Genomic DNA, 55,561 nt, shown 5'->3' on the forward strand with positions numbered 1-55,561 from the left:
GCCTTGATGGCTAAAAGCCTCAGTGCCGTACGCTCAGGCCGTAGCTTTGCGCGCCAACGCAAACGCGCAGCCAGCCGAGGTTGTGAGGGCTACAAACCGACGCGCTGAAGAAACACCACCGCCCAACCTCCGTGCAAAAAAGCTGGCCACAAGCGGTCGGCATAGGCTCGTCCGGAGAACGAGAAATCTCGCCTAGACAGCCGGAACAGACGATGATCACATCACCGCCAGCCCAGCTAGACCGCCTGATTGAGCGGCAGAGGCCTGGTCATCGCCCGACGGCCATGGCGGCTGGCTGCTTCGGGGGGCTTGCCTTGGGCAGGGCTGCAGCTTAGGTTGATGACATTGGGTATAGTTCTATCTCTCTTAGGATATCTTCTACGTGAGTCCATCTCCTGCTTTTTAATTAAAAAATCAACAAGGAAATCCAAACAGTAATTGAAATTTTCAATATTCAGCTCGTTGGCAGCAAATAAACTCGAATACTCAAAATGCCATTGATTGCTTTCAGTCCTAACAACCTCCGGAGTAAGTCGTCGAAAGTTCTCGACATCTACAGTACTGACTCCCATTTCCATACAGTCAGTTTTTAATTGATCATGATTAATTTGCACATAATCAACTGGCTTATTTACATTCCTATCGATCCACTGCTTATTTTTTGTCCAGTAGTGAGCTTTCCCCCCTCCTAATAGACCTAAGCCAAGTATGCCACTAAGACCATTTTCATTTTCATCTCGATGTCGATATGCATAAATGCAGTAATCGCATTCGTATGAAATAAAAAATGCCTTACGCAGCCCAACAAGAGCATCGAGATACTCCTCTTGCGCGGCGAGAGATATAGACTCCTTAACTAACTCCTTGACGGCCCCATCTTTTAAAATATCTGCAAGAAACACTTCATTCAACTTTAAACCAATAACGCTTTTTAGCAGCGCATCGACGAAATCCACTGCAACATTAAAGTAATTTACAACTGAAGCGGGCTCTGCCAATTGTCCATAATGCTTAGAAATCACCCTTTGCTTATTTAGCGCCTTAATAGTTCCAGACTTTATGATCGGAACCTTTTGCTTTTTCAATTCACCAAGCAACTCGTCAAAAGATTTAGACTCTAGGGCTCTCTGCTCGTCAACATCTAGCTCATCTAAAGCTGCCAAAACAACAAGCTCAACAAAGTCCTGTAGAAGGATTAATCCCGCAGTGCAAGCATGCTTATCACCTGAATTGACTAAGTATTTAGTTTCACCGTAAATTGACTTGGCAACCATCAATGTATTTAGTGTCGACGATTTCATCTTAGCCCTATTTCAAAGCTAAACAATTAAGAAAAGGGGACAAATTTATTTATCAAGAAAATAAATACATCCCTTTCCGAAAACACACCAACTAATCAAGCGCAAAGCAGCGCCTACTAGGAGACAGGCACTCCGTATGCTTTTTCGGGGTACAACTTGAGATGCGCTTTATCAAGAATCCTTATCGCCGGCATATTATCGAATAAAGCATACTTTTCGATGTAATTTCGAAATTTCTGACCTTGATCGGATATTGAATTATAGAAAAGAAGAAAAAGCTCCTGATCCGACAACTGGGCCCTTATTAGCTTTATGTAAAGACCTTCGGAGAATTCACTCTCATCGACAAATTTTATAAGGTTGTATAGATACCTAAAGTAATGCCCTAGCTCTGCCTGGTGACCCTTCCAAAATAAAGCATAGGAAAGTTTAGCAATACTTTCGGGCGGGTATTTACCTTTACCTTTATTCTTTGTCTCTCGGTAAAGTCGAGCAAGCCTTGTGTAAAACACCCTAAAGCAGTCCCTGCCTTTTGTTGTATTTCCACTCTCTTTCTCCACAAGATCTATGGAGTTAACTATATCATTGTGCAGAGATAACATTTGAAAGAAAGTGCTTTCAAAATTTTGCTTCTTTAAGCTTTTGCTTTGATCATCTAGAGCATCCGCCGAGCGCTTAAATTCTTTTCGTGATTCTTTAAGCTCTGTCTGCTGAATAACGATTGTTATCAACAACCCCATAAAGGTGAGAAAAGTTAATATTGGATTAAGCACACCACCAAAGAAATCCCCCCACTCACCAAAAGAACTTCTTCCGATAGAGAGCAAGTTCACACAAAACACTAATAAAACCGCTGTTGCTGCAACAAGAAAAAGGCGGTACAAGGCCTTTGTTGTTCGAGAGTCTTTTCCGTCAACAACATCGAGAAATGCCTTGTATACTTTTTTATTAACTTCCATATCCCTAGCTCTTTAATTAATTTCTACTAGCTATAAATTAGACGACATGTCGTCATGCCCCTCGGCGAGGTTGGCTGATTTACTGTGAGCGTAAGCAGCCATTCGATATTTAACGAGTCAAAGGTAACAGACACGTCATTTTTAGGCTGAAAACACGAGACACCGAGAGACTGATGGCCTGAAGCTATCTATAGCAGCAAGACATGTCTAGGAGCTGTGTCGAAAAAGTGTCGAAAACACTGCAAGAGATAGCGGAAAAATGCTGTAGCTGCTGAGCTCCAAGGCCAGTAAAGCCGGGCTTTGCGGATCACAGCGAGGGGGCGGAAAGGGTTCAAATACCCCCGCCACAATGAACCAAGCCCTTACCGCATTTCAACACGGTGACTATAGCCATCAAGATAGATGAAGCCACCCTCCTCTCTAAGAGGGAGCCGACCTAACTTGGTGGCTTCCACTAGGAAGCGGTCGCTGTTCTCAATGGTTTGCTGCACTTCACCTGTTCTGGGGTTGCGCGACGGTAAGGTACGGGGGATACGGATAGAGAAGATATCCCGATACTCGGTTGGGCCGCCACCTAGGCCGGGATCAGCAACATGGGAGTCCCTAAGACTCATATCCATGACTGAAAATGGCGCCCTGAACCGCTCATCCCAGACGTAAGCCACTTCGAAACTCATACCTAAGCGCCTAAGCAGGCTCAGCACTTCGCGCCACTTGGTATCGTTCATGAGTGCTGCAGAATAGGTTGGACGCCGCATGCTTATCCTGAGTGTAAGAGTAGAAAAATATTTATAAAAATTTAGACCTTTAACCGAGTGACTGCCGGTCATCTAGACGCCAAAGCTGCCCCTCACATATGACTTGGCAGTGATAGCATCCACTTTCCTTACCATTGATGTTGTACCACTCATGAGAGCCTCCGGCTTGCTCGCAATCGGAGCCTTTAGCGGCAACACCCCAATCAATTAACATCCAGGGCAGATAACCTCTCAGCCACGTTCTAAAGCGATATGGCCCACCAGTGTACCGAGGCATTGGGGCGTTTCCATTTACCTAAAAAGGATAGATTTAATGTCCAGAAAGTCTTAGCTAAACGATGCACTTATATTATGTAAGGACTCTGTTCTCCATCGACATAAATCTGCATGCATTCGAATTTATTTGAATCATCACGAAGATGAATTTCCATGCCATTTTCCAGATGGATAACCACTTTTCTTTCATCCGGCATTTGGCATGCAACCACGTTAACGTTCATAACTTCAAAAAACTGCTGTGGTGGCCAAGCACCCGACTGCCAAACCCCTATGACCTCACCGTGCCGAATAAGATGAATATCTGACTGAATCGCAAAATGGTATTTTCCAAAACGAAATTGAATGTCGAACTGACCAACCAATACTTGCGTTGTGAACTCACCAATAATCCCTGATAAGTCTAGATCTTGGGGTATGCGATACATGACTGCCTGAGCCTGAAAAATTGCCGTCGCAAAAACGACAGGCTGATGCTCGGAAGCTAGACATAGCGGCAAAACATGTCTAGCAGCTGTGTCGAAAAAGTGTCGAAAGCACTGCAAGGGATAGCGGAAAAATGCTGTAGCTGATGGGCTGCAAGGCCAGTAAAGCCGGGCGTTGCGGATCACAGCGAGGGGCCGGAAAGGGTTCGATTACCGCCAGCCATCACAGTATCCTCGCGCCAGTTTCTTCACGCCGCGAAAAGGAATTCCTCAATGAACAACCACAAGTTCTTCACAAAACGCAGCATCCAGCTGTGCCGACTGATCCTGCTGGCAGCCACTCTCTACAGCGGCTGCCTATTCGCGCTTTATCTGTGGAGTGGCGAGTTTTCGGAAGCACTGAGCCATCTCGCCACCACAATGCTGCTCCTGTTTTTCTGGTCGTTGGAGCCTCTGGCGAAGCTCGTACAAAAATCCAGCGCTTCGATAAAACAGCAGTGAGCTTTCGATGCCTTCGCTCGCTCCCCCTCTTCGTGTAATCCCACTACCTGAATGAGCGCTGCACTCAGCAGCGCGCCATCCATTTCCCCGGAACTTCTGCTCCCCAACGCCACCAGAACCCTATATGTCTTTTTTCTGGAGGCCCCTGGCGATGGAACAATGGAATATCTGGCTTGAACGCGATGTCTGGCTCAATGTGGCGATTGTCCTGGTCGCCACGGCGCTGATCTACAGCGTGCTGCGTACCCTGGTGAACACCCTGCACAAGCGCCTGAAGGCTGGGTCGGCTGATCAGGAGAGCAGTTGGTCACACTTCATCGCCATGGTCATCGGCCGCACCAGCCGCGTGCTGTTGTTGGCGTTTTCCCTGCTGTTGGCGTTGCGTCTGGCGGACTTGCCGCTCGCCTGGCAAAGCGCGCTGAGCCATACCTGGTTCGTCGCCCTGGCCCTGCAGGTGGCGTTGTGGGTCGATACCGGCGTGCGCCTGTGGTCGCGCAGCCTGGTGATAGGCAAGAGCGGCGGCAGCTACAACCCGGTGATGACTACCATCATCAGCATCATGATTCTGATCGTGGTGTGGTCGGTGATGCTGCTGTCGATCCTGGCCAACCTGGGGGTGGATATCACCGCGCTGGTGGCCAGCCTGGGTGTCGGCGGTATCGCCGTGGCGCTGGCAGTGCAGACGGTGCTCAGCGATGTGTTCGCTTCGCTATCGATTGGCGTCGACAAGCCGTTCGAGATCGGTGATTTCGTGGTGTTCGGCGAAGTCGCCGGGTCTATCGAGCATATCGGCCTGAAGACCACGCGTATTCGTAGCCTCAGCGGTGAGCAAGTGGTGTGCGCCAACGCCGATCTGCTGCGGCAGATCGTGCACAACTACAAGCGCATGAATACCCGCCGTATCGTCTTCAAGTTCGGCATCAATTACGACACGCCCAGCGCCAAGGTGCGTCAGGTGTCGGAGAAGGTCGGCGATATCATCCGCGCCACGCCCAAGGCCCGCTTCGACCGCGCGCATTTTCTCGGCTTCGATGAAAGCCAGCTGACCTTCGAGGTGGTGTATATCGTGCTGACCTCGGACTACAACCAGTACATGGACATTCAGCAGGAGATCAACCTGCAACTGCTCGATGCCCTGCGCAAGCTGGACGTGCGCTTCGCCCTGCCCCGCCGGGATCTGCGCCTGGTGGGCGAGAGGATGCCGGTACTCAAGGTCGATGGCCTGCCGCAACCGGCCGAGGCTAACGAGAGCACCAGCGATGGCCGCCTGCCACGCTTCAGCTAGCACAACCGTCGTTACGCCAAGGGGGCGAGGCGAACAAAAGAGCCTCTCCCGCCTCTTACACAACGCCGTTAGCGCCTGACGCATTGCAGCGAATATTGGAGCTGGCGATGAAGCACATTCGTAAAATATCCACAACAGCGATAAGCATAAACCCTCGGAGCACCTGATCCCGGTGCCTTAAACACTTTACAGGCCTATCGTTTATCGTTTTTTCCGCTGAACAAGCCTTTATCTGTTTGACATATTTTACGGCTTTGGCAGACTGCTCGCCCGTTGCGGCAGGTGGCCGCGAACCCGGCACGGCGAGCGCCTGAGGGGGATCGCGCGCCAGCTGGGACGCGCCATGAAAACAATAATGCTGTCTGTCCAGGCGGCCTAGCGGGCACTGCCCACGCCGGACGACGGGCGAGCCACTGGTATTCATCCAATGCTGATCTGGTTTGTTGCGATCTACCTGCTGTTCACCGTCGGTGTCGGCGTCTATGCATCCACTCGCGTCAAAAACTCCAAGGATTTCGCCGCCGGCGGCAGGAGCATGTCCTTCCCCCTGGTCGCAGCCATGGTCTTCGCGACCTGGTTCGGCTCAGAAGCGGTGCTGGGTATCCCGGCCACCTTCATCGAGGAAGGTTTCGCCGGCATCATCGAGGACCCGTTCGGCTCCTTCGGTTGCCTGATGTTGGTGGGCCTGATCTTCGCCCGGCCGCTGTACCGCATGAACCTGCTGACCATCGGCGACTTCTTCCGCAAGCGCTACGGCCCGCAGGTGGAGATACTCACCAGCCTGGTGATCATCGGCTCCTACCTGGGCTGGGTGGCCGCGCAGCTGACAGCGCTTGGCGTGGTGTTCAACGTGCTCTCGGATGGCTCGATCACCACCACCCAGGGCATGCTGATCGGCACTGCCATCGTGCTGCTGTATACCCTGTTCGGTGGCATGTGGTCGGTAGCGCTGACCGACTTCATGCAGATGATCATCATCGTCGCCGGCCTGTGCTACCTGACTTGGCTGATTGGTGACATGGCCGGCGGCGCCGACGTGGTGATCAGCCACGCAGCGGCCGAAGGCAAGTTCACCTTCATGCATGCCTTCGAGCCACGGGATATCGTCGCCTTCATCGCGGCGGCGGTGACACTGATGCTCGGTTCCATTCCGCAGCAGGACGTGTACGCCCGCGTGATGTCGGCCAAGACCGAGAACATCGCCGCGCGCGCCTCGATGGCAGGCGCGGTGTTCTATCTGTCGTTTTGCATGCTGCCGATCTTCCTCACCTACGCGGCCTCGCTGATCGACCCGGCGATGGTGCAGAAGTGGCTGGCCGAGGACGCGCAGATGATCCTGCCGCACCTGATCATGGAGCGCACTCCGCTGTTCGCCCAGGTGATGTTCTTCGGTGCGCTGCTGTCGGCGATCATGTCCACTGCCTCTGGCACCCTGCTGGCACCGTCGGTGACCTTCACCGAGAACATCCTGAAGAACTTCGTGCCAGTGATGAGTGACCGCCAGTTCCTGCTGGCCATGCGCGTGAGCGTGGTGGCGATGACAATCGCCACGTCGATCTTCGCCCTGAACTCGACGGCGAGCATCTACGAGATGGTCGGCAATGCTTACAAGGTGACCCTGGTAGCCGCCGTGGTGCCGCTGTTCGCCGGCCTGTTCTGGAAACGTGCGACCACCCAAGGTGCGCTGCTGGCCATCATCCTTGGCCTGTCGAGCTGGATCGCTCTGGAGCTGACCTATCAGGAGACCGACTTCTGGCCACCGCAGCTGGCCGGTCTGTTGATCAGCCTGGCGGGCATGCTGATCGGCTCACTGCTGCCACAGTTCAGCCGTCACCGCGGCGACAGCGTACAAGCCATCACCGCCTCGGCCAACGCCTGAAAGCATGTGCCCTCCTCGTTCGAGGAGGGCGCTTTGCCATCATATAAGCCTTTGAAAAACCTTAATTTTCCTGCTTCACAAGGGTGGCAGTGACGGCTACCCTGCCGCCCCATGATTCGACGTCTACTGCCCCTGCTCTGCTGTTTCACAGCCCTTTCCCTGCACGCCGCACCCGCCACTTTCGCCGAGGCCAAGCGCCTGGCCTGGCCGCTGTATGAGCAGCAATCCACCGAGTTCTATTGCGGCTGCAAGTACAGCGGCAATCGGGTCGATCTGCGCTCCTGTGGTTACACGCCACGCAAAAACGCCAATCGCGCCCAGCGCATCGAGTGGGAACATATCGTCCCGGCCTGGGTGATCGGCCATCAGCGCCAGTGCTGGCAGAAAGGCGGCCGCAATAACTGCGCGGCCAACGATGTGCAGTTCCGCAGGGCCGAGGCCGACCTGCACAACCTGGTGCCGAGCATCGGCGAGGTGAATGGTGATCGCAGCAACTACAGCTTCGCCTGGCTGCCGCAGAAACCGCATCAGTACGGGCGTTGCGAGACGGTGGTGGACTTCAAGGCGCGCAAGGTGATGCCGCGCCCGGCCATCCGCGGGATGATCGCGCGCACCTATTTCTATATGTCCGACCGCTACAAGCTGCGCCTGTCGAAACAGGACCGGCAGCTCTACGAAGCCTGGAGCAAGGCCTACCCGCCCAAGGTCTGGGAGCAGCAGCGCAACCAGCAGGTGGCTTGCGTGATGGGCTGGGGCAACCCCTATGTGGGGAAGGTGGATATGAGCCGCTGTGCGCGCAAGCGGGCGTAGGACGGCTTCACGTAGGGTGTCGCGGGGCCGCCTAGGCCGTGCGCACCAACGGCAGTAAGGCTGGTGCGCGCAGCGCACCCTACGGGTCGCGGCTAAAGCCCCTCCCACAGATGCGGGAGACTTGTGGGAGGGGCTTTAGCCGCGACAGCTTTGACCTGTTTCAAACAGTCCCCGGATTGCATCCGGCCTACGAAAAGCGCTGCAACTCGCGCCGCACCATGTTGGCGAATTCCGGCGGGTTTAGCTGGTACAGCTCCTGCGCCACCCAGGGCAGCCAGCGCCCCTGCAGCTCGGCCTTGCGCGCCAACAGGCGCTGGGCCTCGGCTTCGGCGCGGGCCTGGTGCTCGCGGTGGTAGGCGGCGCGGCTCGGTTTTTCTGTGCTCACGGTGTTGCCCTTTTCCTCATATCGAGCAGAGCAGGCATAATCGCCGCCTGTTCGCCCATTTCGACCGTCATCAATGCGCATCCACGTCAGCTTCATCGACCGCGTCGGCATCACCCAGGAAGTCCTGGCGCTGCTTGGCGGGCGTAATCTGAACCTCGATGCGGTGGAGATGGTACCGCCAAACGTCTATATCGACGCACCGACCTTGAGCGCCGCCGTGCTCGAGGAGCTGCGCGGCGCGCTGCTGCAGGTGCACGGTGTGCAGAGCGTCGAGGTGGTGGACATTCTGCCCGGCCAGCGTCGCCGCCTGCAGCTCGATGCGCTGCTCGCGGCCATGCCCGACCCGGTGCTGGCGGTCGATGACCGCGCCACCGTGCTGCTGGCCAACCCAGCGCTGGTGGACATGTGCAGCCGCCCGCCCGAAGGCCTGAGCATCGCCGCGCTGTTCACCGATGACGCGCTGCAGCAATCGCTGCTCGCCGCCGGTTTTCATCAGCCGCTGCGCGAGGTGCATTTCGCCGGCCAACCGCTGCTGCTCGATGCCCAACCGATCACCGAAGACGGTCGACTGACCGGTGGCCTGCTGACCCTGTATGCCCCGAGCCGCATGGGTCAGCGCCTGGCTGCGCTGCATCACGATCATGCCGAGGGCTTCGATTCACTGCTTGGCGAGTCGGCACCCATCCGTGCGCTCAAGGCCCGCGCCCTGCGGGTGGCGTCGCTCGATGCGCCGCTGCTGATCCACGGTGAAACCGGCACCGGCAAGGAGCTGGTGGCACGCGCCTGCCACACCGTCAGTGTGCGTCGCACCGCGCCGTTCCTGGCGCTTAACTGCGCCGCCCTGCCAGAGAACCTGGCCGAGAGCGAGCTGTTCGGCTACGCCCCCGGCGCCTTCACCGGCGCCCAGCGCGGCGGCAAGCCGGGGCTGCTGGAGCTGGCCAACCAGGGCACGGTGTTTCTCGACGAAATTGGCGAGATGTCGCCCTATCTGCAGGCCAAGCTGCTGCGCTTTCTTAGCGATGGCAGCTTCCGCCGCGTCGGTGGCGACCGCGAGGTGAAGGTGGACGTGCGCATCCTCAGCGCCACCCACCGTGACCTGGAAAAGATGGTCGCCGAAGGCAGCTTCCGCGAAGACCTGTTCTACCGCCTCAACGTACTCAACCTGGAAGTGCCGCCGCTGCGCGAGCGCGGCCAGGACATCCTGCTGCTGGCCCAGCACTTCATGGCCCAGGCCTGCGCGCAGATCCAGCGCCTGCCCTGCCGCCTGGCGCCGGCAACCTTCCCGGCGCTGCTGGCCGGGCGCTGGCCGGGTAACGTGCGCCAGTTGCAGAACGTGATCTTCCGCGCGGCCGCGATCTGCGACAGCAACTGGGTGGAGATGGACGACCTGGATATCGCCGGCACCGAAGTGGCGCCGAGGGTGGAAGGGGAAGTTGCCAGCCTGGAACAGGCCATGGACGAGTACGAGAAGGCGCTGCTGGAAAAGCTCTACGACAGCCACCCTTCCAGCCGCCAACTGGCTGCACGCCTGGGCACCTCGCACACCGCCATCGCCAAACGCCTGCGCAAGTACGGCATACCGGGCAAGCACTGAGCACTCGCTTCCGTAGGGTGGGTTAGGTGCCTGTTTTGAGCCTTGATAACACCGCAGATTTAGACGCGCCGTAACCCACCATCGGCGCAACGCGAAAGATCGCCCGGTGGGTTACGCGGCGCACCACGACCTCGCTGCCAGATCGCTCATCGATCAGCGCCGCTAACCCACCCTACGGTTCCAGGTTCTGAATCAGATCGGCGTGGTGCTGGTCGGCACTTTGATCACCCCGCAGGCTACACGCGCACCGCCGCCGCCCAGAGGTTGCGGGTGGTCAGCGTGATTGTCGCCGCCGGCGTGGATCATCAGCGAACGGTTGTGCAGGTCTTGCAGGCTCTTGAGTCGCGGCGCCAGCACCGGCTGGCTGGCGCTGCCATTCTCGGTCACCAGCAGCGCCGGCAGGTCGCCCAGGTGGGCGTTGTCTTCCCAGGGGAAGCCATGGCGGCCGGCGTTCTGCGGGTCCCAGTGGCCGCCTGCTGCGCCGGCTGGTGTCAGCTTGCCGTCCACTTCGGCTGCATTGCAGTTGGCCTCGGTATGCACATGAAAGCCATGCACGCCCGGTTCCAGTCCCTGTAGATCGGGGGTGAACACCAGCCCATAGGGCGACTGGCTGATGGTCACGCTGCCGACAGGCGCGCCTGTGCCGTTTTCGGTGGCCTGTTCGAGGGTCACGGTGACTGTCTCGCTAGCCTGCAGGCTGGTGGCGCCGAGCAGTGCGAATGCCAGGGGAATCAGGGGTCTCATGGTTGATCTATCTCCTTGTTTATAAAGCCTCCCAGTTACCGACCCCAATGCCCTTGAGCGGTTCCAGCTAGATGCCGTATCGATATCATTACACCGTAACGATTAAGCAACGACCAAGTGAAAGCCGCGCGGCGACTGGTGCGACTTCGACTTTTCCATTTGCGACGCCCGATTTCGTAGCGATATCGTTCCAGAGGACTGTATACAACCCCAAAAAATATAATTAAGTATTTGATTTTATTGAATATTTTTACTTTGGCACCGGCATTGCAAACGCTCCCAAAACCTGCCCGCCACCTAGAAGCGGACACCATTACCCCCCTGAGGAATTGACATGAGCGAGTTGCGTTTCACCGCCGATCACGAATGGCTGCGTCTGGACAACGATGGTCTGGTTACCGTCGGCATCACCCATTACGCCCAGGACGCGCTCGGCGACGTGGTGTATGTGCAACTGCCGGAAGCCAAGTCCTACGCTCAGGGCGAGGAAGTGGCCGTGCTGGAGTCGGTGAAGGCCGCCAGCAACATCGTCATGCCGCTGGATGGCGAGATCGTCGAAATCAACGCCGACCTGGAAGGCAGCCCGGAACTGGTCAACGAGTCGCCGCTGGACAAGGCCTGGTTCTTCCGCATGCGCCTGGCCGACAACGCCGTGCTGGCCGACCTGCTGGACAAGGCCGGCTATGATCGTCTGTTGAACGCCAACGCCGACGCCTGAGTGACCGCCATGACCAAGCTCGATACCCAGAACGAATTCATCGCCCGCCACATCGGCCCGCGCGATGCCGACACCGCCGCCATGCTCGAACTGCTCGGCTACGATTCGGTCGATGCGCTGACCGGTGCCGTGATCCCCGAGAGCATCAAGGGCACCAGCATCCTCGGCGAGCAGCCGGGCCTGTCGGAAGCCGACGCCCTGGCCAAGATCAAGGCCATCGCCGCCAAGAACCTGCAGTTCAAGAACTTCATCGGCCAGGGTTACTACGGCACCCACACGCCGAGCCCGATCCTGCGCAATCTGCTGGAAAACCCGGCCTGGTACACCGCCTACACCCCGTACCAACCGGAGATTTCCCAGGGCCGTCTGGAGTCGCTGCTGAACTTCCAGACCCTGGTCAGCGACCTCACCGGCATGCAGATCGCCAACGCATCGCTGCTGGATGAAGCCACCGCTGCTGCCGAAGCCATGACCTTCTGCAAGCGTCTGTCGAAGAACAAGGCTGCCAACACCTTCTTCGTGTCCCAGCACTGCCACCCGCAGACCCTCGACGTACTGCGCACCCGTGCCGAGCCGCTGGGCATCGACATCGAAGTCGGCGACGAAGCCGCCATCACTGACGCCAGCGCCTACTTCGGCGCCCTGCTGCAGTACCCGGCGAGCAACGGCGACATCTTCGACTACCGCGCCCTGGTCGAGCGTTTCCACGCCGCCAACGCCCTGGTTGCCGTGGCTGCCGACCTGCTGGCCCTGACCATGCTCACCCCGCCGGGCGAGTTCGGCGCCGACGTCGCCCTGGGCAGCGCCCAGCGCTTCGGTGTACCGCTGGGCTTCGGTGGCCCGCACGCCGCCTACTTTGCCACCCGCGACGCGTTCAAGCGCGACATGCCGGGCCGCCTGGTCGGCATGTCGGTCGACCGCTTCGGCAAGCCGGCCCTGCGCCTGGCCATGCAGACCCGCGAGCAGCACATCCGCCGCGAGAAGGCCACCAGTAACATCTGTACCGCCCAGGTGCTGCTGGCCAACATCGCCAGCATGTACGCCGTGTACCACGGCCCGAAAGGCCTGACCGAGATCGCTCAGCGCGTACACAGCTTCACCGCCATCCTCGCACTGGGCCTGACCAAGCTGGGCCACAGCGTCGAGCAGCAGCACTTCTTCGACACCCTGAGCATCAAGACCGGCGCCAAAACCGCCGAGCTGCATTCCAAGGCCCGTGCTGCCGGTATCAACCTGCGCGAGATCGACGCCGAGCGTCTGGGCCTGTCGCTGGACGAAACCACTGACCAGGCCGCCGTCGAGGCGCTGCTGAACCTGTTCGCTGCTGACCAGGCCGCCCCTGCCGTCAGCGATCTGGCCGCCCAAGTCGCCAGCCGCCTGCCGCAAGGCCTGCTGCGCCAATCGGCGATCCTGCAGCATGAAGTGTTCAACCGCTACCACAGTGAAACCGAGCTGATGCGCTACCTGCGCAAGCTGGCCGACAAGGACCTGGCTCTGGATCGCAGCATGATCCCGCTGGGCTCCTGCACCATGAAGCTCAACGCCGCCAGCGAGATGATCCCGGTGACCTGGCCGGAGTTCGGCAATCTGCACCCCTTCGCTCCGGTCGAACAGGCTGCCGGTTACACCCAGCTGACCACTGAGCTGGAAGCCATGCTCTGCGCCGCCACCGGCTACGACGCCGTGTCGCTGCAGCCTAACGCCGGTTCCCAGGGCGAGTACGCCGGCCTGCTGGCCATCCGTGCCTATCACCTGAGCCGTGGCGACGATCAGCGCGACATCTGCCTGATCCCGCAATCGGCCCACGGCACCAACCCGGCAACCGCCTCCATGGCCGGTATGCGCGTGGTGGTGACCGCCTGTGATGCACGCGGCAACGTCGACATCGCCGACCTGAAGGCCAAGGCCGAAGAGCACAAGGATCGCCTGGCTGCGATCATGATCACCTACCCGTCCACCCACGGTGTGTTCGAGGAAGGCATCCGCGAGATCTGCCAGATCATCCACGACAACGGCGGTCAGGTTTACATCGACGGCGCGAACATGAACGCCATGGTCGGCCTCTGCGCCCCAGGCCAGTTCGGCGGCGACGTCTCGCACCTGAACCTGCACAAGACCTTCTGCATCCCGCACGGCGGCGGCGGCCCGGGCGTCGGCCCGATTGGCGTCAAGTCGCACCTGGCACCGTTCCTGCCGGGCCATGCGCACATGGCACGCAAGGAAGGTGCAGTCAGCGCCGCGCCGTTCGGCAGCGCCAGCATCCTGCCGATCACCTGGATGTACATCACCATGATGGGCGGCAACGGCCTCAAGCGTGCGTCGCAGATGGCGATCCTCAACGCCAACTACATCGCCCGTCGTCTGGAAGAGCACTACCCGGTGCTGTACTCCGGTGAAGGCGGCCTGGTGGCGCACGAGTGCATCCTCGACATCCGTCCGCTCAAGGACAGCAGCGGCATCAGCGTCGACGACGTGGCCAAGCGCCTGATCGACTTCGGCTTCCACGCCCCGACCATGTCCTTCCCGGTGGCCGGCACCCTGATGATCGAGCCGACCGAGAGCGAGTCCAAGGAAGAGCTGGATCGCTTCTGCGACGCCATGATCGCCATCCGCGAGGAAATTCGCGCGGTCGAGCAGGGCCGTCTGGACAAGGACGACAACCCGCTGAAGAACGCCCCGCACACCGCGCTGGAGCTGGTTGGCGAATGGCACCATGCCTATAGCCGCGAGCAGGCCGTGTACCCGCTGGCGACCCTGATCGAAGCCAAGTACTGGCCACCGGTTGGCCGCGTGGACAACGTCTACGGTGACCGCAACCTGGTTTGCGCCTGCCCGTCCATCGAGGCGTATCAGGACGCGTAAGCGCCGCCCCGTAGCCCGGATGAAATCCGGGGAAGCTGTCAAAAGCTCCCGGATTGCATCCGGGCTACATCCAACCCGTTTCTTTCGGCTCCCCTCACCGGGGCGGGCCGACTGCATCCCGAGAAAAACGATAAAGAGGGCCTCACCATGTTCAGCAAGCACGACCAACTGCAAGGCTATGACGACGCCCTGCTCGCGGCGATCCAGGCCGAAGAACAGCGCCAGGAAGACCATATCGAGCTGATCGCCTCGGAGAACTACTGCAGCCAGCGCGTGATGCAGGCGCAAGGCAGCGGCCTGACCAACAAGTACGCCGAGGGCTATCCGGGCAAGCGCTACTACGGTGGCTGCGAGCATGTGGACAAGGTCGAGGCGCTGGCCATCGAGCGCGCCAAGCAACTGTTCGGTGCCGACTACGCCAACGTGCAGCCGCACTCCGGCTCCTCCGCCAACAGCGCCGTGTACCTCGCGCTGCTCAATGCCGGCGATACCATTCTCGGCATGAGCCTGGCCCATGGCGGCCACCTGACTCACGGTGCCAAGGTGTCGTCCTCGGGCAAGCTGTACAACGCCGTGCAGTACGGCATCGACGAAAACGGCCTGATCGATTACGACGAAGTCGAGCGCCTGGCCATCGAGCACAAGCCGAAGATGATCGTCGCCGGTTTCTCGGCCTACTCGCGCGTGCTGGACTTCCCGCGTTTCCGCGCCATCGCCGACAAGGTGGGCGCTCTGCTGTTCGTCGATATGGCCCATGTGGCGGGGCTCGTGGCCGCCGGTCTGTACCCCAACCCGGTGCCATTCGCCGACGTGGTCACCACCACCACGCACAAGACCCTGCGCGGCCCGCGTGGCGGTCTGATCCTGGCGCGCAGGAACGAAGAGATCGAGAAGAAGCTCAACTCCGCCGTATTCCCGGGTGCCCAGGGCGGCCCGCTGATGCACGTGATCGCGGCCAAGGCGGTGTGCTTCAAGGAAGCACTGGAGCCGGGCTTCAAGGCCTACCAGCAGCAAGTGATCGACAACGCCCGCGCCATGGCAGCGGTGTTCGTCGAGCGCGGCTATGACGTGGTTTCCGGCGGCACCGACAACCACCTGATGCTGATCAGTCTGGTCAAGCAGGGCCTGACCGGCAAGGCGGCCGACGCGGCGCTGGGCGATGCTCACATCACCGTGAACAAGAACGCCGTGCCGAACGACCCGCAGTCGCCGTTCGTCACCTCCGGCATCCGTATCGGCACCCCGGCGGTGACCACTCGCGGCTTCAAGGAAGGCGAATGCCGCACCCTCGCCGGCTGGATCTGCGACATCCTCGACGACCTGGAAAACCCGGCCGTGATCGAGCGCGTGCGCGGCCAGGTCGCCGACCTGTGCGCCACCTACCCGGTCTACGCTGACTGATACCCGACTGACCACGGGCCGCACGGCGGCCCCAACCGGTGCGCGCGACGCACCCAACAGGAAATCGACATGACCACTGAAACTCTCGCCAAGACTCCGCTGCACGCCCTGCACCTCGAACTCGGCGCGCGCATGGTGCCCTTCGCCGGCTATGACATGCCCGTGCAGTACCCGCTGGGCGTGATGAAGGAGCACCTGCACACCCGCGACGCCGCCGGCCTGTTCGACGTCTCGCACATGGGCCAGATCCTGCTGCGTGGCGAGAACGCCGCGCGCGCCCTGGAAACCCTGGTGCCGGTGGACATCATCGACCTACCGGTGGGCACGCAGCGCTACGCCATGTTCACCGACGCCCAGGGCGGCATCCTTGATGACCTGATGGTCGCCAACCTGGGTGACGACACCCTGTACCTGGTGGTCAACGCCGCCTGCAAGGATCAGGACCTGGCGCATCTGAAGAAGCACATCGGCGAGCAGTGCCAGATCGAGTGCCTGTTCGAGGAGCGCGCCCTGCTCGCCCTGCAAGGCCCGAAAGCGGTCGACGTGCTGGCCCGCCTGGCGCCGGAAGTGAGCAAGATGACCTTCATGCAGGTGGCCCGCGTGCGCCTGCTGGGCAGCGAGTGCATCGTCAGCCGCAGCGGCTACACCGGCGAAGACGGTTTCGAGATTTCCGTCGCCGTCGACCAGGCCGAAGCCCTGGCACGCAGCCTGCTGGCCGAAGTGGAAGTCGAGGCCATCGGCCTGGGGGCGCGTGACTCGCTGCGCCTGGAAGCCGGCCTGTGCCTGTACGGCCACGACATGAGCAGCGCCACCACGCCGATCGAGGCCAGCCTGCTGTGGGCCATCTCCAAGGTGCGTCGTGCCGATGGCGAGCGCGCCGGCAACTTCCCGGGCGCCGAGCGCGTATTCGAGCAGCAGCAGAAAGGCGTGGCGCGCAAGCGCGTCGGCCTGCTGCCGCAGGAGCGCGTACCGGTGCGTGAAGGCGCGGAAATCGTCGATGCCGACGGCACCGTGATCGGCCAGGTATGCAGCGGCGGCTTCGGCCCGACCCTCGGCGCACCGGTGGCCATGGGTTACGTCAACGCCAGCCACACCGCCATCGACAGCGACGTCTGGGCCGTGGTGCGCGGCAAGCGCGTGGCGATGAAAGTCGCCAAGACCCCGTTCGTGCCGCAGCGCTACTACCGCGGCTGATCGGCAACGTAGCCCTGCTCTGTAGGAGCCGCGCCTCGCGGTGAATGCGTCGAAAGACGCAAAAGCTTCGCCTCGGGGCGAGGCTCCTACACTCATCGCGTGTCCTCTGCTCCGTAGTTCGTAGGGCGGGTGAAACCCGCCACATAGCCCTGGCGGGTTGCACCCGCCCTACAGATGACTACTCCGTAGCCCGGATGCAATACGCGGATGCCCTCAAAAGCTCCCGGATTGCATCCGGGCTACGTCGTTTCTACCCCCTGATCCGCTCATAGGGCACCCGTTCGCGCCCGGCGCGCAACGTCTGCGCCCACCAGTTCAGCTGCACCAGCGTATGCGCCAGCGCCGAATTGGCGCGTCGCGGCTCGCTCAGGCGGCCCTGCTCATCGAACTGCTCCCAGGCATTGGTGAAGCTCACCGAGCCACGCACCGTCATCGCATGCAGCTCTGCCAGCACCTGGCGCAGTTGCTCCACCGCGCGCAATCCGCCGGATACCCCGCCATAACTGACGAACCCCACCGGCCGCGCTTCCCAGGATGCCGGTACCTCGTCGATGAACTGCTTGAGCGCCGCCGGATAGCCGTGGTTGTACTCCGGCGTAACGATCAGAAAGGCATCGGCGCGCAGCAACTGCTGCAGCGATTGATGCCGGCGCTCGGCGAGCTCCTGCGCCTCGCCGGGCTGGCGAAACATCACGGCCGGATCGACCAGGCTCAGCTCGAATTCGCTGCGCTGCTCGATCTGCTCACGCGCCCAGGCCACCACCTGGTCGCAGAAGCGCTCTTCTCGCACGCTGCCGTAGATCAGTACCAATCGGATGCGGTCCTGCATGGAATTGCCCTCGCTGTTGTCTATCAAGGCCAGCGAGGGTAAAACCTCAACTTAACTTGAGGTCAACAGGATTTTTCATGACGACGTCACGCTCTATCCACGAACGCCCGCTGAGCGTCGGTCAGATCGCCGAACGCAGCGGCGTGGCGGTTTCCACGCTGCATTTCTACGAGACCAAAGGGCTGATCCACAGCCAGCGCAATGCCGGTAATCAGCGACGTTATCGACGCGATGTGCTGCGCCGCGTGGCGATCATCAAGGTGGCACAGCGCCTGGGTATTCCTCTGGCCGATATCGGTGTGGCACTGAGCACACTGCCCTGCGATCACATGCCGACGGCAGCGGACTGGCAACAACTGTCGGCGCAATGGCAGCGCGATCTGGATGCGCGCATCGAGCAGCTGACGCGGCTACGCGACCAGCTCACCGGCTGCATCGGTTGCGGTTGCCTGTCGATGCAGGACTGCCCACTGCGCAACCCCAGGGACGAACTCGGCGAACAGGGCGCCGGGGCGCGTTTACTGGAGACTGATTAATCGTCCAGGCAGTTGCGTCTGTTGCTGAACACCTCGCGGCAGATGTCACGCATGTCCAGAGAGATCGCCGGCACCTGCGGCAGACGCTCGACCAGTGCACGCACGACGCGCCGCGACAGCGCCCGCTTGTCGTCATCGCTGCGACCGGCCAGCACGTAGAAGATCAGGTGCACGAACAGCCCCGGCTCGCCACCCACGCAGTGGTGCTCGTACAGGCTCAGGCGCACCTTGATCTCACCGGGCTGGAACAGTCCCGTGTCAGCCGCCTGGTCATGCACCAGCTGCACCAGCTCCTGCGGCGCGATCAGCTCACTCACCTCGCGGGCGGCTTCGATCAGGCAATGCGGCATGGATAAACCCTTGATGTAAGTGAATTTGTCATACGTTATCACACAACAAATTCGATACCAGTTGGTTTACCAGCTCTGCGCAGAACCGCGTTGCAAGCCTGCAACATCGCCAATAGCGCCGTTACATGGGGAAAACCTACTCAGACTTTCGTCTAGCAATGCGTTGACAAGCGATAAAAAGGCTGTCGATAATCCAGCAAGTTGTATGACGACATATGACAACGATAAAAACAAGAAACAGGGCCATGACATGACTACCCTCGCCTCTCCCTCAGCGCAGCAGCCCCTCGCCTGCTCGGCATCCATCGCCGCCACACGCCATAGAACCGGATTCGCCGGAGGCTGACGTCAGCCACCAGCAATGACCGGCCGCGTTCGGCCGGGCTATCGCCCTCTACGGGGCAAACACAACATTCCCATCATGCAGGTCCTGATGCAGACCGGCAGGGGATGGTTCGTTCAAAAACTGGGAGCACAACAACAATGACCGCACGCAACATCATTCCATTGGCCCTGCTCGGCAGCACGGCTCTGGCCCTGGTTATGCCGACCACCACGCACGCTGCCGGCTTCGTCGAAGACGCCAAGGTCACCCTCGGCCTGCGCAACTATTACTTCAACCGCAACTACCTCAACGGCACCGACCCCGTGATCCGCGGTGAGCGCCAGGGCCAGGCCGAGGGCTGGACGCAGAACTTCATCCTCGATGCCCGCTCCGGTTTCACTCAGGGCACTGTCGGCTTTGGCCTGGATGTGCTCGGTCTGTACAGCATCAAGCTGGACGGCAACCGTGGCGCCGCCAACACCCAGTTGATGCCGATCCACGATGATGGCCAGGCCGCCGACCAGTTCGGCCGTACTGCCGTAGCTGCCAAGGCCAAGATTTCCAAGACCGAACTGAAGGTCGGCGAGTGGTTCGCCGTGCTGCCGATCCTGCGTGCTGACGACGGTCGCTCGCTGCCGCAAACCTTCCAGGGCGCTCAGCTGACTTCCAACGAGATCGATGGCCTGACCCTGTACGGCGGCCAGTTCTGGAAGAACAGCCAGCGCAACGATGCCAGCCGTGAAGACATGTCGTTCGGTGGCGTGAAGGGCGACGACTTCAACTTCGGCGGCGGTGAGTACCGCTTCAACGGCAACAACACCATGGTCGGCGTCTGGCACGCGCGCCTGGAAGACGTCTACCAGCAGAGCTACGTGCAGTTGACCCACAGCCAAGCGGTCGGTGACTGGGTCCTGGGTGCCAACCTTGGCTATGTCACCGGCAAGGAAGAAGGCGCGGCCAAGGCCGGCAACCTGGACAACAAGGTCTATCAGGGCGCGCTCACTGCCAAGACCGGCAACAACAGCTTCATGGTTGCCTACCAAAAGCTCAGCGGCGACACCAAGTTCATGCGCATCGACGGCGCCAGCGGCGGCACTCTGGTCAACGACGGCTTCACCAACAGCTATGACAACCCGGAAGAACGCTCCTGGCAGATCCGCCATGACTACAACTTCGCCGGCCTCGGCATTCCCGGCCTGACCCTGATGAACCGCTACGTCAGCGGTAGCAACATCGACGTCTACACCAATGGCGTGAAAACCCGCGAGAACGCCGAGGAATGGGGCCGCGAATCCGAGCTGGCCTACACCATCCAGGAAGGCACGCTGAAGAACCTCAGCATCCGCTGGCGTAACTCCGACGTGCGCCGCGACGTGGGTGCCGATCTGCACGAGAACCGTCTGATCTTCAACTATCCGCTGTCGATTCTGTAATACCGGACGCATCACTGCGTCCTATTGACTCCTGTGTGTTAACGGCACTTTATGCCCGTCCTCGTGACGGGCTTTTTTTTGCCTGTGATAGCGCAGGCCCTATAGGGTGCCCGTGCGCACCGGCTCGAATGCCGCAGGGTGCACCCCCTATCTCAAGGTGGCGACCATCTGCGCCAGCACGGTCAACACATCCTGCCCCAGCTTCTGCGAGCGTGCGCCATTCCAGCCGGTGCATGGCTGCGGGTTGTCATCGTGGTCCTTGAACGGCATCTCGATGGTGAACGACAGGCAATCGAAGGCCTGGCCGACGGCGTTGCAGGCGAGAGTCAGGTTGGCTTGACCCGGCTCGTCACGCGGATAACCGAAACGGGTCTGAAACTCTGCGCCGATACCAACCAGACGATTGCGGAAGTCTTCTTCCAGCGCAGCCAACCGTGGGGTGTAGCCCGGATTGCCCTCGCAACCGGCGGTGAACACGTGAGGGATCTCTTCGTCGCCGTGGATATCGAGGAACAGGTCAACGCCAATACGCTGCATATGCTGCAACACGAACAGCACCTCGGGGCTGCGCTCGGAACTGGCCGACTGCCAGGCGCGATTGAGGTCCTGCCCGGCATGGTTGGTACGTAGGTGCCCGCGGAAGGCGCCGTCCGGGTTCATGTTCGGCACCAGATAGAACTCTGCCTCGGCCAACAGCGCGGCGATCTCGGCATCCTGCGGATTCTGCAAACGCTCGATCAGCCCCTCCATGAACCACTCGGCCATGTGCTCACCCGGATGCTGCTGGGCGATGATCCACAGTTTGCGCGCAGCGCCAGCCTGGCCACCGATGCGCAGTAGCTGGATATCACGGCCTTCCAGGCTTCTACCGCTGGCAACCAGTTCAGCGCCGCGCTCCAGCGCGTTGGCGATCAGGCGTTCATGCCGCGCTCGTGGGTAGGGCTCGAAATAAGCGAACCAGGCGCGCTCGTGCTCGGCCTGCAACTCGAAGTGCAGTTGCCCGTCCTCATAACGGGTGGGCACGCGAAACCAGTCCTGCTGATCGTAGCTGGCCACCGCTTGGTAACCGTCCCAGGCGCGGTTGTAGGCCGACTGCCCGGCATTGGTCAGGCAGAAGCCATAACCCTGGCCAGGTTGTAGACCATCGACCTGAAAGTGAAACCACTGGAAATGGTGGCTGTTGAGGTCCGGCCGCATGGCCAGCAGTACGCGCTGCGGGTCGCTGGCGTCGACGACCTGAATGTTGCCACTGTCGAAATCCGCACTGATCTTCATGACTGCCTCGTAAGCGAAACCAGCGCTCAGGATTGCAGTTCATGACGCGAGTGTGAAGTCGCACCGCGACAGACTGATCAACGACAGCGAACTATGGTGGCCAGGGTCAGCCTAATAGCGACTTGCCCTGTTTCCCGACTACGGAGTTTCTGCCATGCCCAGCCCGATCAACCTGCGTCACGCTACCACTGCCCTGCTCGCCATCGCGTTGCTGGCGGGCTGCGCCGGGCGTGAACCAGACTCCAGCGCGCCGGAAAAACAGCCACAGGTGGAACAGCCCATCACCCAGACCGAGCAGGATCAGCTGCGCCAGCGGGCCCAGCGTGGTGATCTGGAAAGCCAGTTCCAGCTCGGCAGCAGCTACTTCGTCGGCCAGCCGGAGAAGAACCTCAAGCAGGCCGAGTACTGGTGGAAGCAGGCCGCCGACAAGGGTCATGCCATGGCGGCGGTCAGCCTGGCCTATCTCTATACCGGCCGCGACGCCCCTGAGTTCGCCAACCAGCGCGACATGCTCAAGTATCTCAACCAGTCAGCCGCTGCGGGCAACCCGATGGCGCAGCATGTATTGGGCAACCTCTACCGTCGCGGTGAAGGCGGCGTACCACGCGACCCTGACCAGGCCCAGCGCCTGTACCAGAGCGCCTGCCAGCAGCGCTACGAGCCTTCCTGCGCGGCGCTGGGCCAGTAGTGACGAAGGTTCAGACGTAACAGGCCACCTCGACGTTGTAGCCATCGGGGTCAAGCACGAAGGCGGCGTAGTAACCATATTCTTCGCGCAGGCCGGGCCGGCCATTGTCTTCGCCACCGGCCTGCAACGCCGCGGCATGGAAGGCTTGCACTGTCGCCTGGCTGTCGACACGCAGGCAAAAATGCGTCAGCGGCTCGCACTGGCCACGCCCGGGGACGGCACTGAGCAGGTAAAGCACGGCCTGCTCCTCGGCCTGCGGACCGAAGCCGGCGGCCAACCCCGCGCCATGCTCGCCGTCGTATTTCAACTCGTAGCCCAAAGGCGCCAGGGCCGCCTGATACCAGGCGCGACTGCGGCGAAAGTTGGCCACGGTGATACAAAGATGGTCGATCATCGAAACCTCACCATAGGTTTTCAGGCTGCGCACAGCCCTTCGCGCAGTTGTTGGAAGCCCACATGGCCGAGGAAGCCGCCAGCGCCCTCAACCGTCATGCCCTGCTCGATCGCATGAGCGAAACGCGCCGCCGGATCGTTGGCGAGTCGAGCCAGGTGGCGGGCCAGATGCGGGTAGTCGTGTCGCAGATCGAACAACTGGTGGTAGTCGACCCAGCGGCCGACACCGCTCAGGTAGGCGTCCGCCAGACTGCGTCGCTGCCCCAGCAGCCAGTCGCGCTCGCTGAGCAGCCGATCGAGATAACGACAGCCCGCCATCACCTGCTCTGCGCCGAGGCTGCGCAACAGCTCGCGCTGCGGCTCGTCCAGCTCAGCCTTTTCATAAGCCAACCACAGCGGGTTGAAGGCGGAGAAAAAGTCGGTCACCAGGTAGGACAGCATCTGGTTGAGTGCATCGAATTCATCGCTGCCCTGGCGTGGGCCCAGCGGCGTATCCACCGACCGCGCCGCCAGGTTCAGGAGAATGGCCAGGCTCTCGCTCAGGAACTCGCCGTTCTCCAGCAGCAGTGCGGGCGTCTGATAGAGCGGGTTGATCCGCTCGAAAAGCGGGTCCCAGGGTTGCTCGAGCATCTCGACCCGGCACAGGCGATAAGGTTGGCCGAGCCACTCGAGGGCTACGATCGAGCCGAACGAACAGCCTTGCGGAACGCCGTAGAACAGTATCGGTTGCATAAGGGTTGCTCCTTGTCTGCTGGTGGCCGACACGCCTTTAGCGTCGACCTACCTCCAGACTAAGAGCCAATTAGGCTATATTCCGCCCTAATAAAATCGCCTAGCGCTGTTTTTTGTTGAGTGCGCGCGCAGCAAGACAGCCAGGGGGTTGATCGGTGCGCACAGCGCCCCCTACGGAGCCTGCGATCCCATGAACAGCCCCACCACCCGCGTGCTCGCCCTGCTGGAGCTGCTGCAAAGCCATGGCCAGCTCAGCGGCCGCGAACTGGCCGAGCGCCTCGAGGTGGACGGCCGCACCCTGCGCCGTTACATCCGCCATCTGGAGGACCTGGGGATTCCGGTGACCAGCGAGCGCGGCCGGCACGGTGGTTACCGCCTGGTGGCCGGTTTCAAGCTGCCGCCCTTGATGTTCACTGCTGAGGAGGCCCAGGCGGTGGCGCTGGGCCTGCTGGCGACGGCCAATCTGGGCCTGGCAGAAACCGCCATGGCGGTGGCCAGTGCCCGCGCCAAGCTGGAGCGGGTCATGCCCAAGGGGCTGCAGCAGCGGGTGCGCGCCCTGAGCCAGAGCGCCATCCTGGATCTGCCGCGCAGCCGCGCCAATGGCGACCAGCAACTGCTGGCCGAACTCGCCGCTGCCGCCGAGGCGCGCCGTCAGGTGCGGGTGAGCTATTGCAGCGATCAGGGCCAATGCAGCGAGCGCGAGGTCGACCCCTACGGTTTGGTTTTCCGCCAGGGCTTCTGGTACCTGAGCGGCTACTGCCACCTGCGCCAGGCGGTACGTTCTTTCCGCCTGGACCGCCTGCGCGAAGTGCGCGCCCTGGAGAGCCACTTCGAGCGGCCGGAAGCCTTCGATGCCGCCGCCCACCTCAATACCAGCATCGCCACCCTGCCACGGGCCTACCCGGTGAGTATCCAGCTGCACACCGACCTCGCCGGTGCCATCGCCGAACTGGGGAGCAACGCTGGTCTACTGATGCCCGAAGGCAACAGCGTGCGCCTGACCACCAGCACCGACAGCCCGACCTGGTTCGCTCGCCTGCTGCTACGCCTGTCCTTCGACTTCACCATCGAACAGCCGGTCGAGTTGCGTGAGGCCGTACGCCAGCAGGCGCAACGCATGCTGGAACTGGTCGCGCGCTAAGGATGGTCTGGTACGGCACAGCCCCTGCTCGCTAGGGCTGCAGATCGAACAGCGCCTTGCCGCTTTCCATGTCGCTCGGGGCAGAGAAATGCTCGTGGAAGATCAGCCAGCGGCCGCCCTGGCGGCGCAGGCACTGGGTCACGCGCATCCAGCAGGTCTCCAGCTCGCCCTTTTCATTGCTGCCGCCGCAATGCAGCAGGTAATGGGTCACGCCCAGATCGCCGCTGGCAGTGAAGGTCGGCTCGTGCGGTTCGAACATCCCCGGGCCACTGCACATCTCCATACAGGCCTGCCAATGCGCCTGGTACGCCGGGCGCCCCTGAAAACGCAACGGGCCGATGGCATCGTAGGACACCACGTCCTCGACGTAGTGACTCATGATGCGCGCCACGTCCTTGCTGCGGCAGGCTTCGGTCCAGTCGTTCAGGGCATCTTGCAATTCGTGCTGACTCATGTCGTTTCTCCTTCGCTGAGGTTCAGGCCTTGTGGCCGCAGCAGTCGTGGGTGGGCGCGGTCTGTTCGTACTCGTCGTGCAGGCGCGTCCAGTTGAGCCCCTTGCCGTCCAGATCGGGCATACCATCCCAACCCTCGCCGCGGCCAAAAGGCGTGAAGTCGAGGAAATGGAAACTGCTCATCAGCATCTCCACGCCTCGGCCATAGGTGGAATAGGTGTGGTAGATCTGCCCGCCGTCGCGCAGGAACACGCTGATACCGGGCTGCTCGCCCTGGATGTGATAGGTCAGGCCCAAGCGCTCGAGCTCGTCCTTGTCGCGGTAGTTGTATTCGACCGGCGCGACCTGCTCGTCGGTGGTGGCGTGGTAGTCGTAATTGAAGCGACTGCCGTAGGAGCTATACCAGGGCAGGGTCCAGCCCATGCGCCGTTTGAACGCCTCGAGATCGGCCAAGGGCGCGCGCGAGACCAGCACCAGGTTGGTGTCGCGGGCATGCAGGTGGGACTGGTGGCCGATGTTGTCCACCAGGCAGGAACAGCCGTCGCAGCCCTCGCCGCGATCCATGTGGTACATGAAGTGGTAGACGATCAGCTGGCTGCGCCCGTGGAACAGCGCCTCCAGACCGACTTCGCCCTGCGGGCCGTCGAAGCGGTAATCCTCTTCCACCAACACCATGGGCAGGGCACGGCGGGCGCGGTTGAGCGCGTCACGTTGGCGGGTCAGCGCCTTTTCCTGCTCGAGCAGCGCCTTGCGAGCGGCCAGCCATTGCTCACGCGTGGCGACCTCGGGGACATAGTGGCGATCCATAGCGGTTCTCCCTGTTGATCGAGCCTTGCCGGCTCAGTGCTGAGCGGCCTGCAGCTGCGCCGGCTGGATATCCAGCTCGCGCACCGGGCGCACTTCCACGCAGCCGACACGGGCGGCGGGGATGTGCCCGGCGAGCTGGATGGCCTCGTTGAGGTCACGCGCCTCCACCAGATAGAAGCCGGCCAGTTGCTCCTTGGTTTCGGCGAAGGGGCCGTCGGTGATCGCCAGCTTGCCGCCGCGCATGCGCACGGTGGTGGCGGTCTGCACCGATTGCAGCGCCTCGGCGGCGAGCATGCGCCCGCTCTCCTGAACCGAGTTGGCGTAGGCGAAGCATTCGCTGTCATGCGGGCTGTCGGGGGAGCTGTGCAGCTCCTGTTCGTTGGCGTAGACGAGGCAGAGGTATTTCATGACGCACTCCAGTTCCTTGGCGGGTGGGTACTGGATAGTCGAACGCAGCGAGCGCATTTCGACATTGGCCGCAAAAACATCACAGAAGCCGACGAACGGTAGGGTGCGCCGTGCGCATCAGCCTCTCCGTAGTCCTCGCGCACTGGCGATTCACAGTCTGCCGGCGACCTCGGTGCGCGCAGCGCACTCTACTCGGGGACTTCGACGCTGACGTGAATGGCGTCGTGGCGCCAGAACTCCAGGTCGCAGTCGATGATGCGTCCGTGCTGATCGCGGTTGACCCGGGTGATGCGCAGCGCCGGGCTGCCGGGCGCCACCTTGAGGCTGGCGGCGGCTTCGGCGTGCAGCGCGGTGGGTACCATGTCGAAGCGCACGCGACCGTAGTGGATGCCGTACTCGCTGGCATACAGGTCGGTCAGCGAGCGAGTCAGGTCGAACTCAAGAATGCCGGGGAAGTAGGCCGGATTCAGGTAGTGCTCGACATACAGCACCAGGCGCCCGTCGATGCGCCGCGCGCGGCACACCTGATAGACGCTCGACAGTGCCGGCAGCTCCAGCACCTGACAGATCTGCGCGGAGGCCGGCATCAAGCGCGCACTCAGGACCTCGGTAGCCGGTACCCGCCCCTGCTCGGCGACCATGGCGTGGAAGTGGGTACGTACCAGAGGGTTGTAGGCCACCCGTTGCGGCGAAACGAACCAGCCACGACGCTCCTCGCGATAGACCAGCCCCTGCGCCTCCAACTGGCCGAGCGCCTCGCGCAGGGTGATGCGCGTGGTATCGAACAACTCACTGAGCTTGCGCTCGGCCGGCAACTTGCTGCCGGAGGGCAACAGGCCCCGGTCGATCTGCTCCTGCAACGCGCGGCAGATGATGGTGACGGCCCGTGGCGCTTCTTCGCGCATCAAAATTTCCCCTTTTGGACTAGTCCAGCCCCATGACAGGGCAAAAGTCACTCGCTCAGACGGGTTACAAGACTAGGCAGTCTAGATGACTGATAGATGACAGCCATGCTGCAAGCACGCCGCATGCCACTGTCACATCCACTCAAGGCCCGCGAAATCAGCCACTTATCCATGGTCTACGCTTGATGAGCGCGCCAGCTGACTGCACCTAGACATCTGCCACCCATGGCCGGACATAAAACTGTCATCGAAGGCGCTTAGATTGGCTCGGGTATTGCTGATCTAGACCAACACTCTCACTGCAAAGGAGTTTCCAATGAAACAACTGCTGCGGGCTTCACTGATGGGTTCGGCCATCGCCCTGGCGACCTCCGCCATGGCCGAAGGCACCGACTTGCAGGCACTGGAACAGGCTGCACGCGCCGAGGGCGCGGTGAATAGCGTGGGTATGCCCGACAGCTGGGCCAACTGGAAAGACACCTGGGCGGACCTGGCGCGCCTCTACGGTCTCAAGCATCAGGACACCGACATGAGCTCGGCGCAGGAAATCGCCAAGTTCGCCGCCGAAAAGGAAAACGCCACCGCCGATATCGGTGACGTCGGCGCCGCCTTCGGCCCCATCGCCGTACAACAAGGTGTGACCCAGCCGTACAAACCGAGCACCTGGGCGCAGATTCCGGATTGGGCCAAGGACCAGGACGGTCACTGGATGCTGGCCTACACCGGCTCCATCGCCTTCATCGTCAACAAGCAACTGGTCAAGGACATTCCGCGCTCCTGGGCCGACCTCAAGACCGGCACCTACAAGGTCTCTGCCGGTGACGTCAGCACCGCTGCGCAAGCCGTGAACGGCGTACTGGCCGCTGCCATCGCCATGGGTGGCAACGAGAGCAACGTGCAACCGGCCCTGGATTTCTACGGCGAACTGGCCAAGCAGCGTCGCCTGTCGCTGGCCAACCCGACCATCCAGACCCTGGAGAAGGGCGAAGTGGAAGTCGGCATCGTCTGGGACTTCAACGGCCTGTCCTACCGCGACCAGATCGACCCCGAGCGCTTCGAGGTGTTGATCCCGTCTGACGGTTCGGTGATCTCCGGTTACACCACCATCATCAACAAGTGGGCGAAGAACCCCAACGCCGCCAAGCTGACCCGCGAATACATCTTGAGCGACGCTGGGCAGATCAACCTGGCCAAGGGCAACGCCCGCCCGATCCGCGCCGAGCACATCGAGCTGCCGGCCGAGGTGCAGGCCAAGCTGCTGCCGCAAGAGCAGTACGCCAAGGTCCAGCCGATCAAGGATGCCGCTGCCTGGGAGAACACCTCCAAGATGCTGCCGCGCCTGTGGCAGGAGCACGTGATCATCAATATGAATTGATGCGGCCGCGACACCATTGATCCGTAGCCCGGATGAAATCCGGGGCAATCGCCAAGTACGCCCCCGGATTGCATCCGGGCTACGACCGAACGAGAGAAATCCATGAAGCACAACGTCATCCTGGTGGTACTGGATGGCCTGAGCTATCAGGTGGCCCAGCATGCGCTGGGCCACCTGCTGGCTTACTGCCAGGCCGGGCGCGCCGCACTGTACAAGCTGGACTGCGCCCTGCCGGCACTGTCCCGCCCGCTCTACGAATGCATCCTCACCGGCGTGGCGCCCATCGACAGCGGCATCGTCAATAACGATGTGGTGCGCCTGTCGCATCAGCGCAGCATCTTTCACTACGCCCGTGACGCCGGCCTGAGCACCGCCGCTGCGGCCTATCACTGGGTCAGTGAGTTGTATAACCGCGCGCCCTTCCAGGCTGCCCGCGACCGCCACACCTTTGAACCGTCGCTACCGATCCAGCACGGCCACTTCTACTACGCCGACCACTACCCGGATTCGCACCTGTTCGCCGATGCCGACAGCCTGCGCCAGCGCCATAGCCCCAACCTGCTGCTGGTGCACCCGATGAACATCGACGACGCCGGCCACAAGCACGGTCTCGACAGCTCGCAGTACCGCAACGCCGCGCGCAGGGCCGACGTGCTGCTGGCCGAATACATCCAGACCTGGCTCGACGCCGGTTACCAGATCCTGGTGACCGCCGACCATGGCATGAACAACGACCGCAGCCACAACGGCGTGCTGCCGGAAGAGCGCGAAGTGCCGCTGATCGTTCTCGGCAGCGCGTTCAGCCTCGATCCTGCAGCCCGCCCGCAACAGACCGAACTGTGCGGCACTATCTGCCAGCTACTCGGCGCAGCCCACGACAAACCCTGGTGCAGGGAGCTGCTTGCATGAAGTCCACCATATCCAGCAAGGGTTGGGCACTGCTGTGCCTGGTGCCCTTCGCCCTGTTCTTCTTCGCCTTCCAGATCGCGCCGCTGGCCTGGGTGGCGAGCAACAGTCTGAATACCGCCGAAGGCTGGGGCCTGGGCAATTTCCAGCAGGCCTTCTCCTCGGCGTTCTACCGGCAGGCCATGCGCCACAGCCTGGAGGTGGCCTTCTGGTCAAGCCTGTTCGGCATCGTCATCGCCATCATCGGCAGCTATTCGCTGCGCCAGGTCAGCAGCCGCCTGCGCGATTTCGTCATGGCCTTCTCCAACATGACCAGCAACTTCTCCGGGGTGCCGCTGGCCTTCGCCTTCATCATCCTGCTCGGCTTCAACGGCGCGCTGACCATCCTGCTCAAGCAGATGGGCGTGATCGAGGACTTCAACCTCTACTCCAAGACCGGCCTGATCGTCCTTTACACCTACTTCCAGATTCCCCTCGGCGTATTGCTGCTCTATCCGGCCTTCGACGCCCTGCGCGAAGACTGGCGCGAGTCGGCCGAACTGCTCGGCGCCAGCACCTGGCAGTTTTGGCGGCATATCGGCCTGCCGGTGCTGACCCCGGCGCTGCTCGGCACCTTCGTCATCCTCCTGGCCAACGCCCTGGGCGCCTACGCCACGGTGTATGCGCTGACCACCGGCAATTTCAACATCCTGCCGATCCGTATCGCGGCGATGGTCTCCGGCGACATCTTCCTCGACCCCAACATGGCCAGCGCGCTGGCCATGGTGCTGGTCGGCCTGATGACCCTGATCACCATCGTCCACCAATGGCTGCTGCGCCGGAGCTACCATGTCGCCCGCTGAAAAACGCTCGCCGCTGTTCCACCAACTGGTGGTCTACCTGCTGTTCCTGATCCTGCTGCTGCCGCTGCTCGGCACCCTGGTGTACTCGCTGTCTACCAGTTGGTCGGCGACCATCCTGCCCAGCGGCTTCACCTTCAAGTGGTACGTGGCGCTGTGGAGCGACGCGCGCTTTCTCGCCGCCTTCGCCCGCTCGCTGCTGGTGTGCATCGCTGCCCTGGCGCTGGCACTGCTGCTGATCCTGCCGCTACTGTTCGTGGTCAACTACCACTTCCCCAGGCTCGACGGCGTGATGAACGTGCTGATCCTGCTGCCGTTCGCCATTCCGCCGGTGGTGTCCTCGGTCGGCCTGATGCAGCTGTTCGCGTCCGGCCCGCTGCCGATCCTCGGTACGCCATGGATCCTCATCGGCTGCTACTTCACCATCGCCCTGCCCTTCATGTACCGGGCGATCACCAACAACCTGCAGGCGATCAACCTGCGCGACCTGATGGACGCCGCCCACCTGCTCGGCGCCAGCACCTGGCGCGCGGCCTTCATGGTGGTGCTGCCGAATCTGCGCAAGGGTTTGATGGTCTCGGTGTTCCTGTCCTTCAGCTTCCTGTTCGGCGAATTCGTCTTCGCCAACCTGCTGGTGGGCAGCCGCTACGAGACGCTGCAGGTGTACCTGTACAACATGCGTAACGACAGCGGCCACTTCACCAGCGCCCTGGTGATCTCTTATTTCATGTTCGTGCTGCTGATGACCTGGGCAGCCAACCGTCTGAACAAGGACAAATCATGAGTTACCTGAATATCCGCGGCCTGCATAAAAGCTACGGCGCAACGCCCATCTTCACCGACATCAACATCGAGATCGGCCAGGGCCAGTTCATCACCCTGCTCGGCCCGTCCGGCTGCGGCAAGTCCACCCTGCTGCGCTGCATCGCTGGCCTGACGGCGGTCGACGGCGGGCAGATCCTGCTGGGCGGCGAGGACCTGGTACCCGTTGCGCCGCAAAAGCGCGGCATCGGCATGGTGTTCCAGAGCTATGCGCTGTTCCCCAATATGACTGTGCAACAGAACGTCGCCTTCGGCCTGCGCATGCAGAAAGTCCCAGCCGCCGAGGCCAGCAAGCGCGTCGCCGAGGTGCTGGAACTGGTGGAGCTCAACGACTACGCCAATCGTTACCCGCAGCAACTCTCCGGCGGCCAGTGCCAGCGCGTGGCCCTGGCCCGTTCGCTGGTCACCCGTCCGCGCCTGCTGCTGCTCGATGAGCCGCTGTCGGCACTGGATGCGCGCATCCGCAAACACCTGCGCGAACAGATCCGCGCCATCCAGCGCGAGCTGGGCCTGACCACCATCTTCGTCACCCACGATCAGGAAGAGGCGCTGGTCTTGTCCGACCGCATCGTGCTGATGAACGGCGGCCAGATCGTCCAGAGCGGCGACGCCGAGACCCTCTACACCGCGCCGGCCGATGCCTTCGCCGCCGGCTTCATCGGCAACTACAACCTGCTCGATGCCGAGGCTGCCAGCCGCCTGCTCGGCCAACAGATCGGCAGCCGCGTGGCGATTCGTCCGGAAGCCATCCACTTCGCCGACGGCGGCATTGAGGCGCAGATTCGCAGCCACAGCCTGCTCGGCAACGTGATCCGCTACCGCGTCGAAGCGCGCGGCGTGGAGCTGCTGGTCGATGTGCTCAATCGCTCCGCCGCCGACCTGCACCACGACGGCCAGAGCGTCAGCCTGGCCATTGGCGCTGATGCGATCCGGGAGGTGGCGTGATGGCCCTGGCGATTTTCGATCTCGACGAAACGCTGATCCATGGCGACTGCGCCAGTCTGTGGACACAGGAAATGGTGAAGATTGGCTGGGCCGATGGCGACTCCTTCATCGCCCACGAACAGGAGCTGATGCGCCAGTATGCCGCCGGCACACTGGCCATGGAGGACTACATGGCCTTCACCCTGTCGCCGCTGGTCGGCCGCACGCCCGAGGAGGTCGCCCATGTGGTCGAGCCCTTCGTCGAGGACGTGATCGAACCGATCTTCTACAGCGACGCCAGCCGCACCCTGGCCACGCACCGCGCCGCAGGCGATCGCCTGCTGGTGATCTCGGCCTCGGCGCACTTCCTGGTCAGCGCCATCGCCGAGCGCTTCGGCATCGATGAGGTGCTGGCCATCGACCTGGAGCTGCAGCACGGCTTCTACAGCGGGCGTACCCAGGGCGTACTGACCTACCGCGAAGGCAAGGTAACCCGCCTGCACGCCTGGCTCGCCGAGCAGAGCGAAAGCCTGGCCGGCGCCAGCTTCTATTCCGACTCGCGCAATGACTTGCCGCTGCTGCAATTGGTGGACAAGCCCTACGCGGTCAACCCCGACCCGACCCTGCGCGCCCACGCCGAACAGGCCGGCTGGCCGATTCTCAGCTGGCGCTGATCCTGTCGTAGCATGTCGCGGGGCCGCCCAGGCCGTGCGCACCGGCGTCCGCCGACGTGTACGGTCAACAAGGCGAAGCACTGGTTTCAAGGTGCGCACGGCGCACCCTACCCGGCCCCCGCGACACCCTACTTGCTCATGATCCCTTCGCAGGCCTCGATCAACGCCGCCGCCAGCTCCCGCGCGTAACCGGGCAACTGGTTGCGCGCATGCAGGGCCACTTCCACCGGCGCTACCGGGGCGAAGCCTTCGGCCTCGCCCAGTTCACGGTGCTCGGCAGTGATCAAGCGACGCGGCAACAGGGTCAGACCCAGCCCGCCTTCGGCCGCGGCGCTGACGCCGGGCAAACTGCTGCTGACATAGGCGATGCGCCAGGGCTTGCCCATGGCGTCCAGCGCGTGGGTCATCTCCAGACGATACAGGCCGTTGGGCGGGAACACCGCCAGCGGCACCGGGTTGCGCGCCAGCACCGGGCGCGCTCGGCTGTCGAGCCAGGCCAGCGGTTCGGCCCAGCTGGCCAGGCCCTTGGCGCTACCGGCACGCTGCTTGATCAGCGCCAGGTCCAGCTCACCGGCATTGAACGCGCGCCATACGTCATGACTAAGACCGCTGGTGATCTCCAGGCGGATACCCGGATGTGCGTCGGCAAAATCGGCCAGATAGGGCGTCAGGCTGTTGGCGGCGAAATCGTCCGGCACGCCGAGGCGCACTTCGCCCTCCACCGCGCTCTGCCCCAGAGCGAGCATGGCCTCGTCCATCAGTGCGACGATGCGGTTGGCGTAACCCAGCAGGCGCTCGCCCTCGGTGGTGGTCACCACGTAGCGGCCGCTGCGGTCGAGCAGCTCGGCGCCGATTTGCTCTTCCAGTCGCCTAACCTGCTGACTGACCGTGGACTGCGTCAGATGCAGGCTGGCAGCCGCGCGGGTGAAGCCACCGGTCTGCACCACGGCGAGAAAACTGCGTAACAACACGGGATCGAGCATGTCGCATGCCTATCATGAAACCCACTGACAGGCATTCTACTATTTAATTTCCGAATCCATCCGCGAATTCCTATAGTGCATGGGAGCCAATTTTCCGCGCCGGGATCGTTCCCAGCGCCATCCACCCACCGAGGCAATCTCTCGATGAGCAAAACGCCCTACTACTACGCCCCGCATGGCGGCCATCCCGGTCAGGAACAACTGCTGACCGACCGCGCCATGTTCACCGAAGCCTATGCCGTGATCCCCAAAGGCGTGATGCGTGACATCGTCACCAGCCACCTGCCGTTCTGGGACAACATGCGCATGTGGGTCATCGCCCGCCCGCTGACCGGCTTCGCCGAAACCTTCTCGCAGTACATCGTCGAAGTCGGCCCGAACGGCGGCAGCAACAAGCCTGAGCTCGACGCCACCGCCGAAGGCGTGATCTTCGTCGTCGAAGGCGAATTCAGCCTGACCCTCAACGGCACCCAGCACGCCATGCGTCCGGGCAGCTACGCCTTCATACCGCCGCAGAGCGATTGGTCGCTGCGCAACAACGGCAGCCAGGCCGTGCGCTTCCACTGGCTGCGCAAGGCCTACCAACCGGTCGAAGGCGTGCCTTACCCGGAAGCCTTCGTCACCAACGAGCAGGACATCGAGCCGATCGTCATGCCGGGCACCGAAGGCCGCTGGAGCACCACGCGCTTCGTCGAGATCAGCGACATGCGCCATGACATGCACGTCAACATCGTCAACTTCGAGCCGGGTGGTGTGATCCCCTTCGCCGAAACCCACGTCATGGAACACGGCCTGTACGTGCTCGAAGGCAAGGCGGTGTACCGCCTGAACCAGGACTGGGTCGAAGTGGAAGCCGGCGACTTCATGTGGCTGCGCGCCTTCTGCCCCCAGGCCTGCTACGCCGGCGGCCCGAGCCGCTTCCGCTACCTGCTGTACAAGGATGTGAACCGCCAGATGCCGTTGACCCTGGGCGGTCTGAAGCGCTGAGCGCATTGCTCCAGGGACGGGGCGTAACTGTGGGAGCGAGCTCTGCTCGCGAATCGCTTGGATTGCGATGTTCGCGAGCAGAGCTCGCTCCTACGGATGCCTAGAAACAAAAAGGCCACCCCGAGGGGTGGCCTTTGCGTTTCTGCAACAACCGATCAGCTATGGCGGATCAGGTGGTCGAAGGCGGACAGCGATGCCTTCGAGCCTTCGCCCATGGCGATGACGATCTGCTTGTACGGCACGGTGGTGACGTCGCCGGCGGCAAACACGCCGGGGATATTGGTCGCACCCTTGCTGTCGACGATGATCTCGCCAAAGCGGTTGAGCTCGACGCTGCCCTTGAGCCAGTCGCTGTTGGGCAGCAGGCCGATCTGCACGAAGATGCCTTCCAGCTCGACGGTGTGCAGCTCCTCGGTGGTGCGGTCCTTGTACACCAGGCCGTTGACCTTCTGCCCGTCGCCCTTGACCTCGGTGGTCTGCGCGCTCTTGATCACGGTGACGTTGGGCAGGCTGCCCAGCTTCTTCTGCAGCACGGCGTCGGCACGCAGGGTGTCGGCGAACTCCAGCAGGGTCACGTGGGCGACGATGCCGGCCAGGTCGATGGCTGCCTCGACGCCGGAGTTACCGCCGCCGATCACCGCCACACGCTTGCCCTTGAACAGCGGGCCGTCGCAGTGCGGGCAGAAGCACACGCCCTTGGCCTTGTATTCCTGCTCGCCGGGCACACCCATCTCGCGCCAGCGTGCGCCGGTCGAGAGGATCACGGTCTTGGCCTTGAGCGACGCGCCGTTCTCGAACTTCACTTCGTGCAGGCCGCCTTCGCTGCTGGCAGGTACCAGAGCCGAAGCGCGCTGCAGGTTCATCACGTCGACTTCGTATTCCTTGACGTGCTCTTCCAGCGCGCGCACCAGTTTCGGGCCTTCGGTTTCCTTGACGGAGATGAAGTTCTCGATAGCCATGGTGTCCAGCACCTGACCACCGAAGCGCTCGGCGGCAATCGCGGTACGGATACCTTTACGCGCGGCGTAGATCGCAGCCGAAGCACCCGCCGGGCCACCACCGACTACCAGTACATCGAAGGCGTCCTTGGCGCTCATCTTCTCGGCGTCGCGGTTGGCAGCGCCGGTGTCGATCTTGGCAAGGATTTCTTTCACTTCCATGCGACCGGAAGCGAACACCTCGCCGTTCAGGTAGATGCTCGGCACAGCCATGATCTGGCGACGCTCGACTTCTTCCTGGAACAGCGCACCGTCGATGGAGACGTTGCGGATGTTGGGGTTGAGCACGGCCATCAGGTTCAGCGCCTGGACCACGTCCGGGCAGTTCTGGCAGGACAGCGAGAAATAGGTCTCGAACTCGAACTTGCCTTCGATGCTCTTGATCTGCGCGATGGTGTCGGCATCCAGCTTCGATGGATGACCGCCCATTTGCAGCAGCGCCAGCACCAACGAGGTGAACTCGTGGCCCATGGGGATACCGGCGAAGGCAACGCCGGTGTCTTCGCCCGGACGATTCAGGGCGAAAGACGGACGGCGGGCATCGTTGCCGTCAGTCTTCAGGGTGATCTTGTCGGTCAGGCCGACGATGTCCTGGAGCAGGCCCAGCAGCTCCTGAGATTTCGCGCCGTCATCGAGGGACGCGACGATCTCGAACGGCAGGGTGACCTTCTCCAGGTAGGCCTTCAACTGGGCTTTAAGATTGGCGTCCAACATGGCGGAAATTCCTCAAATACGAAAATTCGGGCAATAAAATGCCCGGACGGATCGCGCCCGGGCATCGGGCACCACAGGGGCCGGTAATGGCCCTGACAGCGCAGGTAGCAATTGCAAAACGGATTTCAGAGCGTCGCGAGCGACGGCTAGGCAAGGCGAAACGACCAACGGGAGTAACAGCCAAAGGCTGGCCCGAAGGGCGAGCGCCAGCGAGTAAATCTGGCGAGGGCGCGAAGTGTACTGAAGTACATGACAAGCCCGAGTCTGATTACAACGCTGCCTAGCCGAGCGCAGCAGCTCTGAAGCCGTTTTTAGATCTTGCCAACCAGGTCCAGCGACGGAGCCAGAGTGGCTTCGCCTTCTTTCCACTTGGCCGGGCAAACCTGACCCGGGTTAGCGGCGGTGTACTGAGCAGCCTTCAGCTTGCGCAGCGTCTCGGAAACGTCGCGAGCGATTTCGTTGGAGTGGATCTCAACGGTCTTGATCACGCCTTCCGGGTTGATCACGAAGGTGCCACGCAGAGCCAGACCTTCTTCAGCGATGTGTACGCCGAAAGCGTTGGTCAGCTGGTGGGTCGGGTCACCGATCAGCGGGAACTGAGCCTTGCCAACAGCCGGCGAAGTTTCGTGCCAGACCTTGTGCGAGAAGTGAGTGTCGGTGGTCACGATGTAGACCTCGGCACCGGCCTTCTGGAACTCGGCGTAGTTGTTGGCAGCGTCTTCGATTTCGGTCGGGCAGTTGAAGGTGAAGGCAGCCGGCATGAAGATCAGCACGGACCACTTGCCCTTCAGGGACTGCTCGGTGACTTCGATGAACTCGCCAGCGTGGAAAGCGTTGACTTTGAACGGTTGTACCTGAGTGTTGATGAGGGACATCTCTGACTCCTTCTGAGGTTTCTGTGAGGGTTTGAAATTTACAGGGCGTATCTTAGCGACCTAACGAAAAAAAGCTTATTGATTACGGCCATGATATTGATTGAATGAGCCAATCGTTGACCAAGCCCGCGCCAGGCGCGGGCTAGAGCTACTGCTCAGACAAGATCGGGATCGATAAGCAGCGCGATTTTACCCGCAACCTGATTACCGGCGAGTGTCTCGAATGCCGCTTCACTGTCTTTGAGGGCAAAACTGCGCTCGAGTTGCGGCTTTAACCGCCCCTCGGCAAACAGCGGCCAGACCTGTTGCTGCAGATCATGCAACAGGTCGGCCTTGAACGAGTCGTCGCGATTGCGCAGGGTCGAGCCGATCAGTTGAACGCGCTTGCCCAGCACCTGGGCCAGGTCCAGGGTGGCCTCGCGTCCGCCCATCAAACCAATATTGATCCAACGACCATCACGGGCCAGCAATTCCAGGTTGAGCGCCGCGTACTGCCCGCCAACCGGATCGAGGATCACATCGAACGGTCCGAAATCACGCAGCGCTTGCAGGTCTTCGCCGCGCAGGGCACCGCCCTGGGCACCGAGCGCTTCGCAGTAGGCCAACCGCTCGGCAGAGCCGACGCTGACCCAGCAAGGGCTGCCGAATGCCTTGCACAGCTGGATAGCAGCCGAGCCGACACCGCTGGCGCCGGCATGCAGCAGGACCTTCTCACCGGGGCGCAGGGCCCCGAGCTGGAACAGATTGAGCCAGGCGGTGGCATAGACCTCGGGCACCACAGCCGCCTCGACCAGGCTCAAGCCTTCTGGCACCGGCATGGCGTGGCGAGCATCGAGCACCACCTCTTCGGCCATGCCACCACCGGCAAGCAGACAGCAGACGCGATCCCCCACCTGCCAGGCGCTGCCGGCGCCGACTTCGACAACGACCCCGGCGCACTCCAGGCCCAGCGCCTGGCTCGCACCAGGCGGCGGCGGATAAAGCCCGGCGCGCTGCAACAGGTCAGCCCGGTTGAGCCCAGCGGCAGCCACCTTGACCCGAATCTGCCCCGCGTCACAGGTCTGCGCCGGTTGTTCCAGCCACTCTGCACGCCCTTCAACGCCTTGCAATGCCTTCATGCTGCCTCCATAGTGCAAGTGAACCGAGCCCAGCGCAGACCGCCGGGCTCTCGCCTAGCGCCAACGGAACCTGGCGCCCTCAAATACGGCCTAATATGCGTTATCAACTGCCACTACGTCGAATCAGCATGAAGCGATCTCTTGCAAGCACCGCCCTCGCCCTCGTACTCGGCTTCAGTGCCCTGCCGCTGGCGGCCAAGACCACCGCAGCGACCAGTTGGGACTATCTGCAGCCGGATCGCGAGCAGGTGATCGCCAGCCTCAACGTAGTGGAGCTGCTGCGCCGCCATCACTACAACAAGCCGCCGCTGAACGACGAACGCTCGATTCAGATCTATGACAACTACCTGAAGTTGCTCGATCCATCGCGCAGCTATTTCACTGCCGCTGACATCGCCGAATTCAACCAGTGGCGCACCCGCTTCGATGACCTGCTGAAAAGCGGCGACCTCGAACCCGGCTTCACCATCTTTCGCCGCCACCTGACCCGCACGGAAGAGCGCCTGAACTATGCGTTGGCGGAACTGGACAAGGGCGTCGACAAGATCGATTTCAGCATCGATGAAGAGCTGCAGGTCGATCGCGAGAAAGCGCCCTGGGCCAAAGACCGCGCTGAACTCGATGAACTGTGGCGCAAGCGTGTCAAAGACGAAGTGCTGCGGCTGAAGATCGCCGGCAAGGAAACCAAGGACATCCAGGAACTGCTGACCAAGCGCTACAAGAACCAGTTGGCGCGCCTCAAGCAGACCCGTGGCGAGGACGTGTTCCAGACCTACATCAACGCCTTCGCCACCACCTACGACCCGCACACCACCTATCTGTCACCGGATAATGCGGAAAACTTCGACATCAACATGAGCCTGTCGCTCGAAGGCATCGGCGCCGTCCTGCAAAGCGACAACGAGCATGTCAAGGTGGTGCGCCTGGTGCCTGCCGGCCCAGCCGAAAAGAGCAAGCAGATCGCACCGGCCGATAAGATCGTCGGCGTCGCCCAGGGCAATGATGAAATGGTCGACGTGATCGGCTGGCGCTTGGACGAAGTGGTCAAGCTGATTCGCGGCCCGAAAGGTTCCACCGTGCGCCTGGAAGTGATTCCGGCCAGCAATCCGCCCAGCGACCAGACCAGCAAGGTGGTCACCATCACCCGCGAAGCGGTCAAGCTGGAAGAGCAAGCTGCCAAGAAGAAGGTTCTGGAGCTCAAGCACGAGGGGCGTGATTACAAGCTCGGCGTCATCGAACTGCCGGCCTTCTACCTCGACTTCAAGGCCTTCCGCGCGGGCGACCCGAACTACAAGAGCACCACCCGTGACGTCAAACGCCTGCTCGACGAGCTGCAGGCCGAGAAGGTCGACGGCGTGGTCATCGACCTGCGCAACAACGGCGGTGGCTCGCTGCAGGAAGCCACCGAACTGACCAGCCTGTTCATCGAACAGGGCCCCACCGTACTGGTGCGCAACGCCGACGGCCGTGTCGACGTACTAGCCGACGAGAACAAGGGCGTTTACTACAGCGGCCCACTGGCCGTGCTGGTCAACCGTCTGTCCGCCTCGGCCTCGGAAATTTTCGCCGGCGCCATGCAGGATTATCACCGCGCACTGATTCTCGGCGGCCAGACCTTCGGCAAGGGCACCGTGCAGACCATTCAGCCGCTCAACCATGGCGAACTGAAACTGACCCTGGCCAAGTTCTATCGCGTTTCCGGCCAGAGCACCCAGCACCAGGGCGTGATCCCCGACATCCTGTACCCGGACGTCATGGACACCAAGGACATCGGCGAAAGCGCGCTGCCCGCTGCGCTGCCCTGGGACAGCATCCGCCCGGCGATCACCCCCGAGTTGGACCCGATCAAGCCCTTCCTGACCGAGCTGAAAGCTCGTCACGATCAGCGCACGGCCAAAGACCCGGACTTCGTCTTCACTCGCGACCGCCTGACCCTGGCCAAGAAGCTGATGGCAGAAACCACCGTCAGTCTCAACGAGCAGACCCGTCGTGCACGTCAGGCCGAAGTCGAAGCCAAGCAACTGGCACTGGAAAACAACCGCCGCCTGGCCAAGGGCGAAGAGCCACTCAAGGAACTGGCCAAGGAAGACGAAGACGCACTGCCAGTCGCCGATGAAAAGAGCACACCGGAAGACGATGCCTACCTGGCAGAGAGCGGACGCATCCTGCTCGACTACCTGGGCCTGAACCCCTCGCTGGCGCTGCATTGAGGCGACCCATCGAGCGTCATCAAATCGTCATCGAACTGTCGTGAAATAAAGGGCCGGTTAAACACCGGCCCTTTCGTTTCCGCCAGATCGAGACCACCATGACCGTCACCGAGCAGTTGGGCGCACTGGGCAACATCCTCGCTCACGGCGACCTCAGCAGCCTGTTCCAACCTATCGTCTCGCTGTCCGAACAGCGCATTCTCGGCTATGAGGCCCTGACTCGCGGCCCGTCCAACAGTCCGCTGCATTCGCCATTGACGCTGTTCGCCGTCGCCCGCCATGCGGGTCGCCTGAGCGAGCTGGAAATGGCCTGCCGCAAGAGCGCCTGCAGAGGCTTCAGTGATCTGGGCCTGGAAGGCAAGCTGTTTCTCAACGTCTCACCGGAATCGCTGCTCGACCCCAGCCATCAACCAGGGCGTACCCTGAAATTGCTACAGGCTTTCGGTATTCCACCGAGCCAGGTGGTGATCGAACTCACCGAGCAGTCCCCCACCGAAGACTTCGCCCTGCTCGACAATGCCCTGCATCACTACCGCGCCATGGGTTTTTCCATCGCTCTGGATGACCTCGGCGCAGGCTACTCCAGTTTGCGCCTGTGGTCGGAGCTGCGCCCGGACTACGTGAAGATCGACCGCCACTTCATCGATGGTATTCATCAAGATGCAGTGAAGCGTGAGTTCGTCGGCTCGATCCTGAAGATGGCCGAAGCCTCGCGCGCTCAAGTGATCGCCGAAGGTATCGAACTGCCCGAAGAGCTGGCCGTACTGGCAGAGATGGGTGTCGATCTGGTGCAGGGCTATCTGCTCAGCAGGCCGCAGGAAAAGCCGCCACGCGATGCCCGGCAACTGCTGCCCCAGGTCCTGAGCAATCAGGTCAGCCTCAGTGAGGACAGCCATGACCTCAGCGCCCTGCTCAACGACCAGCCCGCGGTCGATCAGCACACGGCCATCGCTGAAGTGCTGGATGTATTTCGCGCCCAGGCCAACCTCAACTCCCTGGCCGTACTGGACACGCAGCGCCAACCGGTCGGGATCGTCCATCGTCACTCGCTGTCCGAAGCGCTGCTCAAGCCCTTCGCCACCGATCTGTTCGCGCGCAAACCCATCAGCCGCCTGATGAGCCAGGACTTTCTCGCCGTGGAACTGACGCAGTCCCTGCAGAAGGTCAGTCGCCTGCTCACCAGCCGCGCGCGCCAGCGCATCGAGGAAGACTTCATCATCATCCAGAACGGCCGCTACTTGGGCCTGGGCCGGGTCATCGACGTGCTCAAGCTGATCACCGAACAGAAGCTGCAGCAGGCCCGACACGCCAATCCGCTTACGCTGCTGCCGGGTAACGTACCTATCCAGCAGTGCCTTGGCCGCCTGCTGCAGCAGCAACGCGAAGCTGCGGTGTGCTACGTGGATCTCGACAGCTTCAAACCCTTCAACGACCTCTACGGCTATGCCAAGGGCGACGAGGTGCTGCTGTGCCTGGCGCAATGCCTGAATGACCGGGTCGATCCAGCCCGCGACTTCGTCGGGCATATCGGCGGTGACGACTTCATGCTGGTGCTCGGCTCGCCAGACTGGCGCGAAAAGCTCGGCAAGCTGATCGAGGATTTCCAGAATCAGTGCCGACGCTTTTACCGCGATGAGCATCTTCAGGCCGGCTGCTTCATTGCCCACAACCGCCACGGCCAGCGCCAGGAATATGCGCTGCTGTCACTGTCTATCGGCGTGGTGCACGTAAAAGCGCAAGATTGCGCCCAGCTCGATGCCTCGCGCCTGGCCGAACTGGCCTCCGAGGCCAAGCGCCAGGCCAAGGCCGTGCCTGGCTACAGCCTGCATATTCTGCAAGGCTCAACGGCCTGAGCGCGTAGCCTCGTCTGCCATGGCGGCATAGCGCTCGGCGACTTGCAGGTCTGCTTCCAGCCCGGGAGCACCGTCGCGATAGAGCTGACTCAGACGACTGGCAGCCAGAGGATGGCCGGCAGCCAACGCCATTTCCCACCAACCTACTGCTTGCGAGGCATCCGGTGCCTGCCGGGTATCGCCCTGCAGGGCCTGCACGCCTAACTGATAGGCGGCCTTGCCGTCACCGCCATTGGCGGCCAGGCGCAACAACCTCAGCCCTTCCTCACGCGCACCCAGGCCCTGCCCCCTGAACAGCAGAATATGGCCGTAAAAGCTCTGTGCCGAGCGATCGCCGAGATTGGCCATGCGCCCGTACTGGCCCTGCATCCATTGCCACACACGTGGCTGACGCAGCGCCGCGGGCCAGTGAAACAGACGCCGGGCCAGCCAGTAGCCAAGGCGTGCGCGTACCTGCCAGAGCAACCTAGACATCGGCGGGGTAGTCGAACTCGAACACCCTGACCACCTGGGCAGCGTGCCAGGATGCAGCTGCCACACCATCGGAAGCGCCACTGAAGCGTCCCAGGCTCGTCACGCAGTCGAAGAATCCGGTACGTGGCAGGCGACTGGCGCCCTGGCTGATCACCAGAGCGCTGCGCAGCGGTCGTTCGGCGCGCGCATCCAGTGCAGCCAAGTGCTCCAGTGCGGCGGTCAGGGTCTGCATGGCTGGTGCCGGCAGATCGAGACGTTCGATCAGTGCCCGGTAGGTGAGTAGGTGGCGCTGACGACGGGCGTCGTCCAGCTCGGCCAGCAATGCCTGCCAGTGTTGGCGACTGATACGCACGCTCAAGACCAGCCCTCCAGCCCCAGTTCCCAGGCCAGCGAACGCAGAATGGCAGCGTCGGGTTGACGTTCGCCACTTTCGATCATGGCTAGATAATGAGGGCTGATGCCGACGCTGCGAGCCAGCGCTTCCGGGCTCAGGCCCTTGGCTTCGCGTAACGTTTGCAATTGCGCGAGAGGCGCGCGATTGGCTGTAGGCGTTGGCGAAGGCGCAACGGCCGCGGCAACGTCCTGGCGACCCGCGGCTTGCAACAAGGCCTGATAATCGGCCCAGGGCAGCACCGCGTATTCCGGCTCGCCGTCACGGGCAATGATTTGCACACTCATGAGTCTCTCCGTTGGAAAGCAGGGCCGACAGCCTCGACCCCTTCCTTGCATGCGGCCATCTTAACAGGCGTCTGCCGCCTGGGGCGTGATCCATGCTGCCAAGGTAGCAAGATGCGGTGCTCGCCCTGGCCCAACAAATCATCAGGAATGCAACGGATCGACCCGCTCCGCTGCCGGCAGGTGCTCAATGAGCGCCAGGCGCTCCGGGCTTTGTTTGTCGCGCCAAGCCCTGAAGGCTTCGAGCTCGCCATGCCAGGTGCGCATTATCCAGGCCAGCACGGCCAGGTCATCGACGAAGCCAACGCCGACCAGCCAGTCGGGAATGGCATCGAAGGGGGTAATGAAGTACAGCAGCGCAGCCACCACCATCAACAGCGCCTGACTGCTGATCTGCCGGTACTCTCCCTTGAACCAGGCCAGACTGAGTGCACGCAGCAGTTGCAGGTCCTCTTTGAGAGCGGCGAAGCGTTGGCCTTGTGGTGTGCGCTTGTCAGCCAGCGCGCGGAGCAACTCCGGCAACCGGCCTTCACGCAGGAAGCGGGCAGCCAGCGGCAGGTAACGCGTCAGTTTCCACGGTGTTTTCATTCGGCCTCCTCGGCAAGCCAGGCAGTATCAGGGCTTGCCTCGCTTATCCACCGAAGCTGTGGATAAATCTGTGCAAAGTCTTTCGACAAGCTTATCAAAGCCCCGTGGCATGGGGCCTGGGCTTAGATCGGATATTTTTTATACAGCATATAAAATCCATGAAAATCAACAAGTTGCTGATTGACACGAGCGCGACTCAGTTGTAGCTCAGACTTGTTAGGAATGTTTCCCATGATGTGCATAAGCGTAACACCCTGACCTCCACATCCTTGCTTACACCCCCCCAGAAACGACAACGCCCCGTCAAGACGGGGCGTTGTAAACGAGTACCGAGTGTTACTGCTCGGTCGGCTCGGCTGCCTGATCCTTGATGCCGATCAGTTCCAGATCGAACACCAGTACCGAGTTGGCCGGAATGGCCGGGGATGGGCTCTGCTCGCCGTAAGCCAGCTCGCTGGGGATGTACAGCTTGTACTTCTCACCGACGTGCATCAGTTGCAGGCCTTCGACCCAACCCGGGATCACACCGCCAACCGGCAGATCGATGGGGCTACCTCGAGCGACAGAGCTGTCGAATACGCTGCCATCGGTCAGTTTGCCTTCGTAGTGAACGGTCACTACGTCGCTTTCCTTCGGCTGTTCGCCGTCGGTTTTCTTGATCACTTCGTACTGCAGGCCAGAAGCGGTGGTGACCACGCCTTCGCGCTTACCGTTCTCTTCAAGGAATTTCTTGCCGGCTTCAGCGGCTTCCTTGTTCAGCTCAGTCATGCGCTCTTCAGCACGGTTCTGCAGGAAGGAGAAAGCCTCGATCATGTCTTCGTCCTTGATGCGCGGCTCCTTCTTCGCCAGCGCGTCCTCGATACCCTGAGCGACGGCCTTGGAATCCAGGTCATCCATGCCTTCCTCGGACAGACTACGGCCCATGTTCAGGCCAATGCCGTAGGAGGCTTTCTGCGCCGGGCTCTTGAGTTCGACTTCGCTGGTTTGCGAATCGCAACCGGCAAGCACCAGGCCCACCAGGGCAACCGCTGCCGCCAAACGATGCTGTTTCATGCTTGTTCCTTGTAGATGCGCCCGAAGGCCGTCGAGTGAAAGCGCGAGCTTAGCAGTACGCCGCAATCACTGGCTACGGCATAGGAGCCGAGCAATGCGCATAAGTTCAAGCAAGCAAAGGATTTTTCAAAGATTTCAGCGTATGCCGAAGAGTTGTCACAGGAGGGGATGAAGCGAGGAGAAGAATGGCGCAGCGGACGGGACTCGAACCCGCGACCCCCGGCGTGACAGGCCGGTATTCTAACCGACTGAACTACCGCTGCGCGTAACTGCGAGATTGGTGGGTGATGACGGGATCGAACCGCCGACCCTCTGCTTGTAAGGCAGATGCTCTCCCGGCTGAGCTAATCACCCTTCACTCTCGAAGTGGGGCGCATTCTAGAGAGCGATCCTGACCTTGGCAAGCCCTCTTCGCAAAAATTTTTATCGCCGCAGCAAGAACTTAGGCGATGCCAGCGAATTTCCTCAGCGGCTAGTTGTCAGGGTTGGCCTGAGCACGCCAGCGGAGAATAATGCGCGCTCTGTGCCGGCGGAGCGATCATGATCCTGTTGATGGCCCGCCACCTTCATCCGTCGCTGCGCGCCGGCTTTCCCGAATGGGAGAGCCCAAGGACGGCGCCAACCTGCGACCTCATCATCAATGGAGAATCACCCGCTCATGTGGTTTCGTAACCTGCTGGTCTACCGCCTCACCCAGGACATCCCTTTCGACGCCGAAGCACTGGAGACCGCACTGGCCAGCAAGCCGGCACGTCCCTGCGCCAGCCAGGAGCTGACCACCTACGGTTTCACCGCCCCCTTCGGCAAAGGCGCCGATGCTCCGCTTGTGCATGTCAGCGGTGATTTCCTGCTGATCGGCGCACGCAAGGAAGAGCGCATCCTGCCGGGTTCGGTCGTGCGCGACGCGCTGAAAGAGAAGGTCGACGAAATCGAAAACACGCAGATGCGCAAGGTGTACAAGAAAGAGCGCGACCAGATCAAAGATGAGATCGTCCAGGCCTTCCTGCCACGCGCCTTCATCCGCAAATCCGGCACCTTCGCCGCCATCGCGCCGAAACAGGGCCTGATCCTGGTCGACAGCGCCAGCGCCAAGAAGGCCGAAGACCTGCTCTCAACCCTGCGTGAAGCCATCGGCTCGCTGCCGGTGCGCCCGCTGTCGGTGAAGATAGCGCCGACCGCCACCCTCACCGACTGGTTGAAGAACCAGAGCGCTGCCGAAGGCTTCTTCGTCCTCGACGAGTGCGAGCTGCGCGATACCCACGAAGACGGCGGCGTGGTGCGCTGCAAGCGCCAGGATCTGACCAGCGAGGAAATCCAGCTGCACCTGTCCACCGGTAAGCAGGTCACCCAACTGTCGCTGGCCTGGCAGGACAAGTTGTCCTTCGTGCTGGATGACAAGCTGACCATCAAGCGCCTGCGCTTCGAAGACGTGCTGCAGGAGCAGGCCGAACAGGACGGTGGTGACGACGCCCTGGCCCAGCAGGATGCCAGCTTCATCCTGATGATGATGACCCTGGTGGAGTTTCTGCCGGAACTGTTCACCGCACTTGGCGGCGAAGAGATTCCGCAGGGCATCTGAAACGGTCAAAAGCAGGACTTAGGTCTGTAGGAGCGGCGCCCCGCCGCGAATCTGGGTGGGGCGCCTGAAAAGCTTCGCCCCGAGGCGGGGCTCCTACGAAAAGCGACCTTGCAGACATTGCCGGACAGGTATCTTGGTAGGCGGGGCAACCCGCCTAATCCAATGCATCAAGCCTGATCGGCGCCTGGCGAGTAGCCTGGATGCAATCCGGGGCCATTGCACCAGCGATTCCCGGATTTCATCCGGGCTACCTGTGTAGACCTCAGACCAGTGACTCGAGACTCTCGGTAAAAGCACTGGCGCCCTGCTCGGCCGAGCTGAAGTTGTGGCGCATGAAGGCGAACAGCTCGCGCCCACAACCAATTGCCTGCGCAGGCCGCGCGGCCGGCTCGCGCGCTGCGAATTCGGCCTCATCGATCTGCAGCAGCAATTCCCCCGTCGTACCATCGAGACGTATCAGATCGCCGTCACGCACCCGCGCCAGCGGCCCGCCATCGAAAGCCTCCGGGCAGACATGAATGGCCGCCGGAATCTTGCCCGAGGCACCGGACATGCGCCCGTCGGTGACCAGTGCCACCTTGAAGCCGCGATCCTGCAGCACACCCAGGTAAGGCGTCATCTTGTGCAACTCCGGCATGCCATTGCTGCGCGGCCCCTGAAAACGCACAACGGCAACGAAATCGCGCTCCAGCTTGCCGGCCTTGAAGGCTTCGACCAGATCCAGCTGATCCTCGAACACCAGCGCTGGCGCTTCCACCACCTGATGCTCGGGGTCTACCGCAGACACCTTCATCACCCCACGGCCGAGGTTGCCCTGCATCAGGCGCAGGCCGCCTTCTGCCGAGAACGGCCGCGCCACGGGGCGCAGCACGCTTTCCTCGAGACTTTCGGTCGGACCGTCGCGCCAGACCAGCTTGCCGTCCTCGAGGAAGGGCTCACGGGTGTAGCGCGACAGGCCGCGGCCGGCCACGGTGTTGACCTCTTCATGTAGCAACCCGGCTTCAAGCAATTCGCGAATCAGGAAGGCCATGCCGCCTGCGGCCTGGAAGTGATTGATATCGGCCTTGCCATTGGGGTAGACGTGCGCGAGGGTCGGCACCACTTCGGACAGGTCGGCCATGTCCTGCCAGGTCAGCAAAATGCCGGCGGCGCGGGCGATGGCCGGCATATGCAGGGTATGGTTGGTGGAACCACCGGTGGCGTGCAGAGCGACGATGGAGTTGACCAGGCAACGCTCGTCGACGATCTCGCCAATGGGCATGAACTGGCCACTCTGCCTGGTCAGCCGCGTGACCTGCTGCGCAGCCTCACGGGTCAGCGCATCACGCAGTGGCGTGCCCGGATTGATGAAGGAAGCACCCGGCAGGTGCAGGCCCATCACCTCCATCAGCAACTGGTTGGTATTGGCGGTGCCATAGAAGGTGCAGGTACCTGGCCCGTGGTAAGCGGCCATTTCCGCAGCCAGCAGCTCGTCTCGGGTCGCCTTGCCCTCGGCGTAACGCTGGCGCACATCGGCTTTCTCCTTGTTGGACAGCCCCGAGGTCATTGGCCCTGCCGGCACGAACATGGATGGCAGATGACCAAAACGCAGCGCGCCCATCACCAGCCCCGGCACGATCTTGTCGCACACTCCCAGATAAAGAGCGGCGTCGAACATGTTGTGCGACAGCGCCACGGCGGTGGACATCGCGATCACCTCACGACTGGCAATGCCCAGCTCCATGCCCGGCTCACCCTGCGTGACGCCATCGCACATGGCCGGCACGCCACCGGCGAACTGCCCCACCGAGCCCAACTCGCGAAGGGCCTGCTTGATCTGTTCTGGAAAGGTTTCGTAGGGCTGATGGGCCGACAACATGTCGTTGTAGGCAGACACGATGGCCACGTTGGCCGCCTCCATCAGGCGCAGGGTCTGCTTGTCATGACCGCTGCAACCGGCGACGCCGTGAGCGAAGTTGGCACACTGCAGCTTGCCACGTTGCGGCCCCTCACTGGCGGCCGCACGGATCATCTCAAGGTAGCGCTGGCGCGTGGCGCGGCTGCGCTCGACAAGACGTTCGGTAACTTCAACAACGCGGGGATGCATGGGAAATCTCCAGGCTAGCTTCTAGCGTCTGTTCGTATTTACAACAAAATACTGCCACTCAACGGGCTTGATTTCTAGAGCAATGGGAATAATCTTGTAATTACAACAACAAATTGACGAGACCCTCACCATGACACTACGCATCGCCATCAATGGCTTCGGCCGTATCGGTCGCAACGTGCTACGCGCACTCTATACCCAGAATTATCGCCAGCACCTGCAGGTCGTGGCGATCAACGATCTGGGCGACAGCGCGATCAATGCCCACCTGCTGCAATATGACAGCGTCCACGGCCATTTCCCTGAAGAAGTTAAAGTGGACGGCGAAAGCCTGTGGATCAAGGGTGACCGCATCGCCGTCAGCGCCATTCGCAATCCGGCCGAGCTGCCCTGGAAAACTCATCAGGTCGATGTGGTGCTGGAATGCACCGGGCTGTTCACCGAACGTGACAAGGCCGCCGCGCACCTCGCGGCCGGCGCACGCAAGGTGCTGATCTCCGCACCTGCCAAGGGTGCCGACGCCACCGTGGTGTATGGCGTCAACGAGCAGGTGCTGACACCTGACATGCAGATCATTTCCAACGCCTCCTGCACCACCAACTGCCTGGCACCGGTGGCGCAGGTGCTGCATCGCGAACTGGGCATCGAACAGGGCCTGATGACCACCATTCACGCCTATACCAACGACCAGAACCTGTCCGACGTTTACCACAGCGATTTGTACCGTGCGCGTTCGGCGACCCAGTCGATGATCCCGACCAAGACCGGTGCCGCCGAAGCGGTCGGCCTGGTACTGCCGGAACTGGCCGGCAAGCTCACCGGCATGGCCGTGCGGGTGCCGGTGATCAATGTGTCGCTGGTCGACCTGACTCTGCAGGTGAAGCGCGAGACCACTGCCGAGGAAGTCAACGCCCTGTTCAAGGCCGCCAGCGAGAAATCCCCGGTGCTGGGCTACAACGCGCTGCCGCTGGTGTCCTGCGACTTCAACCACAACCCGTTGTCATCGATCTTCGATGCCAACCACACCAAGGTCAGCGGCAAGCTGCTCAAGGTCATGGCCTGGTATGACAACGAGTGGGGCTTCTCCAACCGCATGCTGGACAACTGCCTGGTCCTGGCCCGCCTGCACTGAACGAGGAGGCTTGATGAGCCGTATCAGCTTCACCCATGCCCAATTGCCGGCGCGCAAGCGCATCGCCCTGGTGGCGCACGACCACTGCAAAGGCTTCCTGCTGGACTGGTGCGAGCGTCAGCGCGACAAGCTGGCTCGCCATGAACTGGTGGCCACTGGCACCACCGGCCTGCTTCTGAGCAAGCGTCTGGATTTGCCGGTGGAAAGCATGATCAGCGGCCCGCTGGGCGGCGACCAGCAGATCGGCGCGCGCATCGCCGAACAGCGCGTGGACATGCTGGTGTTCTTCTGGGACCCCTTCGAGCCACAGCCACACGACCCGGACATCAAGGCCCTGCTGCGTGTGGCGGCGGTGTGGAACATCCCGGTAGCCTGTAACGAGAGCAGCGCCGACTACATGCTCAGCAGCAGCCTGCTGGAGCAGCAGCACGAATACCGTATTCCTGACTATCAGGCGTACCTGGCGGCACGCGGCTAGCAGGCCATTGAAAAACTACCTGCGTTGGCAATACTGCGTTAAAAACGGCCTCAAAATGCTCATTTACAACTCGTAAACCCGAGTGCGGGCCCAGTGCCTTTTTCGGCCGTTTTTGCGGGGCCGCCATCGGTATTGTCTTGCCTGCCTCGCCGACGTTTTTCAACGGCCTGCTAGAAATCCACCTTGCCCCGCCCCGCCTTGATCACCCCTCGCTTGTTCTTGCCGTCCAGACGGCGCTTTTTCGAGCCGAGGGTCGGTTTGGTCGGACGGCGTTTCTTTTCCACCTTGCCGGCGCTGCGGATCAACTCGGCAAGACGCTCGAGGGCGTCGGCGCGATTCTGCTCCTGAGTGCGGTACTGCTGCGCCTTGATGATCACCACCCCGTCGGCGGTGATACGGCTGTCGGCAAGCGTCAGCAGGCGCTCCTTGTAAAAGGGCGGCAACGACGAAGCCTGGCTGTCGAAACGCAGGTGCACGGCGCTGGACACCTTGTTGACGTTCTGCCCACCGGCGCCCTGGGCGCGGATGGCGGTCAGTTCGATTTCATCATCGGGAAGGTGAACACTGTTGGAGACGATCAGCATGGCCATGATTTCTTGAAAGGCATGGGCATCAGAATACCCGCCGCAGCTGTAATCTTTGCTTGAAATTTCCCCACGGCATTCGCTCAGCACCTCGGCTAACGTAGCGGCCTGTCTTTTTTCGGAAGCACTCGATGGACTCCATAACCCAGGCGGTACTCGGCGCCAGCATCCAGGGCGCATTGCTCGGTCGCTGGCAAGGGCGCAAGGCGCTGCTCTACGGCGCGATGCTCGCCACCGTTCCCGATCTGGACGTGGTCATGGAATACGGCGATGCCGTGGCCAACATGACCTACCATCGCGGTTTCAGCCACTCGCTGTTCGTCCTCAGCGGCTTTGCCCTGCTGCTGACCTGGCTGGCCAGGCGCTTTCGCCCTCACCCCGGTTACTCGGCCAATCGCCTGCTGCTGACGCTGTGGCTGGTGCTGATCACCCATCCCTTGCTGGATGCCTTCACCAGCTACGGTACCCAGCTGTTCTGGCCGCTGATGCCGACACCCACGGCCTGGTCCAGCCTGTTCATCATCGACCCGATGTATACCGTGCCGCTGATCGCAGCGGTGGTGATCAGCCTGTTCACCGGCCTGCGCGAGCAGAGTTGGCGCGTACCGGCCGTGGCGCTGGCCGTATCGACGCTGTACATCGGTTTCAGCCTGGCCGGCAAATTCATGGCCGAGCAGCGCGTGGAACGCGAGCTGGCGCGCCAGGGCATCCAGGCCGAACAGCTGTTCACTACGCCGACGCCACTCAACACCCTGCTGTGGCGCGTCATCGTGCTCGATGGCGAGGACTACCACGAAGCCCTGGTCGGCTGGTTCGATGATAAGCCGCCGCAACTGCAACGCCTGCCGCGCGGCACGCACCTGCGCGAGCAACTGACGGACTCGCCCATGCACCAGCGGCTGGAGTGGTTCACCGGCGGCGTGCTGCGCTACGACCAGGTGGGTGAGCGTTTGATCGTCACCGATCTGCGTCTGGGCATGACCGGTTTTCATCCCTTCCGCTTCGACTTCGCCCACCTGCAGGACGGCCAATGGCAGGTGCACGAGCGCATCGACCGCCTGCCCTTCGACCGCGGCGAAGCCGAACATCTGGCCCTGCTGTTCAAGCGCATCTGGCAACCGCAGCTGGAGATTCCACTGCTGGCCTGGGCCGGCGAGTTGCAGAAACCGCTTTTAACTGAGACTCGCTCGCACTGACAGCGTTACTATCGGCGTCCACTCCTATTGAGGCAGGACGCCTGCAATGCTGTTTCGCCGCTTCGAATCCCTGATCGACGTCTTCAAACCAAGCCCCGACGTCGCCCCGCCAACCGGTATGCTGTGCTTCTACGGCCACTACCTGAAACAGGTGTGGCCGCTGATGCTGGCGGTGCTGATCATCGGCTTCTTCGCCGCCCTGATCGAGGTCGCGCTGTTCAGCTTCCTCGGCCAGTTGATCGACATGGCCCAGGCCAGCACGGATGCCAGCAGTTTCTTCAGCGAGCACCAGAACGAGCTGCTGTGGATGCTGCTGGTGGCGCTGATCATCCGCCCCGTGGTGTTCGGCCTGCACAACCTGCTCACGCACCAGGCAGTCAATCCGGGCCTGACCAACCTGATTCGCTGGCAGAACCACCGCTACGTACTCAAGCAAAGCCTGAGCTTCTTCCAGAACGACTTCGCCGGGCGCATCGCCCAGCGCGTGATGCAGACCGGCCCCTCGCTGCGTGACTCGGCTATGCAGGTGATCGACGCGCTGTGGCATGTGGTGGTCTATGCCGGCAGCGCGCTGTACCTGTTCGCCGCCGCCGATCTGCGCCTGGTGGTACCGCTGTCGTTGTGGATAGTCGGCTACAGCGCGGCGCTCTGGTACTTCGTGCCGCGCATCAAGGCGCGCTCGGCCGCCGCGTCCTCGGCGCGCTCGAAGGTCATGGGGCGCGTGGTCGATGGTTACAGCAACATCGCCACGCTCAAGCTGTTCGCCCACTCGCAGGAAGAGGAAAGCTACGCCCGCGAAGCCATGCAGGATCTGCTCGACAAGTTCCGCCTGCAGTCACGCACCATCACTGCGCTGGATTTTCTCATCACCTGCCTCAACGGCGTACTGATCGTCGGCACCGGTGCCCTGGCCCTGTGGCTGTGGAGCCAGTCGCTGATCACTACCGGCGCCATCGCCCTGGCGCTGGGCTTGGTGATCCGCATCAACAACATGGCCGAATGGATCATGTGGGTGGTCAACGGCATCTTCGAGAACGTCGGCACCGTGCAGGACGGTATGCAGAGCATCGTTCAACCACGCCTGGTGCTCGACCACGCAGATGCCAAACCGCTGCAGGTGACGCAGGGCGGCGTGCGTTTCGAGGACATCCACTTCCACTACGGCAAGAAGGGCGGCGTGATCAGCGGCCTGGACATCGCCATTGCACCCGGCGAGAAAATCGGCCTGGTCGGCCCCTCCGGCGCCGGCAAGTCGACCCTGGTCAACCTGCTGCTGCGCCTGTACGACCTGGAAAGCGGACGCATCCTGATCGACGATCAGGACATCGCCACGGTGACTCAGGAAAGCCTGCGCGCCAACATCGGCGTGGTGACCCAGGACACCGCCCTGCTGCACCGTTCGATCCGTGAAAACCTGCGCTACGGCAAACCCGATGCCAGCGACGACGAGCTCTGGCAAGCAGTACGCAAGGCCCGCGCCGATGCCTTCATCCCCACCCTCGATGACAGCCAGGGCGGACGCGGCATGGATGCTCAGGTCGGTGAACGCGGCGTGAAGCTGTCCGGTGGTCAGCGTCAGCGCATTGCCATCGCCCGCGTGCTGCTCAAGGACGCGCCGATTCTGGTACTGGACGAAGCCACCTCGGCACTGGACTCGGAAGTGGAGGCGGCCATTCAGGAAAGCCTGGATAGCCTGATGGAAGGCAAGACGGTGATCGCCATCGCCCACCGCCTGTCGACCATCGCACGGATGGATCGCCTGGTGGTGATCGACCGGGGGCAGGTCATCGAAACCGGCACCCACGCCGAGCTGATTGCCCACGGCGGTCTGTATGCACGCCTGTGGCAGCACCAGACCGGTGGTTTCGTCGGGGTGGAGTAGAGTGAGGCTTGTGTAGGAGCCGGCTTGCCGGCGATGCGATTGATACGCCCATCGCCGGCAAGCCGGCTCCTACAGAATCAAGGTCGCAGCCTTACTCCGCAGCCGGCTTCTTGCGCTTGAGCGGCGCGCTGCCATCGGCACTGACCAGCACAGAAGGCTTGCCAGCAGGACGCGGACCGGTCTTGCGCTTGGAGGCGGTGGCTTTCTTCGGATCTTTCTTGTCGGTCTTTTTCTTCTTGCTGCCGGCGGCCTTGCCCGAGGCCTTGAGGTTCTTCGGCCCCTGGTAGATGCCTTTCAGCTCCTTGATGGTACGACGCTCGAAACGCTGCTTGAGGTAGCGCTCGATGCTCGACATCAGGTTCCAATCGGTGTGGCAGATCAGCGATACCGCCAGGCCTTCGCCGCCGGCACGGCCGGTACGACCGATGCGGTGCACGTACTCGTCGCCGGAACGCGGCATGTCGAAGTTGATCACCAGATCCAGGCCTTCGACGTCCAGACCGCGCGCAGCCACGTCGGTGGCCACCAGGACCTTGACTGCTCCCTGGCGTAGGCGGTCGATGGCCAGCTTGCGGTCCTTCTGATCCTTCTCACCGTGCAACACGAACGCCTTGACCCCGGCCGCCACCAGCTTGCCGTAGAGACGATCAGCCTGGACGCGGGTGTTGGTGAAGACGATAGCCTTGTCGTAGGTCTCGTTGGCCAACAACCAGTCCACAAGCTGTTCCTTGTGATAGTTGTGGTCGGCCGTGATGATTTGCTGGCGAGTACCCTCATTGAGCTGGCTGACGCTGTTGAGCATCAGGTGCTGCGGGTCCTTGAGCACCTTGGCGACCATCTCGCGCAGGCCATTGCCGCCAGTGGTAGCGGAGAACAGCAGGGTCTGGTGCGGGCCGCAGGCCTCAGCCAGGCGCTGGGCGTCCTCGGCAAAGCCCATGTCGAGCATGCGGTCGGCTTCATCGAACACCAGCACCTCGACCTCATCCAGCGGCAGATTACCGGCGTTGGCATGCTCGATCAGCCGGCCCGGCGTACCGATCAGAATGTCGATCTTGCGCATCATCGCGGCCTGCACCTTGAAGTCCTCACCACCGGTAACCAGACCGGCCTTGAGGAAGGTGAACTGGGCGAAGCGCTCGACTTCCTTGAGCGTCTGCTGCGCCAGCTCACGGGTCGGCAGCAGAATCAGC

Annotated in this window: 55 protein-coding genes and 2 tRNA genes (1 of these 57 cut by a window edge); 28 read left to right on the forward strand and 29 right to left on the reverse strand. The window is 61.7% G+C overall.

All coding sequences use genetic code 11. The features are described 5' to 3' along the window. Window positions 1–236: 236 nt before the first annotated feature. The 4 genes from BLS08_RS08250 to BLS08_RS08265 all read right to left on the reverse strand — a co-directional run bounded on the left by BLS08_RS08250 (window position 237) and on the right by BLS08_RS08265 (window position 3,905). Window positions 237–1,301 (reverse strand): hypothetical protein, encoded by a 1,065-nt coding sequence (locus BLS08_RS08250; RefSeq protein ID WP_208600919.1) that lies wholly within the window; start codon window positions 1,299–1,301, stop codon window positions 237–239. Between the two features lie 116 nt (window positions 1,302–1,417). Further along, entirely contained in the window at window positions 1,418–2,260 is an 843-nt protein-coding gene (locus BLS08_RS08255) for a putative phage abortive infection protein (protein WP_017677878.1), read from the reverse strand. A gap of 362 nt (window positions 2,261–2,622) precedes the next feature. Beyond that, a complete protein-coding gene (locus BLS08_RS08260) occupies window positions 2,623–2,988 on the reverse strand; it encodes a hypothetical protein (RefSeq protein WP_017677879.1) in 366 nt (121 codons plus the stop codon). Window positions 2,989–3,362: 374 nt separating this feature from the next. Next, a complete protein-coding gene (locus BLS08_RS08265) occupies window positions 3,363–3,905 on the reverse strand; it encodes a hypothetical protein (protein WP_169886838.1) in 543 nt (180 codons plus the stop codon). An 87-nt stretch (window positions 3,906–3,992) separates the two neighbouring features. Between BLS08_RS08265 and BLS08_RS08270 the strand changes: the two genes are divergently transcribed. From BLS08_RS08270 to BLS08_RS08285, 4 genes are all read left to right on the forward strand, one after another. Continuing rightward, window positions 3,993–4,220: a hypothetical protein gene (locus BLS08_RS08270; RefSeq protein ID WP_017677881.1), complete on the forward strand. Its 228-nt coding sequence runs from the start codon at window positions 3,993–3,995 to the stop codon at window positions 4,218–4,220. A 151-nt stretch (window positions 4,221–4,371) separates the two neighbouring features. Further along, complete coding sequence (locus BLS08_RS08275) at window positions 4,372–5,505, forward strand: mechanosensitive ion channel family protein (RefSeq protein ID WP_017677882.1); 1,134 nt, start codon at window positions 4,372–4,374, stop codon at window positions 5,503–5,505. Window positions 5,506–5,932: 427 nt separating this feature from the next. Continuing rightward, window positions 5,933–7,384, forward strand: a complete 1,452-nt coding sequence (locus tag BLS08_RS08280) for a high affinity choline transporter 1 (RefSeq protein WP_017677883.1) — start codon at window positions 5,933–5,935, stop codon at window positions 7,382–7,384. Window positions 7,385–7,495: 111 nt separating this feature from the next. Beyond that, a complete protein-coding gene (locus BLS08_RS08285) occupies window positions 7,496–8,194 on the forward strand; it encodes an endonuclease (protein WP_017677884.1) in 699 nt (232 codons plus the stop codon). Window positions 8,195–8,381: 187 nt separating this feature from the next. Here BLS08_RS08285 and BLS08_RS08290 read toward each other — a convergent pair whose 3' ends face one another. Then, on the reverse strand, window positions 8,382–8,579 hold the full coding sequence (locus BLS08_RS08290; protein ID WP_017677885.1) for a hypothetical protein: 198 nt from the start codon (window positions 8,577–8,579) through the stop codon (window positions 8,382–8,384). A 73-nt stretch (window positions 8,580–8,652) separates the two neighbouring features. On the opposite strand from BLS08_RS08290, the gene BLS08_RS08295 reads away from it, so the two are divergent. Further along, window positions 8,653–10,173 carry a sigma-54-dependent transcriptional regulator gene (locus BLS08_RS08295; protein ID WP_017677886.1) on the forward strand — a complete coding sequence of 507 codons (1,521 nt, stop codon included), beginning with the start codon at window positions 8,653–8,655 and terminating at the stop codon, window positions 10,171–10,173. A 192-nt stretch (window positions 10,174–10,365) separates the two neighbouring features. Here the strand turns inward: BLS08_RS08295 and sodC are convergent, their stop codons facing one another. Continuing rightward, window positions 10,366–10,917: a superoxide dismutase family protein gene (sodC, locus tag BLS08_RS08300; protein ID WP_017677887.1), complete on the reverse strand. Its 552-nt coding sequence runs from the start codon at window positions 10,915–10,917 to the stop codon at window positions 10,366–10,368. A 334-nt stretch (window positions 10,918–11,251) separates the two neighbouring features. Here sodC and gcvH point away from each other — a divergent pair, with 334 nt between their 5' ends. From gcvH to gcvT, 4 genes are all read left to right on the forward strand, one after another. Beyond that, window positions 11,252–11,635, forward strand: coding sequence for a glycine cleavage system protein GcvH (gene gcvH, locus BLS08_RS08305; RefSeq protein ID WP_017361715.1), 384 nt, complete (start codon window positions 11,252–11,254; stop codon window positions 11,633–11,635). A gap of 9 nt (window positions 11,636–11,644) precedes the next feature. Then, window positions 11,645–14,497 carry an aminomethyl-transferring glycine dehydrogenase gene (gene gcvP / locus BLS08_RS08310; RefSeq protein ID WP_017677888.1) on the forward strand — a complete coding sequence of 951 codons (2,853 nt, stop codon included), beginning with the start codon at window positions 11,645–11,647 and terminating at the stop codon, window positions 14,495–14,497. Between the two features lie 147 nt (window positions 14,498–14,644). Beyond that, complete coding sequence (gene glyA, locus BLS08_RS08315) at window positions 14,645–15,898, forward strand: serine hydroxymethyltransferase (RefSeq protein WP_017677889.1); 1,254 nt, start codon at window positions 14,645–14,647, stop codon at window positions 15,896–15,898. Between the two features lie 69 nt (window positions 15,899–15,967). Continuing rightward, window positions 15,968–17,092, forward strand: coding sequence for a glycine cleavage system aminomethyltransferase GcvT (gene gcvT, locus BLS08_RS08320; protein ID WP_017677890.1), 1,125 nt, complete (start codon window positions 15,968–15,970; stop codon window positions 17,090–17,092). A 250-nt stretch (window positions 17,093–17,342) separates the two neighbouring features. On the opposite strand, the gene BLS08_RS08325 is transcribed toward gcvT, so the two are convergent. Further along, window positions 17,343–17,921 (reverse strand): NADPH-dependent FMN reductase, encoded by a 579-nt coding sequence (locus BLS08_RS08325; RefSeq protein WP_017677891.1) that lies wholly within the window; start codon window positions 17,919–17,921, stop codon window positions 17,343–17,345. Window positions 17,922–17,998: 77 nt separating this feature from the next. Here BLS08_RS08325 and soxR point away from each other — a divergent pair, with 77 nt between their 5' ends. Then, window positions 17,999–18,457 (forward strand): redox-sensitive transcriptional activator SoxR, encoded by a 459-nt coding sequence (soxR, locus tag BLS08_RS08330; protein WP_017677892.1) that lies wholly within the window; start codon window positions 17,999–18,001, stop codon window positions 18,455–18,457. Here the strand turns inward: soxR and BLS08_RS08335 are convergent. Further along, window positions 18,454–18,807, reverse strand: coding sequence for a 5-carboxymethyl-2-hydroxymuconate Delta-isomerase (locus BLS08_RS08335; protein ID WP_017677893.1), 354 nt, complete (start codon window positions 18,805–18,807; stop codon window positions 18,454–18,456). The two genes, soxR and BLS08_RS08335, sit on opposite strands and share 4 nt — an antisense overlap. Before the next feature lie 483 nt (window positions 18,808–19,290). Between BLS08_RS08335 and BLS08_RS08340 the strand changes: the two genes are divergently transcribed. Further along, on the forward strand, window positions 19,291–20,565 hold the full coding sequence (locus BLS08_RS08340) for an OprD family porin (protein ID WP_090336337.1): 1,275 nt from the start codon (window positions 19,291–19,293) through the stop codon (window positions 20,563–20,565). A gap of 147 nt (window positions 20,566–20,712) precedes the next feature. On the opposite strand, the gene BLS08_RS08345 is transcribed toward BLS08_RS08340, so the two are convergent. Next, window positions 20,713–21,840 carry a M14 family metallopeptidase gene (locus BLS08_RS08345; protein ID WP_090336338.1) on the reverse strand — a complete coding sequence of 376 codons (1,128 nt, stop codon included), beginning with the start codon at window positions 21,838–21,840 and terminating at the stop codon, window positions 20,713–20,715. A gap of 154 nt (window positions 21,841–21,994) precedes the next feature. Between BLS08_RS08345 and BLS08_RS08350 the strand changes: the two genes are divergently transcribed. Further along, on the forward strand, window positions 21,995–22,528 hold the full coding sequence (locus tag BLS08_RS08350) for a tetratricopeptide repeat protein (RefSeq protein WP_090336340.1): 534 nt from the start codon (window positions 21,995–21,997) through the stop codon (window positions 22,526–22,528). A 10-nt stretch (window positions 22,529–22,538) separates the two neighbouring features. Here the strand turns inward: BLS08_RS08350 and BLS08_RS08355 are convergent, their stop codons facing one another. Continuing rightward, window positions 22,539–22,922 carry a VOC family protein gene (locus BLS08_RS08355; protein ID WP_090336443.1) on the reverse strand — a complete coding sequence of 128 codons (384 nt, stop codon included), beginning with the start codon at window positions 22,920–22,922 and terminating at the stop codon, window positions 22,539–22,541. A gap of 20 nt (window positions 22,923–22,942) precedes the next feature. Further along, window positions 22,943–23,653 carry a glutathione S-transferase family protein gene (locus tag BLS08_RS08360; RefSeq protein ID WP_090336342.1) on the reverse strand — a complete coding sequence of 237 codons (711 nt, stop codon included), beginning with the start codon at window positions 23,651–23,653 and terminating at the stop codon, window positions 22,943–22,945. 190 nt (window positions 23,654–23,843) lie between these two features. Between BLS08_RS08360 and BLS08_RS08365 the strand changes: the two genes are divergently transcribed. Next, the gene (locus BLS08_RS08365) at window positions 23,844–24,794 is read left to right on the forward strand and encodes a helix-turn-helix transcriptional regulator (protein ID WP_090336343.1); all 951 of its coding nucleotides are present in this window, start codon (window positions 23,844–23,846) and stop codon (window positions 24,792–24,794) included. A gap of 31 nt (window positions 24,795–24,825) precedes the next feature. Here the strand turns inward: BLS08_RS08365 and BLS08_RS08370 are convergent, their stop codons facing one another. The 4 genes from BLS08_RS08370 to BLS08_RS08385 form a co-directional block, all read right to left on the reverse strand. Beyond that, window positions 24,826–25,248 carry a YybH family protein gene (locus BLS08_RS08370; RefSeq protein WP_021488383.1) on the reverse strand — a complete coding sequence of 141 codons (423 nt, stop codon included), beginning with the start codon at window positions 25,246–25,248 and terminating at the stop codon, window positions 24,826–24,828. Window positions 25,249–25,270: 22 nt separating this feature from the next. After that, complete coding sequence (locus BLS08_RS08375) at window positions 25,271–26,053, reverse strand: DUF899 domain-containing protein (RefSeq protein ID WP_090336344.1); 783 nt, start codon at window positions 26,051–26,053, stop codon at window positions 25,271–25,273. Window positions 26,054–26,086: 33 nt separating this feature from the next. Then, window positions 26,087–26,461 (reverse strand): YciI family protein, encoded by a 375-nt coding sequence (locus BLS08_RS08380; protein WP_075746084.1) that lies wholly within the window; start codon window positions 26,459–26,461, stop codon window positions 26,087–26,089. Between the two features lie 188 nt (window positions 26,462–26,649). After that, window positions 26,650–27,366 (reverse strand): UTRA domain-containing protein, encoded by a 717-nt coding sequence (locus BLS08_RS08385; RefSeq protein ID WP_017677902.1) that lies wholly within the window; start codon window positions 27,364–27,366, stop codon window positions 26,650–26,652. Between the two features lie 316 nt (window positions 27,367–27,682). On the opposite strand from BLS08_RS08385, the gene BLS08_RS08390 reads away from it, so the two are divergent. From BLS08_RS08390 to BLS08_RS08415, 6 genes are all read left to right on the forward strand, one after another. Then, window positions 27,683–28,741 (forward strand): ABC transporter substrate-binding protein, encoded by a 1,059-nt coding sequence (locus BLS08_RS08390; RefSeq protein WP_090336345.1) that lies wholly within the window; start codon window positions 27,683–27,685, stop codon window positions 28,739–28,741. A 102-nt stretch (window positions 28,742–28,843) separates the two neighbouring features. Then, the gene (locus BLS08_RS08395; RefSeq protein ID WP_090336347.1) at window positions 28,844–29,650 is read left to right on the forward strand and encodes an alkaline phosphatase family protein; all 807 of its coding nucleotides are present in this window, start codon (window positions 28,844–28,846) and stop codon (window positions 29,648–29,650) included. Then, window positions 29,647–30,489 carry an ABC transporter permease gene (locus tag BLS08_RS08400; RefSeq protein ID WP_045734393.1) on the forward strand — a complete coding sequence of 281 codons (843 nt, stop codon included), beginning with the start codon at window positions 29,647–29,649 and terminating at the stop codon, window positions 30,487–30,489. The genes BLS08_RS08395 and BLS08_RS08400 overlap by 4 nt, the downstream gene beginning before the upstream one ends. Continuing rightward, the gene (locus BLS08_RS08405; RefSeq protein ID WP_090336348.1) at window positions 30,476–31,270 is read left to right on the forward strand and encodes an ABC transporter permease; all 795 of its coding nucleotides are present in this window, start codon (window positions 30,476–30,478) and stop codon (window positions 31,268–31,270) included. Before BLS08_RS08400 ends, BLS08_RS08405 begins: the two co-directional genes overlap by 14 nt. Beyond that, the gene (locus tag BLS08_RS08410) at window positions 31,267–32,253 is read left to right on the forward strand and encodes an ABC transporter ATP-binding protein (protein ID WP_045734391.1); all 987 of its coding nucleotides are present in this window, start codon (window positions 31,267–31,269) and stop codon (window positions 32,251–32,253) included. The genes BLS08_RS08405 and BLS08_RS08410 overlap by 4 nt, the downstream gene beginning before the upstream one ends. Then, on the forward strand, window positions 32,253–32,906 hold the full coding sequence (locus tag BLS08_RS08415) for an HAD family hydrolase (RefSeq protein ID WP_045734390.1): 654 nt from the start codon (window positions 32,253–32,255) through the stop codon (window positions 32,904–32,906). Before BLS08_RS08410 ends, BLS08_RS08415 begins: the two co-directional genes overlap by 1 nt. 128 nt (window positions 32,907–33,034) lie before the next feature. On the opposite strand, the gene BLS08_RS08420 is transcribed toward BLS08_RS08415, so the two are convergent. Beyond that, window positions 33,035–33,889: a LysR substrate-binding domain-containing protein gene (locus BLS08_RS08420; RefSeq protein ID WP_090336350.1), complete on the reverse strand. Its 855-nt coding sequence runs from the start codon at window positions 33,887–33,889 to the stop codon at window positions 33,035–33,037. 144 nt (window positions 33,890–34,033) lie between these two features. On the opposite strand from BLS08_RS08420, the gene BLS08_RS08425 reads away from it, so the two are divergent. Further along, the gene (locus tag BLS08_RS08425) at window positions 34,034–34,876 is read left to right on the forward strand and encodes a bifunctional allantoicase/(S)-ureidoglycine aminohydrolase (protein WP_090336352.1); all 843 of its coding nucleotides are present in this window, start codon (window positions 34,034–34,036) and stop codon (window positions 34,874–34,876) included. 155 nt (window positions 34,877–35,031) lie between these two features. Here BLS08_RS08425 and ahpF read toward each other — a convergent pair whose 3' ends face one another. From ahpF to BLS08_RS08440, 3 genes are all read right to left on the reverse strand, one after another. Then, window positions 35,032–36,588, reverse strand: a complete 1,557-nt coding sequence (gene ahpF, locus BLS08_RS08430) for an alkyl hydroperoxide reductase subunit F (protein ID WP_090336354.1) — start codon at window positions 36,586–36,588, stop codon at window positions 35,032–35,034. Between the two features lie 311 nt (window positions 36,589–36,899). After that, window positions 36,900–37,463: an alkyl hydroperoxide reductase subunit C gene (gene ahpC, locus BLS08_RS08435; protein WP_090336356.1), complete on the reverse strand. Its 564-nt coding sequence runs from the start codon at window positions 37,461–37,463 to the stop codon at window positions 36,900–36,902. A 155-nt stretch (window positions 37,464–37,618) separates the two neighbouring features. Continuing rightward, on the reverse strand, window positions 37,619–38,581 hold the full coding sequence (locus BLS08_RS08440) for an NAD(P)H-quinone oxidoreductase (RefSeq protein ID WP_075746062.1): 963 nt from the start codon (window positions 38,579–38,581) through the stop codon (window positions 37,619–37,621). A 128-nt stretch (window positions 38,582–38,709) separates the two neighbouring features. Between BLS08_RS08440 and BLS08_RS08445 the strand changes: the two genes are divergently transcribed. Both BLS08_RS08445 and BLS08_RS08450 read left to right on the forward strand, forming a co-directional pair. Then, window positions 38,710–40,791: a carboxy terminal-processing peptidase gene (locus BLS08_RS08445; RefSeq protein WP_090336358.1), complete on the forward strand. Its 2,082-nt coding sequence runs from the start codon at window positions 38,710–38,712 to the stop codon at window positions 40,789–40,791. A gap of 98 nt (window positions 40,792–40,889) precedes the next feature. Further along, window positions 40,890–42,644 carry a bifunctional diguanylate cyclase/phosphodiesterase gene (locus BLS08_RS08450; protein WP_090336361.1) on the forward strand — a complete coding sequence of 585 codons (1,755 nt, stop codon included), beginning with the start codon at window positions 40,890–40,892 and terminating at the stop codon, window positions 42,642–42,644. Here BLS08_RS08450 and BLS08_RS08455 read toward each other — a convergent pair. The 7 genes from BLS08_RS08455 to BLS08_RS08485 all read right to left on the reverse strand — a co-directional run bounded on the left by BLS08_RS08455 (window position 42,633) and on the right by BLS08_RS08485 (window position 45,788). Further along, window positions 42,633–43,118: an SEL1-like repeat protein gene (locus BLS08_RS08455; protein ID WP_059390705.1), complete on the reverse strand. Its 486-nt coding sequence runs from the start codon at window positions 43,116–43,118 to the stop codon at window positions 42,633–42,635. The genes BLS08_RS08450 and BLS08_RS08455 overlap by 12 nt on opposite strands. Next, complete coding sequence (locus BLS08_RS08460; protein ID WP_090336363.1) at window positions 43,111–43,476, reverse strand: hypothetical protein; 366 nt, start codon at window positions 43,474–43,476, stop codon at window positions 43,111–43,113. The genes BLS08_RS08455 and BLS08_RS08460 overlap by 8 nt, the downstream gene beginning before the upstream one ends. Beyond that, complete coding sequence (locus BLS08_RS08465; protein ID WP_075746056.1) at window positions 43,473–43,796, reverse strand: helix-turn-helix domain-containing protein; 324 nt, start codon at window positions 43,794–43,796, stop codon at window positions 43,473–43,475. The genes BLS08_RS08460 and BLS08_RS08465 overlap by 4 nt, the downstream gene beginning before the upstream one ends. A gap of 141 nt (window positions 43,797–43,937) precedes the next feature. Further along, window positions 43,938–44,381 (reverse strand): YkvA family protein, encoded by a 444-nt coding sequence (locus tag BLS08_RS08470; RefSeq protein ID WP_064494246.1) that lies wholly within the window; start codon window positions 44,379–44,381, stop codon window positions 43,938–43,940. Window positions 44,382–44,717: 336 nt separating this feature from the next. Next, on the reverse strand, window positions 44,718–45,434 hold the full coding sequence (locus BLS08_RS08475; RefSeq protein WP_090336365.1) for a BamJ family beta-barrel-assembly machinery protein: 717 nt from the start codon (window positions 45,432–45,434) through the stop codon (window positions 44,718–44,720). Between the two features lie 186 nt (window positions 45,435–45,620). Then, window positions 45,621–45,697, reverse strand: a tRNA-Asp gene (locus BLS08_RS08480). A 15-nt stretch (window positions 45,698–45,712) separates the two neighbouring features. Next, window positions 45,713–45,788, reverse strand: a tRNA-Val gene (locus tag BLS08_RS08485). Window positions 45,789–45,974: 186 nt separating this feature from the next. Here BLS08_RS08485 and BLS08_RS26690 point away from each other — a divergent pair. Beyond that, window positions 45,975–46,106, forward strand: coding sequence for a hypothetical protein (locus tag BLS08_RS26690; RefSeq protein WP_256595729.1), 132 nt, complete (start codon window positions 45,975–45,977; stop codon window positions 46,104–46,106). Beyond that, window positions 46,093–47,013, forward strand: a complete 921-nt coding sequence (rdgC, locus tag BLS08_RS08490; protein ID WP_013714480.1) for a recombination-associated protein RdgC — start codon at window positions 46,093–46,095, stop codon at window positions 47,011–47,013. The genes BLS08_RS26690 and rdgC overlap by 14 nt, the downstream gene beginning before the upstream one ends. Window positions 47,014–47,275: 262 nt before the next feature. On the opposite strand, the gene edd is transcribed toward rdgC, so the two are convergent. Next, window positions 47,276–49,099, reverse strand: coding sequence for a phosphogluconate dehydratase (edd, locus tag BLS08_RS08495; protein WP_090336367.1), 1,824 nt, complete (start codon window positions 49,097–49,099; stop codon window positions 47,276–47,278). A gap of 130 nt (window positions 49,100–49,229) precedes the next feature. On the opposite strand from edd, the gene gap reads away from it, so the two are divergent. Then, complete coding sequence (gene gap, locus BLS08_RS08500) at window positions 49,230–50,231, forward strand: type I glyceraldehyde-3-phosphate dehydrogenase (RefSeq protein WP_017677923.1); 1,002 nt, start codon at window positions 49,230–49,232, stop codon at window positions 50,229–50,231. Window positions 50,232–50,244: 13 nt separating this feature from the next. Then, entirely contained in the window at window positions 50,245–50,709 is a 465-nt protein-coding gene (locus BLS08_RS08505; RefSeq protein WP_017677924.1) for a methylglyoxal synthase, read from the forward strand. A 170-nt stretch (window positions 50,710–50,879) separates the two neighbouring features. Here the strand turns inward: BLS08_RS08505 and arfB are convergent, their stop codons facing one another. Continuing rightward, window positions 50,880–51,293, reverse strand: a complete 414-nt coding sequence (arfB, locus tag BLS08_RS08510; protein WP_017677925.1) for an alternative ribosome rescue aminoacyl-tRNA hydrolase ArfB — start codon at window positions 51,291–51,293, stop codon at window positions 50,880–50,882. 131 nt (window positions 51,294–51,424) lie between these two features. On the opposite strand from arfB, the gene BLS08_RS08515 reads away from it, so the two are divergent. Continuing rightward, window positions 51,425–52,489 carry a metal-dependent hydrolase gene (locus BLS08_RS08515; RefSeq protein ID WP_017677926.1) on the forward strand — a complete coding sequence of 355 codons (1,065 nt, stop codon included), beginning with the start codon at window positions 51,425–51,427 and terminating at the stop codon, window positions 52,487–52,489. A gap of 46 nt (window positions 52,490–52,535) precedes the next feature. Next, window positions 52,536–54,371 (forward strand): ABC transporter ATP-binding protein, encoded by a 1,836-nt coding sequence (locus tag BLS08_RS08520; protein WP_090336369.1) that lies wholly within the window; start codon window positions 52,536–52,538, stop codon window positions 54,369–54,371. Between the two features lie 91 nt (window positions 54,372–54,462). Here the strand turns inward: BLS08_RS08520 and BLS08_RS08525 are convergent, their stop codons facing one another. Then, window positions 54,463–55,561, reverse strand: partial view of a DEAD/DEAH box helicase gene (locus BLS08_RS08525; RefSeq protein WP_004423534.1) — the 3' portion only. It continues 227 nt past the right edge of the window; the window shows 1,099 of its 1,326 coding nt (coding positions 228–1,326); its start codon lies beyond the right edge, outside the window; its stop codon occupies window positions 54,463–54,465.

It is taken from the genome of Ectopseudomonas chengduensis, assembly GCF_900102635.1.
GTDB lineage: Bacteria > Pseudomonadota > Gammaproteobacteria > Pseudomonadales > Pseudomonadaceae > Aquipseudomonas > Aquipseudomonas chengduensis.

Bases quoted from the DNA above. Each gene is read 5' to 3' on its own strand.
- BLS08_RS08250 (WP_208600919.1), bottom strand. From the start codon at position 1,301: ATGAAATCGTCGACACTAAATACATTGATGGTTGCCAAGTCAATTTAC.
- BLS08_RS08255 (WP_017677878.1), bottom strand. From the start codon at position 2,260: ATGGAAGTTAATAAAAAAGTATACAAGGCATTTCTCGATGTTGTTGAC.
- BLS08_RS08260 (WP_017677879.1), bottom strand. From the start codon at position 2,988: ATGAACGATACCAAGTGGCGCGAAGTGCTGAGCCTGCTTAGGCGCTTA.
- BLS08_RS08270 (WP_017677881.1), top strand. From the start codon at position 3,993: ATGAACAACCACAAGTTCTTCACAAAACGCAGCATCCAGCTGTGCCGA.
- BLS08_RS08275 (WP_017677882.1), top strand. From the start codon at position 4,372: ATGGAACAATGGAATATCTGGCTTGAACGCGATGTCTGGCTCAATGTG.
- BLS08_RS08280 (WP_017677883.1), top strand. From the start codon at position 5,933: ATGCTGATCTGGTTTGTTGCGATCTACCTGCTGTTCACCGTCGGTGTC.
- BLS08_RS08285 (WP_017677884.1), top strand. From the start codon at position 7,496: ATGATTCGACGTCTACTGCCCCTGCTCTGCTGTTTCACAGCCCTTTCC.
- BLS08_RS08295 (WP_017677886.1), top strand. From the start codon at position 8,653: ATGCGCATCCACGTCAGCTTCATCGACCGCGTCGGCATCACCCAGGAA.
- sodC (WP_017677887.1), bottom strand. From the start codon at position 10,917: ATGAGACCCCTGATTCCCCTGGCATTCGCACTGCTCGGCGCCACCAGC.
- gcvH (WP_017361715.1), top strand. From the start codon at position 11,252: ATGAGCGAGTTGCGTTTCACCGCCGATCACGAATGGCTGCGTCTGGAC.
- gcvP (WP_017677888.1), top strand. From the start codon at position 11,645: ATGACCAAGCTCGATACCCAGAACGAATTCATCGCCCGCCACATCGGC.
- glyA (WP_017677889.1), top strand. From the start codon at position 14,645: ATGTTCAGCAAGCACGACCAACTGCAAGGCTATGACGACGCCCTGCTC.
- gcvT (WP_017677890.1), top strand. From the start codon at position 15,968: ATGACCACTGAAACTCTCGCCAAGACTCCGCTGCACGCCCTGCACCTC.
- BLS08_RS08325 (WP_017677891.1), bottom strand. From the start codon at position 17,921: ATGCAGGACCGCATCCGATTGGTACTGATCTACGGCAGCGTGCGAGAA.
- soxR (WP_017677892.1), top strand. From the start codon at position 17,999: ATGACGACGTCACGCTCTATCCACGAACGCCCGCTGAGCGTCGGTCAG.
- BLS08_RS08335 (WP_017677893.1), bottom strand. From the start codon at position 18,807: ATGCCGCATTGCCTGATCGAAGCCGCCCGCGAGGTGAGTGAGCTGATC.
- BLS08_RS08340 (WP_090336337.1), top strand. From the start codon at position 19,291: ATGACCGCACGCAACATCATTCCATTGGCCCTGCTCGGCAGCACGGCT.
- BLS08_RS08345 (WP_090336338.1), bottom strand. From the start codon at position 21,840: ATGAAGATCAGTGCGGATTTCGACAGTGGCAACATTCAGGTCGTCGAC.
- BLS08_RS08350 (WP_090336340.1), top strand. From the start codon at position 21,995: ATGCCCAGCCCGATCAACCTGCGTCACGCTACCACTGCCCTGCTCGCC.
- BLS08_RS08355 (WP_090336443.1), bottom strand. From the start codon at position 22,922: ATGATCGACCATCTTTGTATCACCGTGGCCAACTTTCGCCGCAGTCGC.
- BLS08_RS08360 (WP_090336342.1), bottom strand. From the start codon at position 23,653: ATGCAACCGATACTGTTCTACGGCGTTCCGCAAGGCTGTTCGTTCGGC.
- BLS08_RS08365 (WP_090336343.1), top strand. From the start codon at position 23,844: ATGAACAGCCCCACCACCCGCGTGCTCGCCCTGCTGGAGCTGCTGCAA.
- BLS08_RS08370 (WP_021488383.1), bottom strand. From the start codon at position 25,248: ATGAGTCAGCACGAATTGCAAGATGCCCTGAACGACTGGACCGAAGCC.
- BLS08_RS08375 (WP_090336344.1), bottom strand. From the start codon at position 26,053: ATGGATCGCCACTATGTCCCCGAGGTCGCCACGCGTGAGCAATGGCTG.
- BLS08_RS08380 (WP_075746084.1), bottom strand. From the start codon at position 26,461: ATGAAATACCTCTGCCTCGTCTACGCCAACGAACAGGAGCTGCACAGC.
- BLS08_RS08385 (WP_017677902.1), bottom strand. From the start codon at position 27,366: ATGCGCGAAGAAGCGCCACGGGCCGTCACCATCATCTGCCGCGCGTTG.
- BLS08_RS08390 (WP_090336345.1), top strand. From the start codon at position 27,683: ATGAAACAACTGCTGCGGGCTTCACTGATGGGTTCGGCCATCGCCCTG.
- BLS08_RS08395 (WP_090336347.1), top strand. From the start codon at position 28,844: ATGAAGCACAACGTCATCCTGGTGGTACTGGATGGCCTGAGCTATCAG.
- BLS08_RS08400 (WP_045734393.1), top strand. From the start codon at position 29,647: ATGAAGTCCACCATATCCAGCAAGGGTTGGGCACTGCTGTGCCTGGTG.
- BLS08_RS08405 (WP_090336348.1), top strand. From the start codon at position 30,476: ATGTCGCCCGCTGAAAAACGCTCGCCGCTGTTCCACCAACTGGTGGTC.
- BLS08_RS08410 (WP_045734391.1), top strand. From the start codon at position 31,267: ATGAGTTACCTGAATATCCGCGGCCTGCATAAAAGCTACGGCGCAACG.
- BLS08_RS08415 (WP_045734390.1), top strand. From the start codon at position 32,253: ATGGCCCTGGCGATTTTCGATCTCGACGAAACGCTGATCCATGGCGAC.
- BLS08_RS08420 (WP_090336350.1), bottom strand. From the start codon at position 33,889: ATGCTCGATCCCGTGTTGTTACGCAGTTTTCTCGCCGTGGTGCAGACC.
- BLS08_RS08425 (WP_090336352.1), top strand. From the start codon at position 34,034: ATGAGCAAAACGCCCTACTACTACGCCCCGCATGGCGGCCATCCCGGT.
- ahpF (WP_090336354.1), bottom strand. From the start codon at position 36,588: ATGTTGGACGCCAATCTTAAAGCCCAGTTGAAGGCCTACCTGGAGAAG.
- ahpC (WP_090336356.1), bottom strand. From the start codon at position 37,463: ATGTCCCTCATCAACACTCAGGTACAACCGTTCAAAGTCAACGCTTTC.
- BLS08_RS08440 (WP_075746062.1), bottom strand. From the start codon at position 38,581: ATGAAGGCATTGCAAGGCGTTGAAGGGCGTGCAGAGTGGCTGGAACAA.
- BLS08_RS08445 (WP_090336358.1), top strand. From the start codon at position 38,710: ATGAAGCGATCTCTTGCAAGCACCGCCCTCGCCCTCGTACTCGGCTTC.
- BLS08_RS08450 (WP_090336361.1), top strand. From the start codon at position 40,890: ATGACCGTCACCGAGCAGTTGGGCGCACTGGGCAACATCCTCGCTCAC.
- BLS08_RS08455 (WP_059390705.1), bottom strand. From the start codon at position 43,118: ATGTCTAGGTTGCTCTGGCAGGTACGCGCACGCCTTGGCTACTGGCTG.
- BLS08_RS08465 (WP_075746056.1), bottom strand. From the start codon at position 43,796: ATGAGTGTGCAAATCATTGCCCGTGACGGCGAGCCGGAATACGCGGTG.
- BLS08_RS08470 (WP_064494246.1), bottom strand. From the start codon at position 44,381: ATGAAAACACCGTGGAAACTGACGCGTTACCTGCCGCTGGCTGCCCGC.
- BLS08_RS08475 (WP_090336365.1), bottom strand. From the start codon at position 45,434: ATGAAACAGCATCGTTTGGCGGCAGCGGTTGCCCTGGTGGGCCTGGTG.
- BLS08_RS26690 (WP_256595729.1), top strand. From the start codon at position 45,975: ATGATCCTGTTGATGGCCCGCCACCTTCATCCGTCGCTGCGCGCCGGC.
- rdgC (WP_013714480.1), top strand. From the start codon at position 46,093: ATGTGGTTTCGTAACCTGCTGGTCTACCGCCTCACCCAGGACATCCCT.
- edd (WP_090336367.1), bottom strand. From the start codon at position 49,099: ATGCATCCCCGCGTTGTTGAAGTTACCGAACGTCTTGTCGAGCGCAGC.
- gap (WP_017677923.1), top strand. From the start codon at position 49,230: ATGACACTACGCATCGCCATCAATGGCTTCGGCCGTATCGGTCGCAAC.
- BLS08_RS08505 (WP_017677924.1), top strand. From the start codon at position 50,245: ATGAGCCGTATCAGCTTCACCCATGCCCAATTGCCGGCGCGCAAGCGC.
- arfB (WP_017677925.1), bottom strand. From the start codon at position 51,293: ATGCTGATCGTCTCCAACAGTGTTCACCTTCCCGATGATGAAATCGAA.
- BLS08_RS08515 (WP_017677926.1), top strand. From the start codon at position 51,425: ATGGACTCCATAACCCAGGCGGTACTCGGCGCCAGCATCCAGGGCGCA.
- BLS08_RS08520 (WP_090336369.1), top strand. From the start codon at position 52,536: ATGCTGTTTCGCCGCTTCGAATCCCTGATCGACGTCTTCAAACCAAGC.